This is a genomic window from Nocardia sp. NPDC051929, from assembly GCF_044548645.1.
GTDB classification, from domain to species: domain Bacteria; phylum Actinomycetota; class Actinomycetes; order Mycobacteriales; family Mycobacteriaceae; genus Nocardia; species Nocardia sichangensis.
On record NZ_JBIUCG010000029.1, the window covers coordinates 1 to 57,223 of the forward strand.

The following is a 57,223-nucleotide window of genomic DNA, read 5'->3' on the forward strand; positions in this document are numbered from 1 at the left end:
GGCGTGTTGCAGGTCAGCGACCGCTGGCACCTGCGCCCGCGGCTTGGCCCGATCGGTGAGAGAGGTCGTCGCCGCGCACGGCCGGTGCTGGGCTGCGTCCGGCCCGAAACGGCAACGCTCACCCGTGAAACGACGACATTGCAACGCTGGCATGCGGTGCATGAGCTGCTCGATCACGGTGTCGAACTGTTGGACTGCGCCCGACGTCTGGGATTGTCGCTGAACACGATGAAGCGTTACTCCCGCGCTCGTGAGCCGGACCAGCCGCGCCGCCCACCGCAATACCGCGCCGGCCTGGTCGAACCCCTACCGCCACCACCTGCGCCACCGCCGCACCGAGGAGCCCGGCGTCGCGGTGCTGCATCTGTTCCACGAGATCAAAGCCCTCGGCTATACCGGCGGCCTGAACCTGCTGCACGAGCTACTCCGCCACCGGACGGATCCTGCTGGCATAGCTGGATCACCACAGGAACTGAGGCAGAGCCGTTACCCGACACTCCCCAAACTGCTGATACTCGACCGGATCGACGCGCAGGCACCCGCATTCTGAAGCGCGATCTCAGATGACTTATACTAGGTATCGGGAGAATTCGCAGGCAGGTCCGAGATAGGTGACCTGATGTGCTCTTTCGCGGTCGGCTCGGCCGAACTTCTCCGCGTGCCTGGCTTTCCTTCGAGGACGTATTCGAACGGTCGAGCCGGGCGATGACGTCCGAGTTCGATAGTTTCTATCCGTCAGCCGCCGCCGATGACTGGCCCCGGGGACTGCCTTTCGAGTTTCCGCCGGCGATTTCGGATGTTCCGATCGGCCGTATCCATTGCTCTGTGTCAGCGCTCGATTCCCGGGGCCGGATCGGCGAGCGCTCGGCGCTACGCGCGTTGGGCTGGGGGCCCGGGCAGTGTGTCGAGGTCGGGGTCGACCGTCACATCGCGGTCGTGAGACCCGCCGAGGGCGGGCGGTGGCCGATCGGTCCGCGAGGCTACCTGCATCTACCGGCGGCGGTCCGCCACGGCTGTCACCTGTTCGCCGGGGATCGCGTGTTGCTGATCGCGGCGCTGGACCGCGGAAGGCTGCTGGTCTTTCCGATGGCCGCCGTCGCCGGCGCGGTGTATGCGCATAGTCCGGATCTGTGGGAGCCGGCCGATGGATATCGATGACCTGGCCGCGGCGCGGCATCTGCTCGAGCGGATGGGGCTGACCGTCGATGATCTCGGGGCCGGGACGGGCGTGGAGGTGCCGACGTTCGCCGCGTGGATTCCGGTCGTGCGGGCGGCGGTGCCGGCGACGACGGTCGCCAACTACGACACCTACTGGCGGATCATCGAACGCGAATGGCCGGAGCGTCGGCTCGATGAGCCGTCCGCGACCGAGATCGGCCGGCTCGTACAGGGGCACCGGGACAATGTCGTGGTCCGGGCGAACTCCCGCGATGGGCACGCCGCGGTCGCGCATTTCGTGTCCGCGTTTCGCTGCCTCTACTCCTACGCCGAGCGGGACCGGCTGATCGAGCACCGCGACAACCCCGCAGCGGTCGTGCCCCGCCCGGCCGCATTACCCGGACTGCGCCATGCGCTGACCGTCGATCAGGTCCTCGAACTCGCCCACATCGCCGCCACCACCGGCAACGACCCGGCCCTGGATGCCCTTATCGTGCGCCTGCACATCGAGACCGCGTGCCGGCGCGGTGCGGTGATCCGGCTCGCGCTAGCCGATTTGAACGTCGCCGACTGCCTGGTCCGGCTCCGGGAGAAAGGCGGGGTGGTGCGCTGGCATCCGGTCTCTCCCACGCTGATGCGGCGGCTGGTCGAGCACGCCGCCCAGCGCGGCGGCGCGCAGACCACCGATCGGGTGCTGCGCTACCGCGGCGGGCGTCCGATCGGGCGGCGCCGCCACGACACCCTCACCGCCCGGCTGCGTGCGCGTCTGCCGTGGGCCGCGGCGCTCGGGGTCAGCGCGCACTGGATCCGCCACACCACGTTGACGTGGGTGGAGCGTGAGTTCGGCATGGCGGTCGCGCGCGCCTTCGCCGGCCACGGCGCGAGCCCGGCGCGCGGGATGGCGACGTTCACCTACACCGGTGCCTCGATCGCCGAGCTGGCCACCGCGGTAGCGGTCCTGACCGGTGAGCCGCACCCCCTCGCGACGCGTGATCGGCCGTCCAGGCCGCGATGGGCACGCACCGAGCCCGGTCGGTGCGGTGCGCCGGACCGCCACCCCGGGGCCGAATCTACCCCCAAGACCGTGTAATGTGTCGCAGCATGAACACACTGCGGTTGCATATTCGCGCTGGATTGTGTGTCGTGGAGTTGTGACCAACACTTCCGGAGACGCGTACCCCCTCGCGGACACGATGACCACCACGGTCGCGGCCCACGACGGCGCCACGGTGCTGACGGTGGCCGGCGAGGTCGATCTCGCGACGGCGCCCGCACTGGAGAATGCGATCGATGCCATTCTCAGCGGCAAGCCCGCGGCCCTGATCATCGACCTCACCGCGGTCAGCTTCCTCGCCTCGGCGGGCATGGCGACGCTCGTCGCGGCCCACCAGCGCGCCGGCTCGACCACCGCGATCGCCGTCGTCGCCGAGGGCCCGGCGACCAGTCGGCAACTGAAGATGACCAGTTTGGATCAGGTCTTCGCGCTGCATTCGACGTTGGACGCCGCGCTGGCGGCGCTCCAGCAGAGATGACGCGTGCCGCTGCCGCCGTCGCACCCGTCGACGGCGGCAGCGCCTTGCTCAGACCAGTTCGCGCAGCTGTTCGATCAGCTTGACGCGCTCGGCGGCGGTGGCCGCCATCGGAACGACGTTCAGGACCGTCACGCCGGCTTCCTTGAAGGCCGCGACCCGTTCCTTGACGTATCCGGCCGAGCCGACCAGGGAGATGTCCCGGACCAGCTGGTCCGGGACCGCCTTCGTCGCGGCCTCCTTCTCCCCCGCCAGGTACAGCTCCTGGATGCGGTCGGCCTCGGCGCCGTAGCCGTACTTGGTGGCCAGGGTGTGGTAGAAGTTCTTGCCCTTGGCGCCCATGCCGCCGATGTAGAGCGCCAGATGCGGCTTCACGAACTGCAGCAGCGGTTCGACGTTGTCCCCGATGGCCAGGGCCGGACCCGCGTACACGTCCAGGTCGCCCAAGGCGGGGTCGCGCTTGGCCAGACCCGCGGTGAGCGAGTCCGCCCACACATCCTTCGCCTTCTCCGGCAGGAAGAAGATCGGCTGCCAGCCCTCGGCGATCTCGGCGGCCAGTTCCACGTTCTTCGGTCCGAGCGCGGCCAGCAGCACCGGAATGCGCTCACGCACCGGGTGGTTGATCAGCTTGAGCGGCTTGCCGAGACCGGTGCCCCGTTCGGCGGGCAGCGGGATCTGGTAGTACTTGCCCTGGTATTCCAGGCGCTCGCGCCGCCAGACCTTCCGGCAGATCTCGACCAGTTCCCTGGTCCGGCCGATCGGCGCGTCATAGGGCACGCCGTGGAAGCCCTCGATCACCTGCGGACCCGACGCACCCAGCCCGAGCACGTACCGTCCGTCGGAGACGAAGTCCAGGCCCGCCGCGGTCATGGCGGTCAGGCTCGGGGTACGCGTGTAGAGCTGCAGGATGCCGGAGGCCAACTGCAGGCGCGTGGTCTTCGCGGCCAGGTAACCGAGCGCGCTCACCGCGTCGAACGAGTACGCCTCGGGCACGAACACGATGTCCAGGCCCGCCCGCTCGAGGTCGGCGACTTCGGCCGCCGCCTCTTTGAAGCCCCCCGAGTAGTTGATGCTCAATCCGATGCGCATGGCACTCAACATAACGGCGGGTACGCTCGGGCCGCGCACCGGCCACAGGGGAAGGCCCGGCAAGGCGTGGTCACGACCGTACGACCGGCGGCACGGGGTAGCGTCTACTCGTAGACCATCCTCGCCGTAAACGAAAGGCAACACCCTCGTGTCGCAGACCAGCTCGTCGTCCACGGAAACTGCGCCGTCCTTCGGCGGGGCCGCCCTGGCGCAGTACCTGAGCGATCTGGCCGCCAAGATTCCCGCACCGGGCGGCGGTGCGGTGGCCGCGCTGCACGCCGCGCAGGCCGCCGCGCTCGTCGCGATGGTCGCGCGATACACCACCCGCGCCAAGGACGCCGAGAACCGGCCGGTGGTCGATCGGATCATCGAGGCCGCCGACGCGGCCCGCGAGCGCGCTCTCGCGCTGGCCGACGCCGACGCCGCCGCGTTCACGGCTGTCGGCGCCGCCTACAAGCTGCCCAAGGACACCCCGGAGGATCTCGCCGCCCGCACCGCGGCGATCAACGACGCGCTGATCGAGGCCGCCCGCGTGCCCGCCGCCGTCGTCGACGAGGCGGACGAGGTGCTGTCGCTGGCGGCGGAGCTGTTCCCGATCGGGAATCCGAACGTCGTCACCGACATCGGCGCGGCCGCCGACGCCTGCCGCGCCGCCGCGACCTCCTCGCAGCTCAACATCGAGATCAACGTGGCGTCGCTGCCCGCCGCCGAGGGCGACCGGTTCGCCGCGGTCCTGGTGCGGATCGACGAGCTCACCGCGCGGGCGGACGCCCTGCACGCCGACGTCGTGCACGCCGTTCGCCGCTGACTCGCTCGCGCGGGCCGCGGCCCGGCCCCGTCAGGCGGGCGGGTTCCAAGCGACCAGCACGATCTTGCCGCGCACCCGTCCGGACTCGCTGAGTTCGTGCGCCTTCGCGGCATCCGCGAGCGGTAGCACCTGGTCGATGGTCGCGCGCAGATGACCGCGCTCGACCATCGTGGTGATCTCGCGCAGCGATACCCCGGACGGTTCGACATAGAACCGCTCGTAACGCGGATCGGCTTCCGCATCCGAACCCTGCGTGTCGATCAATCTGCCGTCGGGCCGGAGCACCGGGACCGAGCGAGAACCGTACGCTCCACCGACCAGGTCGAGCACGACGTCGACGTCGCGCACCGCGGCGCCGAAATCGACCGCGGTGTAGTCGATCACCTCGTCGGCGCCGAGTCCGCGCAGGTATTCGTGGTTGACCGCGCGTGCGGTGCCGATCACGTAGGCGCCCCGATGCCGGGCTATCTGCACCGCCAGATGCCCGACGCCTCCCGCGGCGGCGTGCACCAGCAGGCGTTGCCCCGCTCCGAGCGCGGCCAGCGCCTGCCACGCGGTCAGCGCCGCCGTCGGCAGCGCCGCGGCGTGCACCAGGTCGAGGTTCCTCGGCTTCGGCGCCAGGGCGTGCGCTTGCGCCACAACGTATTCCGCGTTCGCGCCGCCGAAGACCATGCCGTATACCGGATCACCGACCGCGAACCGGTCCACACCGGGTCCGAGTTCGGCCACGACACCCGACACGTCGAGCCCCAGCGTCAGCGGTGGATCGCCGAGCCGCCCGACCAGCCCGGCGCGCACCTTCCAGTCGGCGGCGTTGACGCTGGTCGCGGCGACCCGCACCAGCACCTCCTTCGGACCCGGCCGCGGCCGATCCACCTCGACCACTTGGAGCACTTCCGGGCCACCGAACGCGTATTGCGTGATTGCGAGCATGCACCGATTCTGGCCACTCGTGGTACCTTTCGGAAAGAAGGCACCTTCTTGATACCGAGGTACCCAATGGATACTGCCTGTGACCGGCCCGCGGCCGGCAGCCTGGTCGACAACTACTTGCACCGCTGCCCCGCACGAGAAGTGCTGACCGTGCTCGCCGACAAATGGGTGATGCTCGTGCTCGGCGTGCTGCGCGGCCACGGCGGGCCGATCCGCTTCAACGAGCTGCGCCGCCGCCTGGACGGCATCACCCAGAAGATGCTCACCCGCACGCTGCGCGCCCTGGAGCGCGAGGGGCTGGTGCACCGCGCGGTCTACCCCACGGTGCCGCCCCGCGTGGAGTACTCGCTCACCGAACTCGGCGCGAGCATCGGCGCGATCACGCATGCCATGGGCATCTGGGCCGTCGAGCACCAGGACCGGATACTCACCGCCCGAGCGGATTTCGACGCGCGAGCGGCGGCCGCGCCGGAACCGCTGCCCGTCGGCGGCGCGCGCTGACCCTCGACGGAGGCCCCGGTACCGGTACGTGTGCCCGTTTCGACGCGACCGCGCGGGGTAAGCGCTCAGTGGTGGGCGTGTCCCCGGATCACAACTGGACCACGGACCAAGTTCTATCCGTGGCCGAGTTGATCATGGGGGCTTAGACTGTCTCTTGCCTACCACACCAGCTCGAAGGGGTGGACGCCATGAGGAGCGCCATTCGGTACCTGTTCCTCGCGACCGTGATCGTGGCACTGGCCGCGTTCGGGTCGGGCGCGGCGACAGCGACGATGATCGGAAAGCCGTCGACGCCCGCGGTGGCGGCGATCGGACCCTCGAACGGCCAGGTGGTGGGCGTGGCCCAGCCCGTGACCGTTCGTTTCGCCGCACCTGTCGCGAATCGCGCGCAGACGGAACAATCCATCGACATCAGAACGACCCGGCCACTGCCGGGCACATTCGCGTGGACCGACGATCGCGAAGTGACGTGGACGCCCACCGGGTTCCTGCCCGCAGGTTCGAACATACTCGTCTCGGTCGGCGGCGTGCGCACGGAATTCACCACCAACGCAGGCGTTTTCGGCGAAGCGAATATGTCGGCGCACACGTTCACGCTCACCGTCGGCGGCACCGTCGTCCGGACGATGCCCGCCTCGATGGGCAAGCCCGGATACGAAACGCCCACCGGCACATGGCCGGTTCTGGAGAAATTCCGGTCCGTCGTGTTCGACTCCCGCACCATCGGCATTCCGCTGAGTTCGCCGGAAGGCTACATCATCAACGGCGAGTTCGCCGAACGGCTCACGTGGGGCGGTGTTTTCATCCACTCGGCTCCGTGGTCGGTGGACCAGCAAGGTTACTCGAACGTCAGCCACGGCTGCATCAACCTCGCTCCCGACGACGCCGAATGGGTCTATCACACGATCGGCGTCGGCGACCCGGTCGTCACGCATTGGTGAACGGCGCCCTCCTCCGAGTAGCGTTCGGAAGACGTACCCGAGGGAGGGCCACCGTTGCGCGAGTTTCCGATCCCGCCGCCTCGTGACACGAAAGAAGCCGATTTCCAAGATCTTTGGGGCCCGTGGGCATTCGTCACGCCGGGCGATGTCGGCGAGATACTCGGCGACATCGACGCTCCCTGGTGGATCGCGGGAGGCTGGGCGATCGACGCCTGCACCGGCACCCGGCGGCGGCACAGCGACGTGGACGTGGCGATGTTCCGTGCCGATCTGCCCGCCCTGCGCACCGCCGCGCGCGGCCGCCTGCACATCTGGTCGGCGGGCCCCTACGGCATCCGCCCCGTCGACGAGCGCTACCCTGACGTAGCCGAGAGCGCCGATCAGGTGTGGCTGCGCGCGAACGCTCGATCCCCGTGGCTGATCGACCTTCTGCTGAATCCGGGACAGGACGGGGCATGGGTCAACCGGCGCGATCGCTCCATGGTCGCACCGCTCGACGAGGTGACCTGGATCGCCGACGACGGCATCCGATACCTCAACCCGGAGCTGGTGCTGATCTTCAAGGCCAAGCAGCGCAGGCCGAAAGACCGCGTGGATCTCGAGCGGACCTGGCCGGAGCTGAGCGCCGCACAGCGCGCGGTGGTGCGGACCTACGTGACCGACCACTATCCCGAGCACGAATGGCTGGATCTACTGCGGTAGTACCGCTTCCCGAAATGTCTCTCGGGCAACGGCGCTCGCACTCTCGGCGCCGCGAAACGGCGTCGTGCGACTCGGTGGCGGTCGGCGCGAATCAGCGAGCGGGGCGGGGACGGCGCGGCACACGTGCGCCGGATCGACGTACCGGGCGGTACCCTCCGAGGGGCGGGACGGCTCAATTGTGAACGCGGCAGGGCGTTCCCGGCTCGGGACGATGCGGTTAATCTGACGGGGACCTGATGAAGGGTGGGGCGATGGATCGACCGGAGATGAGCGCACGACCCGGATACGACCGGGGGCATCCCTACAGCGCCGAGCGGCCGGTACAGGCGCCGTCCGGCGAGGACTACCGCGGCGAGTGGGCCGCGTGGGTGGATCGGCCGCCCGTGCCGCCGTCCGAACCCGCGCAGCCGCCGGAACCCGAACCGGAGCTGTACGAGGACCAATTCGCCGGGCTGATCGACCGCTCGCCCGCGCCGCGTTCACGGCGATGGGTGGTGCCACTGCTCGGCATACTCGGTATCGCCGCGCTGGCCCTCGTGGCCTATGTGCTGGTCGGGACCGGCGGCCCCGATCGGCAGGCCGCCGCACCGGTTCCGTCCGCGCAGGCCACCACGCCCGCCGCACCGACCGCGCAGTGCCCCGCCGAGCGGGTGGGCAACCGGATCCAGGGCAACGGCGTCGGCGGATTCGACTCCGGTCCCGCGGTGATCTTCGCTTTTCAGCACGCCTATTACGTGGACCGGTCCGGCGAGCAGGTCCGCGCCACCACCACCGCGGACGCCGCCGTACAAGCAGCCGACGCGATCCAGCGCGGCATCGACAGCATTCCGACGGGCACCACCCACTGTGTCGCGATCAGTCCCGGCGCCTTCGCGGGCCAGTACATCGTGGTGATCACCGAGCACCGCCCAGGACAGCAACCGGTGACCTACAATCCGCAGATCGTCACCACCACCAAGGACGGCGAGCGCACTCTCATCAGCGCCATCGCCCGCGGTTAGGCGTACCTCCGCCTTCGCTCCGGCCATGCGCGAACTGCGTACCTCCGCCTTCGCTCCGGCCATGCGCGAGCTGAGGACGGACTACGTCCGACCGCACCCATTAGGCAGCTCTCCGCAGGCGCGAGAGCGCCCGGTCAGTCGGATTCGGCGGCGGTGACCACGTGGCGCATGAGGAGGGCTGTGGTGACCGGGCCCACGCCACCAGGGACGGGACTGAGCCCGGCGGCCTTGCCGCGTACCGAGTCCGCGTCGACATCGCCGACGATCTTGCCGTCGGGGGCCTCGTTGGTGCCGACGTCGATGACCACCGCGCCCTCCCGGACGTGCTTGCCGGAGATCAGGCCGATGCGGCCCGCCGCGGCGACGACGATGTCGGCGGCGGCGGTGACGGCGGCGAGGTCGGCGGTGCGGGAATGGCACACCGTGACGGTCGCGTCCTTCGCCAGCAGCAGCTGAGCGAGCGGCTTCCCGACGACGTTCGACCGGCCGACGACCGCGACGTGGCGGCCTGCCAGCGGGATCTGGTGGTGCTCGAGCAGTTCGACCACGGCCTCGGAGGTGGCGGGGACGAAGCCGTCCAGCCCGGCCGCCAGCAGGCCGAGCGACAACGGGCTGACGCCGTCGACGTCCTTGGACGCGACGATCGCGGAACTCACGTCGTCGAGGGTGACGCCCTTCGGGAGGGGGGTCTGCAGCATGATCGCGTCGGTCGCCGGATCCGCACCGCGCGCGGCGAGCTCGGCACGGATCTCCGCCGCACCGGCCGCTGCACCCAGATCGACCGTGTCGCAAGCGATTCCGAGTCGTTCGGCCGCTTTGCGAAGTGAGTTCACATACCAGGCGCTCGCGGGGTCGTCGTTCGCAACGACCAGAGCAAGACGCGGAGCGGCGCCGCCTTCGGTGCGCGCGGCGGCGCGGGCCTTGGTGTCGGCGTTGATGGCGGCGGCGAGTTCCTTGCCGGACAGCGAAACGGTATCCACGTTGACACAGCCTAACGGGCGCGGCCTGACGAATCCCTCCCGCGCCCACGTCGAGTTGAGCTAATGGAAGGCAATCGAACGCCGAACCGCGGGCGGACGCTCGGCGAACCGAACGAAGACCGTTCGACACGCCGGAAGGCACTCGTCCACCATCGGGCCGCCAGGGTCGAGCGGAGCGACACGGACGAGCATTGCCATGGCAGCCCGCCTTGCGCCGAACTGAACGTCTTCTTGGTACCGAGCGAAGATCGAAACGTGCCGACTCGGCATCGAAAATGGCCGACAGCGGATTTCGCGACCTGTCGTTCCGCCGAGCACACATAGCCGTGACGACGGCGCATGACCCGTTCGCCAATTGCCGGATCGCCGGGAGCTTCGGCCGTATGGTAATTCCTGCTTGCCCCAGCTAACTGCTAGCACGTGCCAACCCGTTCCGCAGCGGAAAGGTGACGACTGTAGTGATGATCTCGAGGCATTGGAAATCTCTCGTCGCGGCGTCGTTCGCCGCGTTCTCGCTCACCGGGCTCGCCGGTGTCCCCGCGCACGCCGCGCCGGAAACGGACGCCCTCTACAACTCCGCCCAGCGGCACTTCGCCAACGGCGACGACAACGCGGGCCGCGCCGACCTGCGCAATCTGATCGGCGCCGACCCCGCCGACGCCGAAGCACTGGCCCTGCAGGCGATCTGGTCGGACTACGCCGGTGACCTGCCCGCGCTGGTGGACGCCATGGCCCGGCTGCACGCGGTCGATCCGGGCTTGGCACAGGGCACCGACAACGTGCTCGGCGCCATCCGCGCCGCGGTGGGCACCCTGCCGAACCCGCTGCCCGCGCTGGCGGGGCCGCAGACCGGCATCGTCGTGCTCGGCTACGGCCTGCTCCCGGACGGGGCGCTGCGTCCCGAACTGGTGAACCGGCTCACCGCGGCCTGGTTGCAGTCGATCGCCGCGCCGTTGTCGCCGATCGTCGTCACCGGCGGCAATCCGCAGAACGGCATCACCGAGGCCGAGGCCATGCGCGACTGGCTGGTCACCCACGGCGTGCCGCCCACGCGCGTCCACGTGGAGAGCCGCGCGGGCTCGACCGTGCAGAACGCCCTGTTCAGCACGAGGCTGCTGCGGGACGTGGGCGCGACGAGCGCGATCGTGGTCACCTCGCCCAATCACATCCGCCGCGCCGTGGCGGATTTCATCGTCGCGGGCACCAGGGTCGTCGGCGCGACGACCTCGCTCGAACAGCTGGTCTCGCAGCTGCCGCCGCCGGGCCGAGCGGGCCAGCGCGGCATCTACCTCGACGCCACCCGCACCTTCCAGCTCGACACGGCACGCTGACTCCGGGCCGATCGGGACCCGCGTCCGAAACGCCGGTCCCGCTCGCCCGGAAATTTGTTGGCGGCGTCACGCGGGCGCGCGGCAGGATGGCCCGGTGACGTCAGCGGGAAGTACCGACGTGGTGGCTCGGCTCCGGGCGGCGGGCTGCGTGTTCGCCGAGGACGAGGCGCGGTTGCTCACGGCCGCCGCCGCAGAGACCGGTGTACCCCTCGAATCGCTGGTCGCCCGGCGCGTCACCGGCAGTCCGCTCGAGCACCTGCTCGGCTGGGCGGAGTTCCACGGACTGCGGGTCGCGGTGTCGCCCGGCGTCTTCGTGCCACGGCAGCGCACCGCGTTCCTCGTCGATCTCGCGGTCGAGTTGATCCGCGACCGCACTGGCCATCCGGTGGTGGTCGATCTGTGCTGTGGCTCGGGCGCCCTCGGCCTCGCTGCGGCGCGGGCCGCCGCCGACGCGGGCCGCGCGATCACGCTGGCGGCCGCCGACATCGATCCGGTCGCGGTCGCGTGCGCCCGCCGCAACCTCACCCCGCTCGGCGCCCCGGTCTACGAAGGGGACCTCTTCGAGCCCTTGCCGGAGGAATTGCGCGGCTGCGTCGACGTCCTGCTCTGCAACACCCCCTACGTCCCCTCGGAGATGATCGCGCGGATGCCGCCGGAGGCACGCGATCACGAGCCGCGCACCGCCCTCGACGGCGGCCCGGACGGATTGGATGTCTTCCGCCGGGTCGCGGCCGATGCTGCCGAGTGGCTGGCCCCGGGCGGACACCTGCTCGTGGAGTCCAGCGAGGACCAAGCGCCGATCGCGCTCGACGTGCTGGCCGAGCACGGCCTCGCCGGGCGCGTCGCGGAGTCGGACGAGCACTACGCGACCGTGGTCATCGGCACCCGCCCCCGGTGACGACGGCGCACCGCCCGGCTCCGACCCGGATGCCGCGCTACTTCTTGCGGCCGGTGAACTGGTCCATCGAGTGGTAGACGCCGACCGTGTCGAGGAACAGGTCGCGCAGCTTGATCGGCAGCAGGCCGGAGAGCGCCTTGTTCAAGCGTGAGGTCCACGGCAGTACGAGCAGCGGGGCGCCGTTCTTCATCTCCCGCCACGAGGTGTCGACCACCTTCTGCTGGTCCAGGATCGGCGTGAACAGGAATCCCTTGGCGCCGTCGAACATTCCGGTGTTGATGTAGGTCGGGCAGACCGTGGTGATCTTCACGTGGTCGTGGCCGGCCTGTTCCAGCTCGATCCGCACGGAGTCCGACCAGCCCAGCGCCGCCCACTTGGACGCGGCGTAGACGCTCATGCGCGGGTTGGACACCAGGCCCGCCGAGGAAGCGATGGTCAACACTCGCGCCTCGGTGGATCCGGCGACCATCGCGGGCAGGAATTCGAGCGTGACGTACATCGGTCCGAGCGAGTTGATCGCCATCGTCTTGTCGATGTCGGCGCGGTTGTCGGTTTCCCAGAAGTAGCTGTTGCCGCGCACGATGCCCGCGTTGTTGACCAGGATGTCGATGCCGCCGACCTGCTCGCGCACGCTTGCCGCCGCCTCGGTGATCGACTCGGCCGAGGCCACGTCGACCACGTGATGATGCACGGCGCTGCCGCGGCCGGTCAGCTCGGCGGCGGTCTCCTTCAGCGCGGCCTCGTTGATGTCCCACAGCACCACCGCTGCGGCGCCTTCGCGCACCGCACGCTCGGCGAACAGCTTGCCCAGGCCCATCGCGGCCCCCGTGACCAGGACCCTCTTGCCCGCCACCGTGTCCAGTTTCATCCGTACCGCTTCCTGATCCGTGAGTCCTGCGAGTTACTTCTGCCGAAGCGATTTCATGACGCCGAAGTACAGCGTCATGGTCTTGGCCCAGAGCGCTTCGGACATGCCGGGCAGCGGCGCGATGGGCAGCACCCGCTGCACCGCGATGGTCTGGGTGTCGATGTACTTGAGCAGGCCTTCGGGACCGTGCCTGCGCCCCGTGCCGGAGATGCCGAGCCCACCCGATGGCGCGTCGGCGCTGCCCCACGCGGCGATGAAGCCCTCGTTGACGTTCACCGAGCCCGCGTTGATCCGCGCCGCCACCGCACGGCCGCGGGCGGTGTCCTTGGTCCACACGCTGGCGTTGAGGCCGTAGGCGGTGTCATTGGCCTGCGCAACGGCATCGTCGTCGCTGCTCACACGGTAGATCGAGACCACGGGGCCGAAGGTCTCCTCGCGATGCACCGTCATGCCCGGCCGCACGCCCGCCAGCACCGTGGGCTCGTAGAAGTACGGGCCGAGGTCCGGGCGCGCGCGACCGCCCGCCAGCACCGTGGCGCCCTTGGCCACCGCGTCGTTCACGTGCGCCAGCACCGTGTCCAGCTGACGCTGGAAGGTCAGCGAACCCATGTCGCTGTCGTAGTTCAGCCCGCCGCCGAGTTCGATGGCCTCGACGTGCCCGACGAATTCGGCGACGAAGCGGTCATAGACGCTGTCGTGTACGTAGATCCGTTCCATCGACTCGCACAGCTGCCCGGCCGAGGCGAAGCAGGCGCGGATGGCGATCTTGGCGGCACGGGAGACGTCCGCGTCGGCGAGCACCAGCAGCGGGTTCTTGCCACCCAGTTCGAGGGAGTAGCCGATCAGCCGCTCGCCCGCCTGCTGGGCGATGGTGCGCCCGGTGGCGCTGGAGCCGGTGTAGTCGACGTAGTCGGCGCGGGCGATCACGTCGCCGCCGATCACCGAACCGCGGCCGAGCACCGCCTGCCAGAGCCCACGCGGCAGTCCGGCGCGCACGGCGGCATCGATGGCCCACAACGCGGTCAGCGCGGTCTGGTTGTCCGGGCGCGCCACCACCGCGTTGCCCGCGACGAGGGCGGGCAGCGCGTCGGAGACCGCCAGGGCCAGCGGGTAGTTCCACGGCGAGATCACCGCCACCACGCCCTTGGGCCGGTGCAGCACGTCGACCTGGGTGAGCACGGGAAGCACTCCGCGCGGCTTGCGGGTGGCCAGCAGCCGCCCGGCCACCGAGGCGTAGTACCTGGCGTTCACGGCCACGTCGCCGACCTCGTCGAACGCGTGCGCCCGTGCCTTGCCGGTCTCGGTCTGCACGATGTCCAGGATGGTGTCCTGCTCGGCCAGCACGATGTCGTGGAACCGGCGCAGCACCGCGACCCTTTCCCGCACCGGACGCCGCGCCCACTGGCGCTGCGCTTCGCGGGCGGTGGCGAACGCGGTCTCGATATCGGCGGTGGAGGACTGCGGCAGGTCGGCGATCTTCGCGCCGGTCGCGGGCGCGAACACTTCGACCGCGGGGGCGCCGCCCACGACGGCGTGCGCGAGCAACGGCAGCACCAGCGCGGAGGGCAGCGCGTCGGCGGTGACCGGGTGGGAGGCGGTGGTCATGTTCGGCCCTCTCGAGGACGGTGGGCCGCGTGCGCGCCCTATTAAATGAACAGTGGTGTTAGATTAATGTCTATGTCACTGCTCGTGTCAAGCTGTTCGTCGTGGCGCACAGGTATCCCGGGGGCCGCTTTGTGAGGTGGCACCATGCCCGCTGAGTCGACGGCCGCGCGGCGCGGCAGACCGCCGCAGACTCCGGAACAGGCCGAAGAGGTGCGCGCCCGGATCGTGCTGGCGACGGCGGAAGTGTTCACCCGCACCGGTTCCCGCGGGCTGAGCGTCGCGCAGATCATCGAGCAGGCCGGGTTGGCACGGCCGACCTTCTACCGCTACTTCGCCAACGCGAACGAACCCCTGCTCGCGGTGCTCGACAGTTCCAACGACGGGTTGGTCGGCGGCATCCGCACGGCGCTGACGGGCACCGACGAGCCGGTCGAGCTGGGCATCCGATTGATCGACGCCTACCTGGGCTGGGCGCGCGGGCACGGCCCCATGCTGCGGCCGCTGTTCGCCGAGCTGCACGATCCGGGCTCGCCGGTGTCGGTATACCGGGAGCGCGCGCTCGACGACATCCGCGCGCTGGTACGCGAGACGTTCGCCGGGCTGGGCCGTCCGGTGCCGAGCCCGCTGGACCTGGACGCCGCGCTGCACCTGTGCGAGTACGTCGTCTACCGGATCTCCGCCGGTACCGCACCCGGCGCCGAGCCGGACGCGGACACCGTCGCGGCGGCACGCCTGACCATGATCCGGGTGCTGCTCACGACGCTCGGCACGCGAGCCGATGTGGAATACGCGCTGACGCTGCCCACGATCTTCCCCGCCGAGCCATAGCCCGGCCCGCGCGTCAGCGCGGAACCGGGGTGACGGGGCGGCTGTCGAGGACGCGCTGCTCGACCCGGTGGATCAGGTCGTGCACGCGCGGGTCCCGGGCCAGCCTGCTGTCCAGCACCACGTTGATCGCCCCGCGGAACAACGCGTAGGGCTCCCACTGTGGCGGCGCGATGGTGCGCGCGGCGCGACGGGCGATGCCGTCGGCGATGGATTCCGCCGCGTCGCGCACGGTGATGCGCAGGTTGAGCGGCCACGGCAGCAACGCGCCCAGATCGGCGCCCAGATCGTCTTCATCGAGGGTGCCGTGGGTCATCGCGGTGTCGACGATGCCGAAGTACGCCACGCCCGCGGTCGCGCCGACCGCGGCCAGCTCCACCCGCAGCGCCCGCCCGAACTGCTCGACGGCGGCCTTGCTGACCATGTAGGGCGAACCGGCCATGCCCGGCGCGAACGCCGCGGCGGAGGAGACCACCACCACGTGCCCTTTCGCGGCGACGATGTCGTCCAGCGCCGGATGCACAGTGTTGAACACGCCGGTCACGTTGATGCCGATGACCCGATCGAAGTCGCCGGGATTCATCGTCCGGATGGTCGCGGGCTCGGGTACCACACCCGCGTTGGCCACCACGACATCGATCCGTCCGAACCGCTCGCGCACTCGGGAGATGGCTTCGCGCATCCCGATTCGATCGGAGACGTCCGCGCGCACGACCAGCGCCCGCTCCCCCATCGAGCGCCCGACGGCCGCGGCGGTGGCCTCGTCGATGTCGATCAGCGCCACCGAAGCGCCAGAGGCGTAGAGCTTTTCGGCCAGTGCCCGGCCGATGCCGGTGCCCGCGCCGGTGATCACCACCACCCGGTCGCGGACATCCAGGTGCTCGGCGGGCGGGGAGAGAAGCTGACGCAGCAGGTCGACGACCACGGCGCTCACCCCGCCCGCAGCCGGTAGGACTCGTGATCGAAACGACTTGTGCGCCTGCGATACTCGAAGCTCCAGTTCGGGTACAGCCCCGCGTTGCCGCCGTCGGCGGTCTGGTAGTAGCTGCGGCAACCGCCGGTCAGCCAAGCGGTGTCGCGACTGCGCTCGGTCACCTCGTCGAGGAAGGCACGCTGCACCTCCTCGCGCACATCGATCCGCTGGATGTTCTGCGCACGCATGGTGGTCACGGCATCGACGATATAGCGCACCTGCGCCTCGATCATATAGATGGCGGACTGATTGCCCGCCGCCCCGAACGGACCCAGCGTGCAGAAGAAGTTCGGGAACCCGGCCATGGTCGTGCCGAGGTAACTGCTCGGCCGCTCCCGGTACCGCTCACCGATGGAGCGCCCGCCGATTCCGTGCACCCGATCGAAAACGGCGGGGGGAACACCGAATCCGGTACCCCAGATGATCGTGTCCACAGGGTGCTCCGCGCCGTCGGCGGTGACGATCGACCCGGCGCGGATCTCTCGGATGCCCTCGGTCACCACCTCGACGTTCGGTTGGGTCAGCGCCGGATAGTAGGCGTCGGAGAAGATCGCACGTTTGCATCCGATCACATAGTCAGGGGTGAGTTTGCGCCGCAGCTCGGGATCGCGCACCTGACGCAGCAGCTGGAGTCTGCCGAGCGCCTCGTACGGATGGCGGAATCGCTTGTCCACGAAGCCGACCAGACCGAACCCTTCGATGCCGGTGTAGTACAGGCCGCGCAGCGCGCGGCCGAGCGCGGGCACCCGGCGCAGCAGCGCGCGTTCGGCGGGCAGCGTGCGGCGATCCAACCGCGACACGATCCACGGCGCCGAACGCTGGAACACGGTCAACTCGCCCACCAGCGGTTGGATCTCGGGGATGAATTGGACGGCCGACGCGCCCGTGCCGATCACCGCGACGCGCTCGCCGGTGAGATCGTGCTCGTGGTCCCAGTGCAGTGAATGGAATTGCGCCCCTTCGAAGGTCTCCGCGCCCGGCAGCCGCGGGATCCGCGCCTCGCTGAACGGCCCGACGGCGGAGACCAGTACGTCCGCGGTCAGATCGCCGCGATCGGTGCGCAGCCGCCACCGCGTGGCCGCTTCGTCCCAGCGCGCCTCGAGCAGCTCGACGCCGAACCGCATGTGGCGCACCACGTCGTGGCGCGTCGCGACCGAGCGGAGGTAGGCGAGGATCTCCGGCTGCGACCCGTAGGTGCGCGACCAATTCGGATTGGGCGCGAAGGAATACGAATACAGATGCGAGGGCACGTCGCAGGCACAGCCCGGATAGGTGTTCGCCCGCCAGGTGCCACCGAGATCGTCGGCGCGCTCGAGCAGCACGAAATCCTCGATACCCGCCTCGCGCAGCGCGACCGCCAGACCGATTCCGGCTATCCCGGCTCCGATCACCGCGATCGGGACATGCTCCGGATGCGCAGCCACTGCCATGTCCTCCTCCCACCCGCGGGCGTCGTTGCCCGCCGAGCTCACAGATCCAGTTCGAGTTCGCCGCCGTGCGCGCGGGAGACGCAGGTCAGCATCGCCTCCGCGCGCTCGGACTCGAGCAGCGACCGGTCCCGGTGCTCCACCGCGCCCGCGAGCACCCGGGTCTTGCAGGTGCCACAGAAACCCTGCCCGCAGGAGTAGGCCACGCCGGGCAGCACGCGGCGGATCGCGCTGAGCGCGGACTCGTCGGCGGCGACCTCCACGTCGAACCCGCTGCGACGCAACCTGATCCGGAACGGCTCCCCGTCCCGCACGGGCAGCGGCGAGAACCGCTCGGTGTGCAGCGAGGCCGAGGGATCGTGCAGCGCGAGCACCCCGCGCGCGGCCTCGGCCAGCGGCGGCGGCCCGCAGACGTAGACCGCGGCGCCGGGCGGCGTCTGCTCGAAGATCATCCGCGCGTCGGGTACGCCGAACTCGTCGTCCGGCCGCACCACCACGTCACCGCCGGTGTAGCGGGCCAGGTCGTACAGGAACGGCATGCGCGTCCTGGAACGGCCCAGGTACATCAACCGCCACGGCACCCCGGCATGCTCGGCCGCGGCGACCATGGGCAGGATCGGCGTGATCCCGATGCCGCCCGCGACGAACAGATAACACGGCGCGGCGACGAAGGGGAACGCGTTGCGCGGCCCGCGCACGCCCAGGCGGTCACCCACCCGCAGATCCCGATGGATCTCCGCGGAGCCGCCCTCGCCGTCGGCGATGAAACGGACCGCGATGCGGTAGAACCCGCGGTCGGCGGGGTCGTTGGTGAGCGAATACTGCCGCTGGCGACCGGAGGGCAGGAAGACATCCAGATGCGCGCCGGGCGTCCACGCGGGCAGCGGGCCGCCCTCGGGGTGGCGCAGCCACAAGCTCACCACACCGTCGGCCTCCTGGCCGATCCGGTCGACGACCACCTCGAATTCGTAGCCGGTGCGGCGGACCGGATCCGGGCGCGAGAGCAGTCGCGCGGCGTCGCCTTCCACGAACAGCCGCTTGTAGGCGTCGGCCGCCGAGCCGATCAGGCGCAGTGCGGGCCCTGGTTGGAACCGCTCGACGGCGGTCACCCTCGCGCCGCCCGTGCCGCGGGCGACTGCGCGAGGTAACGCAGGGCGTTGTCCATCGGGCCGAGCTGCGACGGGTGGAAGCCCGGCCGCAGGTAACGCGGAATCTCGGTGAAGAAGGTCGTGAAGCTCGGCACCACACCGCGCACCGAGGCGCTGGCCATTTGGAGTGGCCAGAATCGGCCTTTGTGCTTCGACGGGTCCTTGTGGAACAGGTAGCCCCCGGAGATGACGAACAAGACGAGCAAGCCCGCGCTGGCCAGCAGCGCCTGCCGCGCCTTGCGCGCGTATCCGCCGTCGACGTGCATGTACGCGTCGTAGACGACGCTGCGATGCTCGACCTCCTCCGCGCCGTGCCAGCGGATCAGATCCAGCATCGCCGGGTGCATGCCCTTGGCCTCGAGCTTGTCGTTGGTGAGCAGCCACTCCCCGATGACCGCGGTGTAGTGCTCCATGCCCGCGAACAACGCCAGCCGCTCGCACAACCACTCCCGCTTGGCCCGGCCGGACAGCCCGTGGTCGCCGAGTATCCGGTCGACCAGCCAGGTGACCCGGTCGACCATCGGGCCGACCTCCAGGCCGAGCCGCTCCAACTGTTCGCGCGCCTTCTCGTGCGAACTGGCATGCATGGATTCCTGGCCGATGAAGCCGCGGACTTCCTCGCGTAACCGCTCGTCGTCGATCAGCGGCAGTGCCTCGGCCAGCGCCTGCGCCATCGCGCGCTCGCCTTCGGGCAGCACCAGGTGCATCACGTTGATGATGTGGGTGGCCATCGCCTCGCCGGGGATGTAATGCATCGGCACCGTGGCGAAGTCGAACTCCACGGCCCGCGCGTTGATGGCGTGTGTCTGGTCGGCATATACGGCAGAACCCATCTCGCACCCCTCGTGATCGATCGGTGGTCTTCGCAATGTATTGGTGACATCACATGCTGTCAACATCACATGATGTCAATTCGGCCGCTATGAGAGGATGACGGCCATGGACGAAGCCGACGGGTCGATTCCGGGCATGCGCCGCTGGCGCGGGCAATCCCCCGCCGATCGCGTCGCCGCGCGCCGGGAACAGCTGATCGAGGCGTGCACGGAACTGATGGCCACCGTGGGCGCGGCCGAGACGTCCATGCGAGGTGTCTGCCGTCAGGCCGGACTCACCGAGCGCTATTTCTACGAGAGCTTTCCGAACCTGGACGCGCTGCTGACCACCGTGCTGGACACCGTGGTACTGGGCGCGCGCGACCGGTTGCTGGACGAGCTGCCCAACGCACCCGTCGAGCGCGACGCGATGTTCCGCCACATGGTCGCCGTCTTCACCGACTATCTGCTGGAGGACCGCCGCCGCGGGCGGATCATGTTCGTCGAGTCGCAGGCCACGCCCGTGCTCTTGCCGCGCGCCTATGAACTCATCGGCCTTTTCACCGCGCCGATCGCGTTGGTCATCAGCGCGGGCGACTACACCGAGCCGATGCCCGACGAGCACGATCACGAACTCAACGCCAGCGCCATCTTCGGTGCGCTCGCCTATCTCTATCGCCCGTGGCTCGACGGCGAGATCCCGGTCTCCCGAGAGCGTTTCGACGCGCACACGTCCGACGTGCTCGAACGGATCGCCACAGCGCGCTCCTCGCTGAGCACCGAAGCCTAGCCCCGGACGCCGAGCGCCCGATCGGATCATGCGGCTCGACGGGCGCCACGTGAACGTGGCCGACCGGCTGCTCCGGGCCGGTGATCGATCACACGCGGCCGCCGGTCGAACGCAGCTCGACGCAGCATTCGCCCGCCGCCGGCGCGAGCATCGCCGTCACAGTGTCGGCTTCCAGGCCGTTCAGAAAGCCACGCAGATAGGCGTGGTTGATTCCGCACACCAGGTCCGGAGCCTTGGCCGCGAGTGGGTGGAACGGGCAGTTCCGCAGGCGCAGACATCCCGCGCTCTCCCGGCCGGGTTCGAACCCTTGATCGGTCAGCGTCGACTGCAGCAGCGTCAGCGCACGTTCGGCGCCGAGGCGTCCCGGCCGAAGTTGTTGCCGTAGCGCCTGTCCGTGTTCGGCGCCGCGATCGCGGGCTATCCGCATCGCGGCCTCCCGCGAGGTCTCGTCGGCCGACTCGGCGAGGACGGCGTCGGCGAGTATCTCCGCGAGCACCTGGTGGCGGCGTTCGGGAATGCTGACCTGGACCTCGGTGTCGGCGGGCTCGTAGACCTTCGGCGTGCGCCCGACCCGCCGGACGCCGCCGACCTGCTCGTAGCGGGCCCGCAGCAACCCGGCGTCGACGAGCTTGTCCAGGTGGAACGCGGCCAGCTTGCGGGATATCCCCACCTGCTCGGCGGCCTCGTCCCGGGTCACCGGGCGACGGGCGCGCCGGATGAACCGATACATCCCGCGCCGCAGTTCGTCGTCGAGGGCGGCCACTGCACCGATCGCCGCATCGCTGGTCACAGGATCACGATAGCACTCACCATACTGGTCGAAATATGTTTCGAGGCAATATATGGCGAGCTCTTGACCACATCGGACTATTTAACCAATAATAATTGTCGTAATCAGCCGACCGCATTCGGACCAGCCACGGCGGTGCGCCACGAGGCCGCCCTCGACATGGGGAGCCAGCGTTCATGTCCCATTCCGCGTTACGAGTCGTCCACGACTCCGGCGCCACCGTCGACCTGACCGCCGCCGAGCGTGCGGCCGGCGAGTTCCTCTCCGCGCTCGGCGTCGGCCTCGACGACGAACACCTGAAGGCCACCCCGGGCCGCATGGCACGCGCCTACGCCGAACTGTTCACTCCCCGTCCGTTCGACCTGACCACTTTCCCCAACGACGAGGGCTACGACGAGCTCGTACTGGCCCGCCGCATCCCGTTGCGGTCGGTATGCGAGCACCACCTGCTGCCGTTCGTCGGAGTCGCCCACGTCGGTTACCTACCGGGCGACCGCATCCTCGGACTGTCCAAGCTCGCCCGCATAGTCGAGCACTTCTCCTGCCGCCCCCAGGTACAGGAACGACTGACCAAACAGATAGCCGACTGGCTGGCGACGAATTTGAGCCCCAAAGGGGTCGGGGTCGTCATCGAAGCCGAACACACCTGCATGACCCTGCGCGGCGTGCAGGCGGTCGGCACGACCACGGTCACTTCCACCATGCTCGGCACACTGCGTGACGACGCCCGCTCTCGCCAGGAGTTCTTCTCCCTCACCGGGATCGCGCCCTGACCATCTCCACCGTCGAGCTACAACCCCCGCCGAGCAGCGACCGCCCACACCGCGGCGTCGCTCGGATCGTTCGGTGCGTCCAGTAGCGAGCAAACCTTCTGCGCCACAGCGATGTTCGGCGCGTATCGGAGCACTGGCCGCATCGCTCCGATCCCGCACCGGACGCACGGTTCGCAGTGAAGTCACTCACATCCGACGAGAGAGACGCCTCCCCGAGTACTCGCACATTGCCGCCATTCGGCAATAGCCGATCGGTTGCCATTCCGAAAGCGACGCATTCGCCCACCCGGGGCGCCACGTACTGCCCGCGCCGCGAAACACCGTGACAAGCCGAAACGGCAGCTCACATCGCAATACTGCGAACGCCATAGCCAGCCGATCACCGGTTGGTGATACCTCACGAAACAGATACCATCGGCAGTGATTTCCGTCTCAGACGGAAGGCCCGAAGGTGATATAGCCATTCGTTGTTACTGTCGGGTAGTGTTCACTGCACCGACGATCAGAGTCGATCCGGAACCGTATTTCCCCACGATTTCAGGAGCGCTCGTGTCTCCCCATTCTCGTTTCGAATCCATCGGCGCCTATCTGCCTTCCAGAGTCGTCACCACGGAGGAGCTTCTTTCCGGGCTGAAAGAACCGCCTTCATTCGATCTTGAGAAAATAACCGGCGTACGTGAGCGCCGGGTCCGCGATACCAGGCCGGAAAGTCACGAGGACTCGTTCACACTGGCCATGCAAGCTGTGGAAGACTGTCTGTCCAGGTCACAGTATGCGCCGGAGGAGATCGACGTCATCATCTCCGCCTCGATCACGCGGAGCAAGCACGCGACCAGGGTGTACATGGAGCCGTCGTTCGCCGGTTCGATAAGCCGCCTTATCGGTGCCAAGAACGCGATCACATTCGATATCACAAATGCCTGTGCAGGAATGCTCACCGGCACGTACATCCTGGATCGGATGATCCGGTCCGGCGCCGTTCGCAATGGCCTCGTGGTCAGTGGTGAAGCCATTACCCCGATCGCCGAGACCGCAGTTGCCGAGATTTCCCAGAAATACGATCCGCAATTCGCTTCGCTGTCCGTCGGCGACTCCGGATGCGCGATCGTGCTGGATCGCGCGGTCGATGAAAACGACATGATCCACTACATCGAAATGATGACCGCCGCGGAATACGCGCAGTTGTGTCTGGGCATGCCGAGCGGCAAGACGCAAGGCATCGCGATGTACACCGACAACCGCAGGATGCACAACGAGGATCGCTTCCTGCTCGGCACCAATACCCAGCGGAAATTCCTCGAGGCGCAGGGCAAGACCTTCGCCGACGAGAAGTTCGACTACGTCATCCACCATCAGTTCGGCGCCACCGCCATTCCGTGGATGAACGCGATCGCCGAGCGCGAGTTCGGCAGTCCGATGCCGCCGGACCTGCGGGTCATCGAGAAGTACGGAAATACTTCCACCACTTCGCATTTCATCGTGCTGCACGATCAGCTCAGCGAGCAGAGCATCCCCGCGGGCTCGAAGTTGCTGCTGGTGCCCGCGGCTTCCGGCATCGTTACCGGGTTCCTGTCCACCACCATCTCGTCGCTGAAGGTCTGAGGCCGGTCATGAGTGTGCGTATCAAGTCCAGCGCGATCAGCCGCGGCGGCGACACCAACAGCATCGTGGAGCACAACGGGCGCGCGGCCAAGCGGTGCCTCGAGCGTGCCGGCATTCGTCCCGACCAGGTCGGCCTCCTGATCAACGCGGGTATCTTCCGGGATTCCAACACCGTCGAGCCCGCGGTGTCGGCGCTGATCCAGAAAGCGGCCGGAATCGGCCTGGAGTACGCCAAGGACGACCCGAGGACGTTCTCGTTCGATCTGATGAACGGCGCGATCGGCGTGCTCAACGCGGTGCAGGTGGCCACGTCGGTCCTGGAGACCGGCAGCGCCGAGCACGTGCTCGTCGTCTCCGGCGACACCCATCCGTCCCTGCTGCGTTCCGTCGGCGACGACCGGTTCCCGTACGCCACCTGCGGCGCGGCGCTGCTGCTCGAACACACCGACGAGCCGACCGGCTTCGGCAGGGTGCACACCGTCGCGGGCGAGGGCACGCCCGCGGTCGAGGCCTACGTCGACGTGACGACCATGGGCAACACCGGCCGCGGCGCCATGACGGTGGAACGCGAGCCCGGCTTCGAGGACCGCCTGCTGGAGGTGGCCGTCGACGCCGCGCGCCTGGCGCTCGCCGAATCCGACCACGCCTCGCTCGACGAGATCGCGCTGATCGCCTCGACGCCGAGCCCGGAGTTCCCGAAGAAGCTGGCCGCCGCGCTCGGCATCGACGAAAGCTCGGTTCGCACACCGGATCTGCGCGACGGCGACCCGCACACGGCCACGCTCACCGCGGCCTACGACCAAGCGGTAGCGGACGACACCCTCGCCGCTCATCGCCAACTGCTGTTCGTCGCGGCGGGCGCGGGTCCCTCCGCGGCGGCGGTGCTCTACCGGCTGCCCGTCTTCGCCGGGGCGCCTGCGTGACAACGGGAACCTACTGGCAGGCCATCGATCGGTTTCGTGCGGTCGTCCGCACCGACCCCACCCGGGTGGCCGTGCGCTACGCGGACGGGGTCGGCCCCGATGGCCTGCCGGCCTACCGGCACCTGACCTATCGCGAGCTGGACGCGTGGTCGGACACGATCGCCCAGCGGCTCGCCGCGTCGGGTGTCGGCACCGGGACGCGCACCATCGTGCTGGTGCTGCCGAGCCCGGAGCTGTACGCGATCATGTTCGGGCTGCTCAAGATCGGCGCGGTGGCCGTGGTGATCGACCCGGGCATGGGCGTGCGAAAGATGTTGCGCTGCTTGCGCGCCGTGGACGCCGAGGCGTTCATCGGCATCCCGCAGGCGCATGCGCTGCGCGTGTTGTTCCGGCGCGGCTTCCGCACCGTCCACACGGTGGTGACGGTCGGCAGACGCTGGTTCTGGCGCGGCGAGTCGCTGCGGGACTGGGGCCGCACGCCCGCGGGCTCGATGCCCGTGGGCCGCCCGGCCACCGAGGACGATTTGCTGCTCATCGCTTTCACCACCGGCAGCACCGGCCCGGCCAAAGCCGTGCAGCTGACACACGGCAACCTGGCCGCGATGGTGGAGCAGGTGCATGTAGCACGCGGGGAGGTGGCGCCGGAAGCCTCCTTGATCACCCTTCCGCTGGTCGGCGTGCTGGATCTGCTGCTCGGCTCGCGTTGCGTGCTGCCGCCGCTCATCCCGAGCAAGGTGGGCGCGACCGATCCGGCGCATGTGGCCGACGCGATCGAGAAGTTCGGGGTGAGTACCATGTTCGCCTCCCCCGCCGTACTCATCCCGCTACTGGAATACCTGCGTGCCCACCCGACTCCGCTCGCGTCGCTGGAGAGCATCTATTCCGGTGGCGCTCCGGTGCCGGACTGGTGCATCGCCGGACTGCGCGCGGTGCTGGGCGAGGACGCGAAGGTGGTGGCGGGATACGGGTCCACCGAGGCGCTGCCGATGTCCACCATCGAGTCCAGGGAACTGCTGGGCGGTCTGGTCGAACGGGCGCACCGCGGCGCGGGAACCTGTATCGGCAGGCCCTCCTACCAGGTGCAGGCGCGCGTCGTCGCCATCACCGACGACCCCATACCGACGTGGGCGCGGGCCGAAGAACTCGCGGGCGGCCTGGCGGACACTCGTGGCATCGGCGAACTGGTGGTGAGCGGGCCGAACGTCAGCACCAGGTATTACTGGCCGGAACAGGCGAACGCGTTGGGCAAGATCGTCGACGGCGATCGGATCTGGCATCGCACCGGCGATCTCGCGTGGATCGACGAACAAGGGCGGATCTGGTTCTGCGGGCGCAAGAGTCAGCGCGTGGTCACGGCGCAGGGACCGATGTTCACCGTCCAGGTGGAGCAGATCTTCAACACCGTCGCGGGTGTGGCCCGCACGGCGCTGGTCGGGATCGGTCGGCGCGGCGCGCAGCGACCGGTGCTCTGCGTCGAAGTGAAGCCGGGCGCCGACCCGGCCGTCGTCGAGCCGGCGCTGCGGGCCCACGGGGCGCAGTTCGACCTCACCAGGACGATCGCCGACTTCCTTGTCCATCCGTCGTTCCCGGTGGACATCCGGCACAACGCCAAGATCGGGCGCGAAGAGCTCACAGGGTGGGCGGCCGAGCGCCTCGGAACGGACACCTGATCATGAAAACAACCGCACTGCGGGCGGTTCCCGTCCTGGGATGGCTGTATCTGGCGGGCGGCGCGCTCGCCGCGACCACCGGCCGTGCCCCCGACAGCCGGATCCTGCGCACCGTCTGGTGGATCGACGCGTTCCTCAGCGTCGTCGTGCACGCGGCCCAGATCCCGGTGGCCTTGCGCGCCGCCGAGGGATCCGGCAGCGGCCGCCTCCGTACGGCGATATTGACGCAGATCTTCGGCCTGACCTGGTGGCGGACCCAGCCCGGCAAGGAGAAAAGGCAATGAGCAAAGTTCTGGTGACCGGCGCGTCCGGTTTTCTGGGCGGAGCGCTGGTGCGCAGGCTGGTGCGCGACGGCGAGCACCATGTATCCATCCTGGTGCGCCGCACCAGCGATCTGTCCGACCTGAGCGCCGACCTCGACAAGATCCAGCTGGTCTACGGCGACCTGACCGATCCGGCGTCGCTCGAGCGAGCGACCCGCGGCGTCGACATCGTGTTCCACAGCGCGGCACGGGTGGACGAGCGCGGCACCCGGGAGCAGTTCTGGAACGAGAACGTCCGGGCCACCGAGCGGTTGCTGGAGGCGGCCCGGCGCGGCGGGGCCGCGCGGTTCGTGTTCATCTCCAGCCCGAGTGCGCTGATGGACTACTACGGCGGCGACCAGATCGACATCGACGAGTCGGTGCCGTATCCGCGGCGCTACCTGAACCTGTACTCGGAGACCAAAGCCGCGGCCGAGCGGGCGGTGCTGGCCGCCGACACCGAGGGATTCCGCACCTGCGCGCTGCGCCCGCGCGCGATCTGGGGTGCGGGCGACCGGTCCGGTCCCATCGTGCGGATGCTCGGGCGGGCCGGCGCGGGAACGTTGCCGGATCTGTCGTTCGGCCGCACCGTGTACGCCTCGCTGTGCCACGTCGACAACATCGTCGAGGCCTGTGTTCGAGCAGCCGCCTCGGACACGGTGGGCGGCAAAGCGTATTTCATCGCCGACGCCGAGAAGACCGACGTCTGGGGTTTTCTCGGCCAGGTGGCCGCCCGGCTCGGATACCAGCCGCCGACCAGGAAACCCAACCCCAAGGTGATCGACGCGGCGGTGCGCGTCATCGAGACGATCTGGCGCATCCCCGCCGTCGCGACACGCTGGTCGCCTCCGCTCTCGCGCTACGCCGTCGCTCTGCTAACCCGCAGCGCCACCTACGACACCAGCGCCGCCGCACGCGATTTCGGCTACCGGCCGGTCGTGGACCGCGACAGCGGGCTGACCGCCTTCCTCACCTGGCTGGAAGGCCAGGGCGGAGCGGTCGAACTCACCCGCGATCTGCGCTGAGCACTTCCCCGTTACCGGAGACCAGCATGAGCAACGCCCCCGTCTTCCGCAGGAAGATCACCCCCACCGAACGCCTCTATTTCTCCACGCGACAGGTCACTCCGCCGTTCGTGATGCACATCGCCGTCCACGGCGAGGGCAGCCTTGATCCGGCCGCCGTGCAGGCCGCCGTCGACGTGGCCTCGGCGGCCGCTCCCGGCACCCGCCTCGTCCGCGACGGCCGCGACTGGGTGGACAGCGGTCTGGCCGCCACCGTGCGCGTAGTGCCTGGATGGTCGCTGAACTACGACGCACTGGAGCACGACGCGGTGCTCGACAGCCCGATCGGTCCCACGCCGGACCGCACCACCGAGGTGCTGCTGCTCACGGGTGCGCAAACCACCGTGCTGTTCCGCGCCTTCCACGGCGTGATGGACGGCATGGGCATGCGCATGTGGGTGGACGACGTATTCCGCGCCCTGCGGGGACAGCGTCCGCTCGGCGCTCCCGACCCGGTCGCGGACGCCGAACTCGTCGCGCGGGTCGGCGCTGCGGGCAGACCGACTTTGGTGCTGCCCACATTCCAGGCGCCGTCCGGACGCGGCAGCCAGGATCCGGCGGCCCCGCGCTGGCTGCTGCGCCACCGCACGATCGAGGCGACCGGCAGGGGCATCGTCGCGCGCGTGGCGGCGATCCTGGCCGAAGAGTCGGAGACGAAGTCGCGCTTCATGATTCCGGTCGATCTGCGCAGGCACGATCCCGGCTTGCGGTCCACCGCGAACCTGGCGCTGCCCCTGTTTCTCGACGTGGCGCCAGGCGAAGACTGGGAGACGGTCAGGGAGCGGATGCGGGTCGGTCTGCGGGAGAAACGCGAACTGAACGAATTGGACAACGGCAAGCTGTCGAAGTTCCCGGACGCCGTCATTCGCACGGCGCTGCGCGGGAGCAACTGGCTGGGGGCACGGCTGAACCGGAACATGGTGTCGGCCACCGTCTCCTATATGGGCGCCTGCGATCTCGACGAGATGGCCGTGCCCGGCTGGACACCGACCTCCATGCGGTTGCTGCCGCAGCACAGCGGCGCGATGCCGCTGCTGTTCGCCATGGTCGAATCGCGCGGGAAGCTGGAGCTGACCGTCTCCTGCCGCAACGGCGCGGGCATCGAGCCCCGGCTGGAGGCGCTGCTGGACAAGATCACCGCGCGGCTCGAGGCCGAGCTCGCGCCGCACGATGCGGCCGTGGCATGACCGCCATCGCCCGGGTCGTCCTCGCCCGGCCACGGATGGTGCTCGCCGTCGTGACCGGGGTGATGCTGCTGTCCGGCCTCCTGGGCATCGGAGCGTCGGACAAGGTCACCGCTGCCGGGTTCATCGATCCCGGCAGCGAGTCCGCGCACGTGGATCAACTCGTGAGCGAGCACTTCGGACCGCAGAATCCCGACGTGGTCGTGCGCTACACCGCTCCGGAGGGACAGACGCTCGACGACATCGGCCCCTTGGTGCAGGAGGCGCTGGCGCGGATCGATCCGGCGATGCTGCAACGGCCGATCGAAACCTATTGGAACGCTGGGTTCGCGCGAAAGCAGTTCCTGCGCGCGGCGGACGGACGGCACGCGCTCGCCGTGGTCTATCTCGCCGGTGACGCCAACCAGCGTGTCGCCGTGTATCCCGACATCGAACCGCTGCTTCGCGTTCCGGGTGTTCCGGCCGATCTGTCCGGCTACAGCGCGGTCTCCACGGAGATCAACGCGCAGTCCCAGCACGATCTGGTCCGGGCGGAAGCGCTCTCGCTTCCGCTGACGCTGCTCATCCTGGTGCTGGTGTTCGGCGGTCTGGTCGCCGCGTCCTTCCCGGTCGTGGTCGGCGGCCTGACCGTGCTCGGCGCGCTGGGCGCCATCCGCGTGCTCGCCGAACTCACCGAGGTGAGCACGTTCGCGGTGAACATCGCCTCCCTGCTCGGCCTCGGGATGGCCATCGACTACGGGCTGTTCCTGGTCACCCGATTCCGCGAGGAGGTCGCCGAGGGGCACGACGTGCGCGCCGCGATCACCCGCACCTACTCGACCGCGGGACGCACCATCGCGTTCTCGGCACTGCTGCTGGTTTGCGCGTTCGCGGGTACGTTCGTCTTCCCGCAGGCGGTGCTGCGCTCGCTCGGCATCGGCGCGATCACCGCGGTCGCCCTGGCCGCCGGACTCTCGCTCACCGTGCTGCCCGCCCTGCTCGCCCTGTTCGGCGCGCGCATCGGCACCGCGCGCGCGATCGATCGCACCGACCGGTTCTGGGGCGGCCTGGTCGACCGCGTGCTGCGGCGGCCGGGGCTGGTGACCGTGGTCGTCGGCGCCGTCCTGCTGGTCTTCGCGGCGCCGTTGGCCGGGCTGCGGCTGGGCGACATCGACCACCACGCGTTGCCCCCGGACAACGCCATGCGCGTCACCATCGAAGAGCTCACCGCGCAGTTTCCCGCGGCGGGCAGCGGAGCCACCGCCGTGCTGCACGGCACGAACGGGCCGCCGCAGGCGGCCGCGGTTGATGCCGTCGCGGCGGCACTGGGCAAGGTCGACGGTGTGCGGCAGGTCGTCCAGGTGGGTCGCGCCGAGGATTTCGTCGTCTTCCACGCGTTCCTGCGCGATACCGACCGCACCGAAGCGGCGAGCGCCTCGGTGCGCGGCATCCGTGCCCTGACGCCGCCGGACGGCACCGCACTGTGGGTCGGCGGCGACACCGCGGCCACCGTGGACAGCGTGCGGTCCATCGTCGCCGGGATGCCGTGGATGATCCTCGTAATGGTCGGCGCGACGTTGGTGCTGCTGTCGACCGCGTTCCGCTCGGTCGTCCTGCCGCTCAAAGCCGTCGCCCTCGCTTTCCTGAGCCTCGCCGCGACCTTCGGCGTGCTCACCTGGATCTTTTGCGGCGGGCATCTGTCCGGCGTACTCGGCGTGAGCACCGGCCCGATCACCGCGGGCATGCTCGTGCTGATCATCGCGGTCGTCTTCGGCCTGTCCACCGACTACGAGGTGTTCCTGCTCTCCCGCATGGTCGAAGCGCACGACGCGGGCGCCGACACCGCGGCGTCGGTGCGCGCGGGCACCATCAAGACCGCGCGCGTGATCACCGCCGCGGCAACCTTGCTGGTGATCGTCACCGGGGCGTTCACCCTCTCCCCGCTGACCCCGATGCGCTTCCTCGGTCTGGGCATGATCATCGCACTCGTCGTGGACGCCACCCTCGTCCGCATGCTCTTGGTGCCCGCGCTGGTCCAGCTGATGGGCCCGGCCAACTGGTGGTCACCGCGCCGCCGCATCATCCCGGCCACCGTCGCCCGCATCCGGGAACGCACGTCCGCGGCCTGACGGAATCCAGCGGTGCTAAGCGACCAGTTCGAGCAGGCCGCGTGGATCCCACGGCATCGGCCCGGTCGGGAAACTCATCCGGACCAGTCGGTGCGGGGCGACCGCGTCGAAGTGGGCCACCGCGGGTGGCAGGAACCCGCCGATCATCTTTTCCACCATCGTGTTCAGCCCCGTGAGCCGCGGCCGCAGCCGTACCTGCCAGCTGGTGATGCGACCGGCGGGTACGTCGACGACGGTGCGCTGCTCCACTTTCGCCCCGAGCGGGATGTGCACCGAGAAGGCGAGCCACAGGTCGACGCACTCTTCGGCGCCCTCGGCGAAGTCCAGGCCGCGCAGCAGCGTCAGGCCGCCGGCGAGCGGCATCACATTGGCCGGAAACGGCGCGATCCCGCCGCCGAACTGAAGATGGGTGGTGCCGACGAAGTTGGCCTCCTCGCGGCTGACGACCGTGGTGCCCGAACGTGTCTCGGCGCGATAGCGCTCGGCCGACAACCGATCCCCGGAGCGCTGGAATCGCTGCTCGATGGTCATCGCGAAATTCGCGTGTCCGATGCCGACCTCGAGCATCGAGCGGTAACCGTCGCCGTCGTGCGATACCACGCTGATCAGATCGAGCTTCGGCGGCCGATCGGTCACGCTGACGGTGTAGACGGACTTCTCTCCGTCGGGTATCCCCGGGTCACGAAAAGCGGTGCGCACATGTCCTCCTCACACTGTGTCCTCGGCCGCCGCCGCGAACACCGCTTCGAGGGTGGCCACGTAGCGCTCGACGGAACCGTGCGCCACCGGCGTGTCCGGGTAGATGACGCTCAGCGTGGTCTCCGACGCGAGCCGGTTGATCCAGATCAGCACCTGTTCGGACGCGGCGCGATTGGCGTACAACCCGCACGACGCCAGGTCGAACACCTCGTTGCCGAGCAGTTCTCGGGCGTCGACGTAGGAGATCATCGGCGTGGACCAGCCCGGTTCCAAGTCGAGATCGGAGTCGGCGGGCAACAGTTCCACCACGCGCTGGAACGAGGTGGGAGCCAGGCGCAGGCCGTTCTCGTAGGCGTGCTGCGCGATAGCCGCGGCCCGGGCGAAGGTGGTGGTCGGCGCGATCGGAAAGGCCACCGGCAGCAACGTCACATACCAGCCGACCGACGCGCGTTCGGCGGCGGAACCGCGGGTGCTGACCGGTGTCATGCCGAAGTAATAGTCGCTGTCGATGAGCTCGCGCTCGGCCAGCGCCGCCGCGGCGAAGATGCCGCCGACGAATTCCGCGCCGTTGTCACGGCAGACCCGCTCGAACCGTAGCGCGGTGTGCTCGTCGAACAGCGTGACCGTGCGGTGCGCACTGCGGTTGTACACATCGGTCCGCCTGCCCAGATCCAATGGGAAGGAGGGCAGTTCGCCGTCGTTCCCGCGAATGAGCTCCAGCCACTTCTGGACGCCGGGCGAGGCGAGCGTCATCCGGCCGGTGTACTCCCGTTCGGCGGTGCAGTAGTCGAGATAGCTGGCCGCGGGATGCAGCATGCCGACGTCCTCCCACACCTCGCGCAGATACAGCAGCGCGAGGTCGAACCCGGACAGGTACTGGCCGAATCCGTCGGTGTGCAGATGATCGACCGCCAGGTAGACCGTCGTCGAATCCTCGCGTTCGATCGCCCCGAAGGTGAAGCAGTCCCAGTCGAAGGGCCCCGGCGTCGTCTTCTGGACGTGATCGCGGATCGCCCTTGCCTCGTCCACGTGGCCGTAGTCGACCGGCACGAAATCGACGTCCTCCGCGGGCACCAGGTGACGCTCGATCGCACCGGCGGCGTCGACCCGAAACCAGGTTCGGAAGGTGTCGTGGCGCAACAGGAACGCGTTGATCGCCCGCGTCATCGCGGCCAGGTCGAGGCCGCCGGTCGGGATCTCCGCGGTCACCAGGCACAGGCCCGAGTACCGGAAATCCGCGTCGGCGTGCCGATCGGCGAGCCGCAGATACTGCTCCTGCTGGTGCGAGGGCGGAGCCGGGTGCACCGGCGCCCGGCGGGCGCGCGCCACCGACTCCGGCGACGCCGCCCAGCCGACCAGCCGGCCCGGCCCCGGCTCCCATTCATCGATCAGCCCGAAACGGACCACGGGGACACCTCGTTTCGACGGCGGTCGGTCACGGCCTGGCCCCGGCCGTCATCAGCGCCGGAACGCGCTCGGCCGCAGCGTCATTCGAAGCGGTCGGCGCGACCGGATCCGTGACCGGCTGCGCCTGACCGGAATCGGCTGCCAGGATCAGTTCCGCCACCTTCGGTCCGGCCTGCTCCAGGCTGAACGAACGGCCCATCTGCAGTGACATCAGGTCGATACCGAGGGTCTTGGTGACCCGCGCGCCGAGTTCCACCGCCATCAGCGAATCCAGCCCGAGTTCTGGCACCGGAACGGTCATGTCGATGGACTCGACCGGCACGCCCATGACGACGGCGAGTTCCTCGGCCATCTTGCGGGCGACGAAGGCCCCGCGCTTGCCCTCTTCGATCGCGGCCACCTCCGCGCGCAGCCGAGCCAGCTCGGAGGTGTCCTTGGCGGAGGCCTGCGCGAGCGCGGTGGTGCGGCCCGTGCGGGTCAGCTGCGGGAAGGTGCCGGTCAGCTTGGCCCAGTCGGTCGGGATGATCGCCGCGCGGGCCACGCCCAAGCGCAGTGTCTGCTCGAGATAGGCGGTGGCGTCGGCCATGTCGATCGGATCGAAGCCGACCAGATCGAGGTACTTCAGGGCCGTCTCGTCGGCGGCCATGCCGCCCGTCGCGCCCGACAGGTGACCCCAGCCGACGCACAGCGCCCGCTCGCCGGCCCGGGACCATTCCTCGGCCAGCGACTCCACCGCCACATTGGCCGCGCAGTAGTTGTACTGCCCGTAGATGCCGTACATCGAGCCGCCCGAGGAGCACAGCACGAACATGTCCAACCCGATCCCGGCGTCGGCCACGGCTCGATGCAGTACCCGGGCACCGTGCACCTTCGGGCGATACACCTTGTCCAATTCCTCGAATCGCATCGCGTCCAGGCGATTGTCGGCCACCGCGCCCGCCGCGTGGAACACTCCGCGCAGCGGGTGCTCGGCGCCGTGGGACCGCGCGACGATCGCGGCGACCGCCTCCGGGTCGGTGACGTCGGCCCGCTCCTCGATCACCTCGACGCCTACGGTGCGCCACGCCTCGAGCTGGCGGCGTGCCTCCTCCGTACTCGCGCCGCCGCGGCCGAGCAGTACCAGCCGCCGCGCCCCGCGCAACACCAGCCAGCGCCCGATGGCCATCCCGAACCCGCCGAATCCGCCGGTGACCAAATAGGTCGCCGCGCTGCGGATCTCGAGATCCGGTAGGTAAGGCCGCACCGCCGGGGTGGGTGAATCCAGGCGCAGCGCGATCCGGGACAGACCGGTCGAGCGGATGGTCTCCTCGAACGCCCTGGCCACCTCGTCGGTCTCGAACAGCCGGTAGGGCAATGGTTTGTAGGTGCCCGCGAGCACCTTCTCGTAGACCCGCTGCAACAAACGAGCCAGCCGCTGCGCGTCGACGGCGACCAGGCGGTCCAGATCCATCGAGAAGTACGCCAGGTTCTTGTCGAAGTTGGACATCTCCAGCAGGCCGCCGGTGTAGATGTCGGCCTTGCCGACCTCTACGATGCGCCCGAATTCCGCGACGGCGTTGAAGTTCTGGCGCAAAATCTCACCCGGCGCGCTGCTGAGCACCACCTCGACGCCCTTGCCGCCGGTCAGCTCGAGCACGTCGTCCACGAAGTTGAGCGAGCGCGAGTCGATCGCGTGATCGGCACCGAGGGCGAGCACGTGGGCGCGGCGCTCGTCGGTACCGGCGGTGCCGATGATTCGTGCCCCACGATCCTTGGCCACCTGGATCGCGGCCGTGCCGACGCCGCCCGCGGCGCCGTGGATCAGCACCGTCTCCCCCGGTTCCAGCCGGGCCAGATCCAGCAGCGCGTACTCGGCCGTGCCGAAGGCGATGGTGCTGGTGCAGTAGGCGGGATCGGCGTCGGCGGGCAGCGGGATGGTCAGTTGCCGGTCGACGACGACGTAGCGCCGCATCATGCCCTTGGCGGCGACCGCGACCAGATCGCCCACAGCGAGGTCGGTGATCTCCTCGCCGACCCGCACCACCTCGCCGACACCCTCCATTCCGGGCACGGTGCCGAAATAGGTGGGCGCCAACTCGCGCTCACCGAGCAGGCCGATGACCTTGAGCGGATCCTTGTAATTCAGGCCGATGATCTTCATCCGCACCTCGACCTGCCCCGGTCCGGGTCGGGGCCGCGGGCACTGCCGCCACGCCAACGCCGACAGCAGGCGGGTCCGGGGCAAGTCCAGCGCGAAGTTGGCTTCCGGGTCGGTCATGGGTTCGGCGGTGTCGAGGGCGTCCAGGCGCGCCTGCAGCGGCTTGGTCACCAGCGGCGCCCAGCGCGTGCCCGCGCGCAGCACCACCTCGTCGAGGTTGTCGTTCCAGAACGCGCCGGGCACGGCCAGTTCTCCGAGCAGTTCGCCGATCTCGGTGCCGGGTTCCACGTCGATCAGCCGCCAGCGCAGCGCCGATTGCTCGTTGAGCAGCACCCGGCGCGCACCGGCCAGCGCGGCATGATTCGAGTTCGGCGGGATCGGGCTGTCCGGCAGCGCGAACGCGCCCTCGGTCACCAGCGTGGCATGGCACCAGCCGTCACCGAAGACGCTCTGGGGCCCCTGTTCGGTGGCCTCCGGGTGGACGAACTCGTCGAGAGCGACCGCGATCCGCTCCAGTGTCCACAGATCGGCGACATCGTCCTCGACGGCACCCGCGACCACGCAGACGTGCAGCCGGTCGGCGCCTTCCGCCTTGGCGGCGGCCAGGGTCGCGGCCAGATCGGCGGCGAGTTCGCGGCTCGCCACCCCGGCCACGTAGAGCCGGGAGCCCGGGATCGCGGCGGCCAGCTGCCCCGCCCTTCGGCAGTCGCCGCCCAGCGCGACGATCACCGTGGACACCGAATCCCGCGGCAGCGCGGCGGGATCGAGGGCATCGCGCGGTTCGAGCGTCTCGGCGTAGTAGAAGTCGACCATCCGGTGCAGCGGATCCTGGCCCGGCGCGAGCGCACCGATCTGCAGGCCGCTCAACCGCATCACGAGGCTGCCTTCGTCGTCCAGCAGATCCACCTCGGCGCGCAGCCGGGCCCGGGGATCGCGGCGCGCGACCACGGTGATCCGCTCGGGCAGCGGCGCGACCAGCCGCACCGCCGCGACACCGACCGGCACCAGCGTGCCCTCGTCGATCCTGGCGTCGGCGAACAGCAGGGCCGCCGACTGCATCGCGGCGTCGACCACCGCGGGGTGGGCGAGATGTCCGGAATCCGCGGCGATGGCGCCGTCGACGGTGGCCACCACCGCGTCCGCGCCGACGCGCACGGAGGTGACGCGACGGAAGGCCGGTCCGTACTGCAGTCCTGCCGCGGCCAGACCGCTGTAGAACATCCGCGGGTCGATGTCGAGACCGACGTCCAGGGTGGGCACCGTGACCTTCGTCGGCTTGTGGCTGCCGGTCAGCGTGCGGCCGAACGCGTGCACCGTCCAGGCCGTCCCGGTCGCCGAGCGCGATCGGATCATGAACCGGCCGCTGGCCTCCTCGACGGTGAGCGCCACCAGCGGCACGTCCGGCGCGCCCATGATCAGCGGTGCCACGAACCGAACCTGTTCCAGCGCGACGCGTTCCACGCCCAGACGGGCGGCCGTCGCGCTCAGGGCGGCATCCAGGTACGCCGCGCCCGGCATGATCTTGACGCCGTTCACCACATGATCGGCCAGCCACGGCAGCAACTCGGTGCCGACCTGTAGCAGCCAGTCCGGCCTGCCCTCGACGTCGGGATCACCGAGCATGGCGTAGGCGCCGGGGGTGCCCAACCGGGCCTGCTCGAACAGCGGCAGCGCCGCGTGCAGCCGGGTCCGTTGCCACGGATAGCGCGGCAGCGGCACGTGCGGAGTGGCCTGCGCCGGGAACAGCTCGTCCAGGTCGAGCACGCCCGCGCCGTAGAGGCCGATGAGGGTGCGGCGGATGCTCACCGAATCCGGCTGCTTGCGATCCAGCGTCGGCACGGTCGTGCCGTTGACGTCCGCGCCGAGCAGCGCTTCGCGGATGTTGCCCGAGAGCACCGGGTGCGGGCCGACCTCCAGGAAGACCCGGCTGTCCGCGCCGATCAGCTTCGCGACCGCGTCCGCGAACCGGACGGGCTGCCGCACATTCGCGCACCAGTACTCCGCGTCCCAGTCGGGGCCGACAACTTGTTCGCCGGTGACCGAGGAGTACAGCGGCACGGTCGGCGTCATCGGCGTGAGCCCGGCCAGCGCCGCGCGCAGTTCATCCAGGATGGGGTCCATCAACCGGCTGTGGTACGGCACCTCGACGCGAAGTCTGCGCGCGAAAATGCCGTCTTCGGTGAGCTTTTCGGCGATCTCGTCGAGGCGGTCGACGTCACCGGACAAGGTCAGCGAACTCGCACTGTTGATCGCGGCGACATCCACCCGCTGGTCGTCGCCGACGAGTTCGCGAGCCTGCTCGGGCGACATCCCGACCGCGAGCATGCCACCCGATCCGGCGGTCGTCGCCTGCAACCGGGCCCGGTGGTAGGCCACCAGCACCGCGTCACGCAGCGACAGCATGCCGCTCACGTAGGCCGCCGACACCTCGCCCACGCTGTGCCCGACCACGGCCGCGGGCCGGATGCCGTACTCGGCCAGCTCCCGCGCCAGCGCCACCTGCACGAGGAAGTTGGCCGGCTGCGCCACCTCGGTGCTGGTGACCCTGGACTCCTGCTCGGGCCGCAGCAGCTCCTCGATGATCGACCAGCCCGCGATCGAACGGAACTCGGCGTCGACCGCCTCGGCCGTGTCGGCGAAGACACCTCGGCTGCGGAGCGATTCGCGTGCCATCCCCCACCACTGCGGACCCATGCCGGAGAACACGAACACCGGTTCGGCCGTGCGCGCCACGATCGTCCGCGCGGCGTCGCGGCCCAAGCCCGCGGCGAACGAGCGCAGATCGCGGACGAGGTCGGCGGTGTCGTCGAGGAGCACGCCCGTGCGGTACTGATGGTGCGCCATGCGCGTCCAGGCGGCCTCGGCCAATTGTTCCGGGTCGGCGCCCGCGGCGATCAGATCGCCGAATCGACCGGCCAGCGCCCGCGCCGCGCCGGTGCTGCGCGCCGAGATCGGCAGGACGCCGAAGTGCCGCGGGGGCGAGACAGGTTCAGCGGCCGTCGGCCGGAACTCCTGCAGGATGGTGTGGGCGTTGGTGCCGCCGTAGCCGAAACCGTTGACCGCGACCGTCATCGGCTCGGCGTCGGCGGGCAGCGGCTCCGCCTCGAGTTGGACGTGCAATCCCAACTCGTCGAACGGGATGTCCGGATTGGGTTGGTCCAGCCAGCCCTGCGGCGGGATGGTGCGATGCCGGATCGCCAGCGCCGCCTTGATCACGCTCGCGATACCGGCCGCGGCCTCGGTGTGCCCGAGTGTCGACTTCACGGAGCCGACGCCCAGTGAGCCCGTGCGCCCCGCGGGCGCGCCGAACACTCGGCCGAGCGCGCGCAACTCGACCGGATCGCCGACCAGCGTGCCGGTGCCGTGCGCCTCGACGTAGGTGATCGTCTCCGGCGCGAGGCCAGCGCGGCCGCACACCGAACGCGCCAGTGCCTCTTGGGCTTCGGCGCTGGGCACGGTGATCGCGGTGGTGCGGCCGTCCTGATTCGAACCGGTCGCCTTCACCACCGCGTAGATCCGGTCGCCGTCGCGGACCGCGTCGTCGAGCTTCTTCAGCGCCACCATGCCCGCGCCCTCTCCCCGCCCGTAACCGTCGGCCGAGGCGTCGAAGGACTTGCAGCGGCCGTCCGCGGCCAGGAAACCACCCTTGCACATCAGGACGAAGGTCTCCGGTTGCAGCATCACGTTCACGCCGCCCGCGAGCGCCACCTCGCAGTCGCCGTTCTCCAGCGCCTGGCAGGCGAGATGAAACGCGACCAGCGACGACGAGCACGCGGTATCGACCGTGAGCGCGGGTCCGACCAGATTGAGCGCGTATGCGATCCGGTTGGACAGCATGGTGTAGGACGCACTGGCCGGGGTGTGCATGTCGGTGTGGAACAGAGCCGGGCCGACCACGCCGATCACCGACTGGTCCACCACGAATCCGCCGACGTAGACGCCGATCGAGCCGCCCGCCGCGCGTCGCGCGATCCCGGCGTCGTCGAGCGCCTCCCAGGTCACCTCGAGCATCAGCCGCTGTTGCGGATCGAGCACGGTCGCCTCGCGAGGGGAGATGCCGAAGAAGTCCGGGTCGAATTCCCACGGGTCGATCGTCATGAACGCCGCGCGCTTGGTGTAGCTGCGCCCCGGCGTACGCGGTTCCGGATCGTAGTAGCGGCGGTAATCCCAGCGATCGGCTGGCATTTCGACCACGCCGTCCCGTTTGTCCAGGACGAATTCCCAAAAGGTTTCGGGCGAGTCGATGCCCCCCGCAAACCTGCAGCCGATGCCGACAATTGCAATATCCGACATGCACATCCTCCGGGTCGGATCCAGTTCGATCGCCATTCTTTTTCCGGCGATTCACGAATCAGCCTGTGCACACTTGGCGTCCGGCCCAGCGTAACGGCCGCCGCACCGGCCGTCGTGGGCTCAGGGAGACTTCACAATCCGCTTGCGAACCGAGTTGTGGCATCTCGAAATTCCGGATCGTCTGCCGGTGAAATGCCTTGGCATTGCTAGGTTTCAACCGTTCCTGGCCTCGCCGAAATACGATGTCACCGGTTAGGAGGCGGCATTGTTCGCCGAGTTCACGCACTGGACCGATACGCTCGTCCGGCGGCGGTTCACCGTCATCGGGTTCGTCGTCGCCGCACTGCTCGCGCTCGGTGCGTACGGCCTCGGGTTGGACGAGCACCTCAGCGTCAGCGGGTGGAACGATCCGACTTCGGAATCCGCGCGGGCGGTCCGGCTCAAAGACGAGGCGTTCGGCCACGACCACATCGCCGATGTGCTCTTGTTGTATCGCGCCCCGCCAGGCAAGACGATCGATGACCCCGCTTTCGCCGCGACGGTCGTGGGTCACTTGAACAGCCTGCCGCAACGCTTTCCGGACCGAATCGGCAAGATCAACGCCACCTACTGGCCCACCGACACCGGGCTGCACCTACCGGACATCTTCGGCTCCGAAGCCCGCGACTACGCCTTCGCCTCCGTCGCCATTCGCGGCAGCGACGACACGGAGATCATGCGCAACTACCGAAAAGTCGCCGACCAGTTCCGGATACCTGGCATCGACATGGAGGTCGCGGGCGGGCAACCCGTCGCGGCCGCCCTCAACGACACCATGGCCCACGATCAGCGTCGCATGGAACTGTTCGCCGTTCCCGCCGTGGCGGTGCTGCTGTTCTTCCTGTTCGGCGGCGTCGTGGCGGCCGCGCTGCCGCTCATTGTCGGCGGACTGACCGTGCTGGGTGCGTGGGGGGTCATTCGGGCCATGACCACCGTCGTCGAGGTGAACTCCTTCGTCTCGCCGGTGGTCTCGATGGTCGGCCTCGGCTTGGCCATCGACTACGGTCTGTTCATCGTGAGCCGGTTCCGCGAAGAACTGGCCGACGGCCGCGAGGTGCCCGAGGCCGTGCGGCGAACGGTCGCGACCGCCGGACGCACCGTGGTGTTCTCCGCGACCATCGTGGTCGTCGCCGCGGGCGCCATTCTGCTGTTCCCGCAAGGTTTTCTGCGCTCGTTCGCGCTCGGTGCGATGGTGACGGTGGCGCTGGCGGCGCTGATCTCGATCACGTTGCTGCCCGCCATGCTGGCCGTGCTGGGCCGCCGCGTGGACTGGTTGGGTTTCAACCGGTTCCACGCGCGCCGCGCCGGCGATCGAGAGGCGGACAATCCGTGGGGCCGCGTCGCCGGATGGGTGATGAAACGACCTCTGGCCGTGGCGGTTCCCGTGGTGGCCGTCCTGGTGCTGCTCATCGCCCCGGTGCGCGACGTGGCCTTCGGTGGCATCTCCGAGCGCTTCCTGCCGCCCCGTCATCCGGCCCGCACGGCGCAAGAGCGCTTCGATCAAGTCTTTCCGCTGCGGCAGATCAATCCGGTCGATCTGGTACTGATCACCCACAACACCGCCGATATCGACGCGGTGGTCGCGCAGGCCGGACGAGCCCCCGGACTCATCGCGCCGTTCCCGCGTGCGGTGCAGGGACCGGCGCATCCGAGCGTCTTCACCACTTCGACCGTGCTGCGGGACGCGCACGACGCGAACGCGACCATCGACTATCTGCGTTCCATGCCGGTGCCGAAGGGAACGACGGTGCTGGTCGGCGGGCAACCCGCGGTTCAGCGCGACAGCGTCGACGCGCTGCTGCGCCGGATGCCGCTGATGATCGCGCTCGTCTTCCTGGTCACCACCGTGCTGATGGTGCTGGCGTTCGGCTCCCTGGTGCTGCCGCTCAAGGCCGCGCTGCTGAATCTGCTCGGGCTCGGCTCTACGCTCGGCATCCTGACCTGGATCTTCGTTCAGGGTCACGGCGCGCGGCTGCTGGAGTTCACCCCGCAGCCGATCATGGCGCTGGTACTGGTGCTGATCGTCGCCGTGATCTACGGGCTGTCCACGGACTACGAGGTATTCCTGCTCGCCCGCATCGTGGAGGCGCGGGCCGCGGGCGCGACGACCACCGAGGCGGTGCGCACGGGCATCGCCCGCACCGGCTGGATCGTCACCGCCGCCGCCCTGATCCTGTTGGTGGTGACGGGAGCCTTCGCGCTGTCGGATCTGGTCATGATGCAGTACATCGCCTACGGCATGGTCGCGGCGCTGTTCATCGACGCGACTATCCTGCGGATGCTGCTGGTGCCCGCGACCATGCGCCTGCTCGGCGACGCCTGCTGGTGGGCTCCGTCCTGGCTGCGGCGCGGCGGGCCGCACCGAACGTCTCCGGAACCCGAGGAGCCACACACCGAATCCGTCCACGGCGCCGAACTCCCGTAGTTCTCGAACGGCCGGGGCACCCCCAGCGTGGAGCGCGGCCGACACCGGGGGCGAGTCTCGCCGAGTTGTCGCGGTCAGCCCGCGATCGACCAACTGAACGGACTCGTGGCCGCACGCGCGCGGTTCGGCAGCGCCAGAGCCAGTGCGGCCAGGCCGAGAGCCGCGACGGCGATGGCCGAGAGCATGATCATGCTGCCCGGCAGCGTGTGCGCGCGGAAGAACAGCGCGCTGAGCACCGCCAGTCCGACCGAATTGCCGATCTGCTCGATGGTGGGCAGCACGCCCGACGCCTCGCCCATGGCCTGCTCGTCCAATTCCGCCAGCATCAGCGGTTGCAGCGGCACGCCGAAGACCCCGACGCCGAGGCCCGCGAGAAACGTCGGCCCCAGCACCAGCGGGAGGTTCACGGCGCCATCCCCTACGTACAGGTATCCCACTCCCACCGCGACGCAGCCGCCGAAAACGGCGATACCGCCGGCCAGCGCTCGAGTCCCCCAGCGGCGCATCAGGATCGGTGACAGCAGCGCACCCGCGCCCGCACCGAGAGCGAACGGCGTCATGGCGATCCCGGTACGCAGCGCGGAGAACCGCAGCACGTCCTGCAACAGGATCGAGACGGTGAACACGAACGCGGTGAACAGGCCGAAGAAGATCGCCACCAGTGCCGATCCGATCGCGAATCCCCGGTCGGCGAAGAGGTCCAGCCGCACCAGCGCGCGGCCGCCTCGGCGGCGCGTCGCGCGCTCGTGTGCCACGAACACCGCGCCGAGCACCACCGCGGCCGCGATGTACACCCCGTGCAGGGCCCGCCAGCCCGCCTGTTGACTGTCCGACAGCGCGAACAGCAGCCCGAACAGCGCCGCGGTGGCCACCACGGCCCCGCGCAGATCCAATGGCTCCCGATCCCTCGCCGGGCCCGATCGCAGGTAGCCCGCGGCCAGCGCGATCGCCACCACACCCAACGGCAGATTCATCAGGAAGATCGCGTGCCAGCCGAGCCCGAACGGATCAAGGGTGATCAGCGCGCCGCCCAGGATCGGGCCGAGCATTCCCGCGAAGCCCGCTGTCGCGCCGTACGCGGCGAAGGCGTACTGATGATGCTCACGGCGGAAACTCGCGGTGATGATGGCGATGGTCTGCGCCGCCATCCCCGCGCCCGCCACGCCTTGGACGATCCGGGCGAGCACCAGTTCCATCGCGGTGGTGGACATCCCGCACCACACCGAGGCCACCGTGAAGGCCACCGCCGACCACAGGAACATCCGGCGGCGGCCGACGATCGCACCGACGCGAGCGGCGGTGAGCAGCACGCAGGCGAACGCCAGCGAGTACCCGGCCACCACCCACAACTGCTCGGACCGTGACGCCCGCAGCTCCGCGGTGACGACCGGGAGGGCGGTGTTGACGATCGTCACATCGATCATCTGCATGAAGACCGAGATCAGGCACGCCCCGAACGATCCGAGCGCCACCGCGGCCTCTTTGCGGGTCATCGGATCGCCGCTTCGATCATCGGCCACGAATTGCGCAGGTCCTGATGCCAGTAACCCCAGGAGTGGGTGCCGTTGGGCCGGAAGTCGAAGGTCGCGGCGACACCCAGCTGACGCAACCGGTCCTGCAACTGGTGCGTGCACAGGTTCGCCACCGCCTCCAACGGTGCCCCGAATACCAGCTGGTAGAGCAGGTGCGCGAGGTCGCCGTGCGCGCCCTCGAAGTCGTCCTTCGGGCCGGGCAGCCCGGTACCGGTGGAAACGTAGATGGCGGTGCCGCGCAGCCGGTCCGCGTGCAGGTACGGATCGTTGGCGCGCCATGCGGGATCGGTCGGCGGCCCCCACATGTTGACGACGGTGCCACGCTGCTGCGTGACCACCGCCTGAACCACCGCCTGCCCCGCGGGGTCGCTGGTGCGCACGCAACCGCTGTAGGAACCGATCGCCTTGTACAAACCCGGTGCGGCCATGGCCAACTGGAACACCGACGTGCCTGCCATCGAGATGCCCGCGATGGCGTTCGTCCCGGTGCCGTGGAAGGTGGCGTCGATGAGCGGTGGCAGCTCTTCGGTAAGGAAGGTCGACCAGCGCTGCCTGCCGAGGACCGGGTCGTCGCTGCGCCAGTCGGTGAAGTAGCTTCCCGCACCGCCGAACGGGATCACGACGTTCACCTGCTTGTCGCGAAAGAAGTCGACGAGATCGGTGCCGTCGAGCCAATTCCCCTCCGAACCGCCGTTGGCGCCGTTGAGGAGATAGAAGGTCGGCGCCGGTGTGTCCGGATCGGCCGCGCGCAGCACCCGAATTCGCGTAGCGCTGTTCATCGCCGCCGAGTACACCTCGAGTTCGGATTGCCGGTCGGATTCGACCCGGGTTTCCGCTATTCGCGAGCCGTCCGCCGCGACGGGTCGCGATGGATCGGCGCGGACCACCGGCTGTGCGCCGATCATCACGCAAGTGAAAATGAGGACCGCGGCGAGTACCGCGCCTGTTCGATGCGAGTATCCGGGCATGTCGACTCCTGGACCCGGGTAGGAGGGCTCGAATTCGCAGTCAATAACATCGGGCGGCCCCCCGCCGGATTTTCGAGTGATCCTGTGTTTCCTACCAATTCGATTCGTCGACTATTTGCCGCATTTCCCAAACCGGGCGCGCGACCATTGCGATCCCGGTGCGGCGGAACCTAGCGTCGAGCGCATGGCGTTCCCTCGACTGTGCCGCGACTCACGCGGAACAGTCCGGCGCGCAATGCTCTTCGCACTGCTGATGCTGATCTGCTCCGGAAGCTCGGCGGTCGCCGAGCCACCCTCGATGCGACCCGCACACGGGCGAGCCGTCGAGCTGACCGTCTTCTCCCCCGCGATGGGCGCACCGGTATCGGTCATCGTGCTGCCACGCCCGGACCCGTCCCGCCCGGCTCCGGTGCTGTATCTGCTCAACGGCATCGACGGCGGCACCGCGGGCGACGGCTGGACCGACCGGACCGACGTCGACCGATTCTTCGCCGACCGGCAGGTGACCGTGGTGGTCCCGGTCGGCGGCGCGGGCAGCTACTTCACCGACTGGCGCGCCGACGACCCGGTCCTCGGCCGTCCGCGCTGGACCACGTTCCTCACCCGCGAGCTTCCCCCGATCATCGACGCCACCTTCGGCGGCACCGGCGCCAACGCCATCGCCGGAGTCTCGATGACGGGCACCTCGGTGTTCCAGTTGGCCATGGCCGCACCGGGTTTGTACAAGGCGATCGGTTCCTACAGCGGCTGCGTGCGCACCAGCGACCCCGCCGGACAGGCCATGGTGGCCACGATCGTCACCGCGGAAGGCGGCACGGTGGCGAACATGTGGGGACCGCCGGGCGATCCGGCCTGGGCGGCCAACGATCCTTACGTGCACGCGGATCGGCTGGGCGGCACGACGATCTACGTGGCCGCCGGAAACGGGCAGGCGGGCCCGCTGGACCAGCCGCACAGCACGGGAATCGACGGCAACCCCGCGAAGATGGCGGACCAGTTGGCCATCGGCGGCATGCTCGAAGCCATCTCCGACCGCTGCACCAGGTCACTGCGCGACCGCTTCGCAGAACTCGGCGTCCCCGCCACCTTCGATCTGCGGCCCAGCGGCACCCATTCCTGGGGCTACTGGCAGCACGACCTGCACAACAGCTGGCCGTTGTTCGAATCCGTTCTGCGCTAGCGGCTCTGGGGCAATCCGCGATCAGCGCCGTCAGGCGCACCCTTCCAGGGTCGCGTGTGCCAGTTCATCGACCACGTCGCCGATCTCATGACGCTTACGCAGCGCTTCGAGCTGCCGCCGGGCGCCGTTGCCACGCTTGCCGAGGTCGGCGATCGCTTCGGTGACGAAGGTTTGGTCACCGAAGTCCCGCAGCGCGGGCTCGATGTGCGCGACGAGTTCGTCCAGCAAATCTCGGTGTGGAACCACACGCCCTTCGACGGGATCGAGTCCGTCGCCGTCCAAACCCGACTGCGCGGCGTTCCAGTAGGCGGCGCGAAGTACTTCGGCAGGGACGGGCGGGGCGGGTTCACCCTGTTCGATCGCCCGCACCCCCATGGTGACGGTGGCCCTGATCAAGGCGGCGAGCAGCGCGGCTTCCTCCACGGTGGCGGGTACGTCGCTGACCCGCACTTCGACGGTGGGAAACGATTCCGAGGGCCGGATGTCCCAGTACACCATCTTGTTGTCGAGAATGCTGCCACTGGCGAGCATTGTCGCGACGATCGCGTCGTAGTCCTCGACGGAGGCGAAGTACGGTGGCGGTCCCGCACTGGGCCAGCGCCGCCACAGAATGCTGCGCCAACTCGCGTATCCCGTCTCGCTGCCACGGTAGATCGCCGAATTGGCGGTCAACGCGAGGAAGACCGGCAACCATGGACGCACGTGATTGCCGACCAGTATCGCGGTCTCGCGATCGGGCACACCGACATGCACATGGCATCCGGACAGCCCTTGTTCATGGGCGATCATGCCGAAGCTGTCGGCGATCCGCCGATATCGAGGTGTATCGGTGACCGGGAACCCTTCGGGCACGGTCGGGGGCACCGCGACAGCGAGGAGCCGAGCGTCATTGGCGGCCGCGCATTCGGCGACGGTCCTACGCAGTGTGCGCAATTCCGTGAGCAGGTCGCCGATATCGGAATGCACCCCGCTACTGGTTTCCACCTGACAGCTGGTCAGCTCCAACTGCAGATCGATGTCCGCCTTCTTCGCCGCTTCGGCAACTCGGATGTTGGCCGGTGCGGGGGCGCCGGTTTCGGGGTCGGTCAGCAGGAATTCCTCTTCGACACCGACAGTCGGTACATGGTCGTCCATGGTCGTGATCACGCCCTTCGATACTTCGGCCGGTATTCCTCGGTGGTAGCGGCCCGTCTCGCGCCGATGTGATCCGCCCAGGCCACTTGCCTACCTGTGTGTCGGCGGAGCGAGCAAATGTGTTCGGGCCGTACCCCCTTCGCACATGCCCAAACGATCGGGCACCGGCTGGTCAGCCGCCGGAGCCGGTGCGGCGGCTCGCTCGATTGAGATCGCGCCGACGGGGTAGATGCCACGTACCTGCGGTGTATCCACCCGTCTTCCGGTCACCGCGCACGACGGAGGTAGCGACATGGCCGAACATCACGACACGGCACCTGGCAGCGCGCCGGCAAACGTTCTGTCGCGCAGGGACTTCGCCGACAGGGTGTTACGTGCCGCGGCAACTCCGGAACGAATCGCCGACGTCGTCGCGCGGATCGTGGGTGAGCGCATCGAGATCGGGCCGGTGCCGGTAGCTTTGAACGGACTCGTGCGCGCCACCGCGATCGCCGAAGCCGGACCCGTACACGCCGTGCGATGCGACTGCGGACCCTGGGATATGACGATCGCGGTGCCGATCCTGCTGCGTCTGCGCGTCCGCCTGCCCGGTCGAACGCTGCGATACATCGGCGCGGCCCGCGTACTGATCCGGCTCGCGTTGATTCCCCGCGAACCCTGCGGACTCTTCCTCCGGACCGACGAGGTCCACGCCGATGACCTCACCATCAGGATGCGCGCTCGCGACCTCACATCCCGACTCGCCGGAGGGATCGGCCGGGTCGAATCCACGGTGGCCGAGCACATCCTGCGCTACATCGACGAACTGTTCGCCGGCCCCGCGTTCGGCGGCATACGCGACATTGATATCGCCGACATCATCGACCGCGCCTGGGACGCGGGTCTCGTACTCCGCTTCCCGGACCGAGCCGCGAGCTGATCCGCATCAGGGCGTTACATCGACTCGGACCGGCGGGGCGAGGGCGGAACTGGCTATCTGCCGGGTTTCTCGACTGGGTACTTGCGCGACACTCAAATCAGTGCTATAAGAAATCTGTGTCCAATGGCACAACTTATCTGATTCGTTCTATGCAGAATAGAGTGAGTTGGAGGTGACGACCATGCTGATGCGCACTGACCCGTTCCGCGATTTGGAACGTTGGACGCAGCAGGTGTTCGGCACAGCGGCCCACCCGGCGGTCCTGCCCATGGACGCCTGGCGTGAGGGCGACCAGTTCGTCGTCGAGATCGACGCGCCCGGCATCGATCGGGATTCTCTCGACCTGAATGTCGAGCGCGACGTCGTGACCGTTCGCGCGCGCAGGCCGGAACTCGACGCCGGTCGCGAGATGGTGGCCACCGAGCGGCCTCGCGGCGAGTTCAGCCGCCAACTGCTCCTCGGCGACGACCTCGACGTCGACCAGGTCCGCGCCGACTACGCCGATGGCGTGCTCCGTCTGACGATCCCGCTGGCAGACCGGCCCGAGCCGCGCAAGATCGAGGTCGCTCGGGGCAACGGGCACAAGGCGATCGACGCCTGAACCCGGGACGGGAGACGTCGTCATGCCCGATTCGGCTGTACGTCCGCGGTCACTCGACGAGTGCGACGCCTGGCTGCTGGATCCCGACCTCGAACGATTGTTCGCCGAGGTGGACGCGATCCTGTGCGAGGCAGGGGCCCGGTTACGCGGGCGGGCGCACCCGTCCATCCCGGCGCCGGGACCGCGGCGCGCCTCGAGCCCCCGTCCCGGCCGGGACACGCTCGGGACGCACGGGTGGCACCCCGAAGCGGGGCCTGCCACCGAACGCGGTCCTCCGCACAACCGCCACCGCACAGTGACGGAATTCGGAAGAAGGAGGTGATGCCAGCATTCCACTGAGAAACCGGTTCCGCGGCGAGGCGGTCGCCCCCTGTACCAGGCGCTTGCGAGCACCAGCGAGCATCTGCTCCACGCGCACCGCCACACCATGTGGCACGCAGGGATGACAGCTCGCCGCAGGAACAACCTCTCGTAGTCACGTCACTCTTCTCCTGATCGGGGGAGGGACCGCAGACCCCTCCCCCGACTCCGACCGGCGGTTTGCCGGGACGCGGCCAGGGTAGGCCGGAAGAGATTCATCAGGGTGCCAAGAGGAGGCTGTGATGCGACGCGCGCTTCTGATCGTTCACGATATGCCCGCGGGATTCCCGCGGTGACCGACAACTCTCGTCACGTGGGTGGCTATGCCGCGACGATGGTTGCGTACGCGACTGTAGTGGCGGCGGTCGCACTGCTCGGAAACGCGACAGGTCGCAAGCTTCCGCGCGATATGACCATCCGTGATCTGGTGGTCACCGCGTTCGCCACGCACAAGCTGTCCCGCTTGGGGACGAAGGCCGCGGTGACGGCTCCGGTACGCGCAGCGTTCACGCGACCGGCCGCAGCTGACGGTGGGCCCGGAGAGGTGGCCGAGGAGCCGAAGGCGACCCACGGTATCCGGCACAGCATCGGCGAGTTGCTCAGCTGCCCGTTCTGTTTCGACGTATGGGCGATCACCGGTTTGACCATCGGACACGTTTTCGCGCCGCGGATGACGCGCGTGCTGACCGACGCCGCGGCCGCCTTGGCAGGCGCCGATTTCCTGCACCTCGCATATGCCACCGCTCAGCAGATCGCCGAGGGCGAACACCCGGCGCTGCTGGGCTGACGAAGCGGTGTCGCACCGATCCGGTTACACGGGCCGCCCGCCCGCACCGTCGAAATCTTCGGTGCGGGCGGGCCCGTTGCAGCCACAAGGTTTGTGGCTATCGCCCCAGCCGCAGCCGCAATCGGCATCGGCGGCTGGATCGATGCGGTCGCGGCAGGTCGTGCGGCGCGGGGGTGGTGTGGGTGCGGGTGTAGGTCAACACCTGGGTGGCTTCGGGTCCGCGATCGGTGTCGGCGGCCGTGAACACGACCGGTTGCCCAGCGGTGAGTGTCTTGTAGCCAGGGGCGCAGATGGCGGTGTATCGGACGAACACCGCCTCACCGCCATTGTCCGGGGTCAGGAACCCGAAACCTTTTTCCTTGTTGAACCAGGCCACACATCCGTGCTGCCAGCGCGGCAATTCCGCGGCGCCGGTGTGCGGGTCGGGATGGACGTTGCTGTCAGTAGGCGAGGCAATCGTAGTCGTCATCGGCGGTAGCTGTGGTCCAGGCCTGATCGATGCGGTCGCTGATATCGGCGGTGTCGAACGCGGCACGGATGCGCTCGGTCAGCGGGTGCAACCCGCCGATGTCCAGTCCGATATCACGGTCGTCGGCGTGCACGGGGGTCTGCTGATCGGCCAAGTCGCCGTCACCGTAGAGCGGGATCGTGGTCATTCGTCACTCCTCCGAGGTGAATTCCGGTTTCGGGGGCGAGGTGGGCTCGGAGCCCGCCGAGCCCACCCGTGAGGAAGAGTCGAGAACGAGAGATCGACAATCGTCGTTTTCTCGAGATACAGCAATCACCTCGCTTTCACGATCTCGTGCACCCCTGGAATGGGGTGATAGCGCAATGTTCCTGCCCGGGTGGATCGCGCGCCGGGACCAGCATGGCCGTCACCTCCACTCAGTCTTATCTCTCGATGACAGAGAGCATTATCTTTGTCGGCCAACACAGATTTCTTCTATCACTCCTGTGATATCCGCGCAAGTCCCAACCCCTGCCTCTTCCCCTCTGCGTCAGCCCGAGGGGCAGCGCACGCGGTCATCGGCCGGCCACGCCTTCACCGGCTTGATACAGCGCGAAGGGGATACCCCGGCTGAGAGCCGAGCGCGCGTGGCGCAGGCATGCGGCTATCGAGACCGAGGGAAAGGGGCCCGCATCGTGTCGAGCACGCTCGTCGCGCTCTACCAGGCGTCGGGCGAAGGGCCGCCCGGCCTGCTGCCCGCACGCCAGCAGATGGCGTTCTCACTGGGCTGGCACATCGTGCTGGCCTGTTTCGGCGTCGCCTTTCCCGCCATGATCTACGTCGTGCATCGCCGTGGCATCGTTCACGACGACCCCGTGGCACTGGGCTTGGCGAAGCGGTGGGCGACGGTGTCGGCGATCTTGTTCGCCATCGGCGCGGTCTCCGGAACGGTGCTCAGTTTCGAAATGGGGCTCTTGTGGCCGGGGCTGATGGGCCGCTTCGGCGACGTGCTGGGCTTGCCGTTCGCCTTCGAAGGGCTTTCGTTCTTCATCGAAGCGATCTTCCTGGGCATCTACCTCTACGGATGGGGTCGCATGCCGCCGCGCCGCCACCTTGCCATGCTCGTGCCGATGGGGGCCGCCGGGGTGGTCGGCACCTTCTGTGTGGTCAGCGTCAACGCGTGGATGAACAACCCGACCGGATTCCGGCTCGCCGACGGTGAGGTGACCGAGGTGAATCCGTGGCGTGCGATGTTCAACGGCGGGGTGTACCTGCAGTTCGCGCACATGTGGGTCGGAGCCTTCATGGTCGTCGGATTCCTCGTGTCCGGCGTCTACGCCGCCGGTCTGCTGCGTGGACGTCGCGACCCTCATCACCGGCTCGGGTTCACGGTCCCGTTCGTCTTCGCGACCGTCGCCGCGCTCGCCCAACCACTCCTAGGGCACGTGCTGGGGATGCGGGTGCACGATACGCAACCGTCGAAGCTGGCCGCGTTCGAACTGGCCGCCACCACCGAAGGGCCCGCCCCGCTGCGATTGGGCGGCGTTCTCGTCGATGGAGAGGTGCGGGGAGCGCTCGAGATCCCCCGGCTGGGTTCCGTCATCGCCCGCAACTCGCTGACCGCCCCGGTACCCGGATTGGACTCGGTGCCGGTGGCGGATCGGCCGCCGGTCAACGTCACCCACCTCGCCTTTCAGACCATGGTCGCCATCGGCACCCTGCTCGCGCTCATGGTGATCGTGTTCTGGCTGCTGCGCTGGCGGCGCCACGACCCGTTGGCCGAACGTTGGTTCCTGGGAGCGGCGGTGGCCGCCGGACCGTTGGCGATCCTGGCGCTGGAATGCGGCTGGATCGCGACCGAAGTGGGCCGTCAGCCGTGGACGGTCTGGCGGGTCCTTCGCACCACCGACGCCGCCAGCACGAGCACCGGCTTGTGGTGGACCTATGTCAGCGTGTTGCTGGTGTATGCCGGGATGACGGTGGGCGCGATCGTCGTCCTGCGTTCCATGGCGCGGCGCTGGCGCACCGGCACCGCGACCATCACCGCCCCCTACGGACCGGGCGCGTCGCCGGTCGACCAGGCGCAGCGCGCCCGCAGCGTCGGAAAGCCGTGACCGATGGATCTCTCGGACGTCGTCGCGACCGCGATGTTCACCGGGGTGGTGCTCTACGCGCTGTTCGGCGGCGCGGATTTCGGCTCCGGATTCTGGGACCTGACCGCGGGCGGACCCCGGCGCGGCAGCCGCTTGCGAGTGCTCATCGACCACAGCATCGGACCGGTCTGGGAAGCCAACCACGTGTGGCTGATCTACATTCTGGTGTTCCTCTGGACCGCCTACCCTGCGGTGTTCGCCGCCGTCATGACCACCCTGTTCATCCCGATGAGCCTGGCGCTGCTCGGAATAGTGCTGCGCGGGGCGAATTTCGCGTTCCGCAAGTACTCCGCGACGCTGCGCCAGGCGCGCTTGTTCGGCGCCTTGTTCGCGGGCGCGTCGCTCATCACGCCGTTCTTCTTCGGCACCGCGGTCGGCGCGATCGCCTCCGGCCGGGTGCCCGTCGACGGGTACGGCGACCGGTTGCGGTCGTGGCTGAATCCGACCTCGATTCTCGGCGGTGTTCTGGCGGTCGGGACGTCCGCATTCCTGGCCGGCGTCTTCCTCACCGCCGACGCCGCGCGCTCGGGCGACGACGCCCTCGCCGGATACCTGCGCCTGCGCACACTGATCGTCGGCGGCGTGACCGGGGCGGTCGCGATCGCGGCGATCGCGCCGATCCGTCACGACGCACCTACCCTCGGTGCCGGACTCCTGGGGCGCGCCCTTCCGCTCATCGCGGTCTCGGCGGCCGCGGGGGTGCTCACCCTGACCTTGGTGTACCGCCGCCGATTCGGGTGGGCGCGCGTTCCCGCGACGGTAGCCGTCGCCGCGATCGTCATCGGGTGGGCCGTCGCGCAGACGCCATGGATCCTCGTCGATCAGATGCTCATCGCGGATGCCGCCGGTGCACGAGCAACCCTGGTGGGGCTGCTCGCCGTCGTCGCCGTCGCTGCCGTCACGGTCCTGCCCGCCCTGGCCTATCTGTTCTGGCTCACCCAGACCGACGCGTGGGTCCGCGACGAGCCCGCGCGTACCGGCGCACCGGAACAGGCGTAGCTACTCCGCCCCAGCGGCACCAGATCCTGGGGTTGCCGGCGGCAGGACCCGCACAGCAGCCGGCCCCTGTTCGAATCGGCGCTGCGGGCTCTGGCGCGATCCGCGATCAGCGCGTTTTCTTCCACGCGGCGTACCGCCCGGGCACGCAGACCGCACAAGGCCGGTAGCCAGCGGAGATCGCGTCGGATTCGGTCGCGAAGAAGACGCGATGCGTGCGGTAGGCGCCCCTGGCGAGCGCACGGAGCGCCGAAGGGCAGTCCAGACGGCCGTAGATGCGGCTGCGACGGTGGCCGCCGTATCGCCCGGGGACGATGCTCCGATACGGTCGGCCGTCGCCGTCGAGCAAGGTGTACACGATGGCTATTCCGCGTCGTGCAGCACGAGACCGAGAGTGTGCCGCACACCGCTGCGCACGCGGCTGACACCGTGGCGGATCGGGGCGCGGGACCAGCCGCGACTGGATGGCGTCGGCCGATCGCGGGTGGTGAAAACCAACGCGTGCCCCTGTTCGAGCACCGACACGGTCGCTTTCGACTGAGCGCGCGGGCGTTGCTCCACGAGCAGGAATTCCCCGCCGGTGTAGTCGATCCCGGATCGGTCCAATCCGATGACGACCTGCAGCGGGAAGACCAGCTCGCCGTACAGGTCGCGATGCAAGGCGTTCCAGTCACCGGCGTGATAGCGCAGCAGGATCGGGGTCGGCTTTTTCTGCCCTGCGGCATGGCAGGCGTCGAGCCAATCGCCGAACTCCTCCGGCCACGGCGCTGGGTCGCCGAGACGGTCGGCCCAGGATCGGGCGAGCGGCAATAGTTTTCGATAGAAGGCCGTCCGCAGGCGCATGATCGGCTCGGACACCGGATGCGCGAAGTATCGGTAGGTGCCTTCGCCGAATCGATAGCGCGCCATGTCGACGGTGGATCGGAACCGGGTCAGGTCGTCCCACATGGCGGTGAATTCGGCGCACTCCTGCGGAGTGAGGATCGGCCCGGTCGCCGCGCAGCCGTGCGCGTCGACTTCCGCGAGCAGCGTCCGCCAGGGCTGGGCGTCGACGCGATCCGCCAGGGCGGCGGCTTCGGCCCGCCCCGGGACGGGAGCGGGCCCGGCACGATGCTCCGCGCGGTGACCGTCCCCAACGGTTCCGGCGCTCGGCTCGCTCATGCCGCCGCCTCCAGATCCAACAGCGCGTGCTTGGCGACGACGCCGCCGACGTACTGTCCGATGGACCCGTCCCCGCGTACCACCCGGTGGCACGGGATCACCACCGGCAGCGGGTTGCGCGCGCAGGCGGAGCCGACGGCGCGCACCGCGCGCGGGTTCCCGACGGCCGCCGCCACCGCGCCGTAACTCGCGCGCTGTCCGTAGCCGATGGCGGGCAGGTGCTCGATCACCTGGCGGCGGAACCCGGCGGCCAGCCGCAGATCCAGCGGCAGGTCGAAATGCGTCCGGTGGCCCGCGAAGTATTCCTCGATCTGCCGGGCCGCCACGTCCAAGCGGGCGGGCGCGGCGAGGATCCGCGGACTGATCCGCGCGGCCAGTGTGGCGAGTACCGCGTCGTGGTCTTCGGTCGGGTAGGCGACGCGGACCAGTCCGGCGGGCGTCGCGGCCAGCAGCAACGTCCCCACCGGGGTCTCCAGCAGGCGGTAGGCGACATCGAGCAGTCCCGCGGCGTCGGCCTCGGCGGTCAGTCGCGCGTGCAGCGTGGCGAGCAGGTCGGCGTCCGGGGTCAGCGCGCGCGACAACCCGTCACCGTGATCGAGGGTGGCCATCATGATTCGTCCTTCGGGTAGAGCTTGCGCAGGGTCTTCAGGCCGTCCGCGGCGGCGCGGCGTGCGGCGTCCGGAGAATTGCCGAGCAATTCGGCGATCTCCGCGTGGGGAAGCCCGGCCAGATAGTGGTAGGCGACCGCTTGGCGCTGCTTGGTCGGCAGCGCCCGCAGGGCGGCCCACAGGTCGGGGTCGTAGTCGGCGGGTCCGGGGGCGGTGGCGGGACGTTCCGGCAACGTCTCTGCCGGGACGGGAGCGCGCGTCAGCGCCCGGCCGACGTCGATCGCGCGGCGATGCGCGATGGTGACCAGCCATGCCTCGATGTTCGTGTCCGGGGAAAGGCCGGGAAACGCCCGCAACGCGGAGAGAAACGTTTCCGACCAGGCGTCGGCCGCGTCGGACGGGCCGAGCACCGCCCGGCAGACGCGCAACACCATCGGGCCGTATTCGGCCACTATTTCCTCGAACGGGGGCAGGCTCACACCAGGTAGACGCCGCGGGCGCCGCGAATGTGAGATCCCGTCATCGGGGCCCTTCCCGGCGCGACAGCCCGCTGGCGCGCAGCACCCGCCGCGCGATGCCAGCGCGGATGGACTCCTCGGTACCGATGATCCGGACGTGGCGGCGTGCCCTGGTGATCGCGGTGTACAGCAATTCCCTGGTCAGCAAGGTGGATTCGGGCTCGGGCAGGACGACGGAGACGGTGTCGTACTGGCTGCCCTGGCTGCGGTGGATGGTCATGGCGAAGACGGTGACGACCGCGGGGAACTGCGTGGGATGCACCAGGTACGGTTCGCTGCCGCGTTGCAGCGCCGCGCGCAGCGAGCCGTCGGGCATCCGCACGACGACGCCGGTGTCGCCGTTGTAGATCCGCGCCTCGTGATCGTTCGCGGTGACCAGCAGCGGTTGTCCGGGATACCACGGCGCCTGCTGCGAATCGGGGCCCGCCCCCGCGGCGGCGGCCCACTCCGCGCCCATCCGGTCCCAGCGCTCCACGCCGAACGGCCCCTGCCGGTGCGCGCACAGCAGGCGATGCGTTTCCAGCGCGTGCAGCGCGCCCGTCGCGTCGCCGTCCAGGGCGGCGGCGGTGACCGTCGTCGCGGCCCGCACCACGTCGGCGCGGACCGCGGTCAGCTCGTCGGGCGCGCTGAGCGACAACTCGTCGCCGCCCGCGCGCAACAGCTCGAGCGCGGCGTCCGCGTCCCCCGCCCGCACCGCGACGGCCAGGTCGGCGATCCGTCCGCCGAACCTGCGGCCCCGGGTCAGCCGGACGATGCCGCCGCGCAGGCGGGTGCGCTCCAGCGCGGTCAGGGCCTCGGCGTGCTCGCCGGTGGCCTCCGGACCGAGGATCTCGTCGAGCACGGGGTTCGGGGTGGCCGCGACGGGTCCGGCGACCAGGTCGGCGAGCACCGCGCCCGCGTCGACCGAGGCGAGCTGGTCGGGGTCGCCCACCAGGACCAGGCGGGTGTCCGGGCGCAGCGCGGCCAGCAGCCTGCTCATCATGGTCAAGGAGACCATCGAGGTCTCGTCGACCACGATCACGTCGTAGGGCAGCCGGTTGAATTCGTGGTACTTGAACCGGGTACTGCGGCCGCGCTGCCAGCCGAGCAGCCGGTGCAAGGTGGCGGCGGTGAGTTCGGGCAATCCGAGCGAAATCGCTTGCTCGCGAACGGCTTCCTGGAGGCGAGCCGCCGCTTTCCCGGTGGGAGCGGCCAGCGCGATGCGCAGCGCGGGCAACTTCGGCTCGGTCTCGCGGTGCGCGGACAGCAAGGCGATGATCCGCGCGATGGTGTGGGTCTTGCCGGTGCCGGGCCCGCCCGCGACCACGGTGGTCCAATGTGTCGCGGCGAGCGCGGCGGCCAGGCGCTGGCGATCCGGCGCCGTGCCCGCCGACGCGTCGAACAACCGGTCCAGTTCGCGGCGCACGATGCCGGGAGCGACCACCGGATGGTGTGCGGAACGCTCGGTGAGCACCCGCCGGATCGTCTGCTCCTGCCGGTAGTACCGATCGAGATAGAGCAGCGGACCGGAATCGCCCGGCCCCTGGGATTCGACGAGTCGCAGCGGCCGCAACGGACCCGCCGGTCCACCGCGCACCAGCGGACTCACCCGCAGCGCGGCGACCACGGCCGGGATGTCCGGCCACGGCAGCGTCGCCGGATCGATGCCCGCGTCCCAGTTCTCGTCGGCGTCGACGCCGATCTCCCGCATCCGGTGCAGTTCCAGGCACACCGAGCCGGAGCGCACCGCCCGCACGGCCAGCGCCGCGGCGAACAGCACCGGCTCCGACGATTCCCGGCCCAGCCGGCCCAACCGCAGCGCTACGTGCACGTCGGCGGCCGAGAGCACACCGGCCTCGTTGAACGTGCGCAGCAGACCGGTTCCGCGCTGCGCCACCTGGATCGAGGTCACCGCCCCGCCTCCCCTGCCAGCAGCGCCGACAGCGCCACTACCAGATCGGCGGGCGGATGCCAGTCGAAGACACCACAGCCCGCAGGCGTCTCCGGTCCGATCATGCCGCGCACGAACAGGTATCGGACTCCGCCGAGATGCCGGGCCGGGTCGTAGCCGGGCAACCGCCAGCGCAGATATCGATGCAACGCGACCGAGTACAGCAGCGCTTGCAGCGGATAGTGGGAACGCA

Annotated in this window: 52 protein-coding genes (1 of these 52 cut by a window edge); 28 read left to right on the forward strand and 24 right to left on the reverse strand. The window is 69.2% G+C overall.

The window, feature by feature from the left end; genetic code table 11:
• Positions 1–250 precede the first annotated feature (250 nt).
• The 4 genes from ACIHAX_RS32425 (at position 251) to ACIHAX_RS32440 (ending at position 2,690) form a co-directional block, all read left to right on the forward strand.
• A complete protein-coding gene (locus ACIHAX_RS32425; protein WP_397281408.1) occupies positions 251–550 on the forward strand; it encodes a hypothetical protein in 300 nt (99 codons plus the stop codon).
• A gap of 155 nt (positions 551–705) precedes the next feature.
• The gene (locus ACIHAX_RS32430; protein WP_364431003.1) at positions 706–1,158 is read left to right on the forward strand and encodes a hypothetical protein; all 453 of its coding nucleotides are present in this window, start codon (positions 706–708) and stop codon (positions 1,156–1,158) included.
• Complete coding sequence (xerC, locus tag ACIHAX_RS32435) at positions 1,145–2,248, forward strand: tyrosine recombinase XerC (protein ID WP_397281410.1); 1,104 nt, start codon at positions 1,145–1,147, stop codon at positions 2,246–2,248. Before ACIHAX_RS32430 ends, xerC begins: the two co-directional genes overlap by 14 nt.
• A gap of 103 nt (positions 2,249–2,351) precedes the next feature.
• Complete coding sequence (locus tag ACIHAX_RS32440) at positions 2,352–2,690, forward strand: STAS domain-containing protein (RefSeq protein WP_364431340.1); 339 nt, start codon at positions 2,352–2,354, stop codon at positions 2,688–2,690.
• 48 nt (positions 2,691–2,738) lie between these two features.
• Here ACIHAX_RS32440 and ACIHAX_RS32445 read toward each other — a convergent pair whose 3' ends face one another.
• Positions 2,739–3,776, reverse strand: a complete 1,038-nt coding sequence (locus ACIHAX_RS32445) for an LLM class F420-dependent oxidoreductase (protein ID WP_355077418.1) — start codon at positions 3,774–3,776, stop codon at positions 2,739–2,741.
• 148 nt (positions 3,777–3,924) lie between these two features.
• On the opposite strand from ACIHAX_RS32445, the gene ACIHAX_RS32450 reads away from it, so the two are divergent.
• On the forward strand, positions 3,925–4,584 hold the full coding sequence (locus tag ACIHAX_RS32450) for a cyclodeaminase/cyclohydrolase family protein (RefSeq protein ID WP_355077416.1): 660 nt from the start codon (positions 3,925–3,927) through the stop codon (positions 4,582–4,584).
• Between the two features lie 30 nt (positions 4,585–4,614).
• Here ACIHAX_RS32450 and ACIHAX_RS32455 read toward each other — a convergent pair whose 3' ends face one another.
• Positions 4,615–5,517, reverse strand: coding sequence for an NADP-dependent oxidoreductase (locus ACIHAX_RS32455; RefSeq protein WP_364431013.1), 903 nt, complete (start codon positions 5,515–5,517; stop codon positions 4,615–4,617).
• A gap of 66 nt (positions 5,518–5,583) precedes the next feature.
• On the opposite strand from ACIHAX_RS32455, the gene ACIHAX_RS32460 reads away from it, so the two are divergent.
• The 4 genes from ACIHAX_RS32460 (at position 5,584) to ACIHAX_RS32475 (ending at position 8,662) form a co-directional block, all read left to right on the forward strand.
• Positions 5,584–6,018 carry a winged helix-turn-helix transcriptional regulator gene (locus ACIHAX_RS32460; protein WP_397281413.1) on the forward strand — a complete coding sequence of 145 codons (435 nt, stop codon included), beginning with the start codon at positions 5,584–5,586 and terminating at the stop codon, positions 6,016–6,018.
• A gap of 188 nt (positions 6,019–6,206) precedes the next feature.
• On the forward strand, positions 6,207–6,959 hold the full coding sequence (locus ACIHAX_RS32465; protein ID WP_355077411.1) for a L,D-transpeptidase: 753 nt from the start codon (positions 6,207–6,209) through the stop codon (positions 6,957–6,959).
• A gap of 54 nt (positions 6,960–7,013) precedes the next feature.
• Positions 7,014–7,661: a nucleotidyltransferase domain-containing protein gene (locus tag ACIHAX_RS32470; RefSeq protein WP_397281415.1), complete on the forward strand. Its 648-nt coding sequence runs from the start codon at positions 7,014–7,016 to the stop codon at positions 7,659–7,661.
• A gap of 266 nt (positions 7,662–7,927) precedes the next feature.
• On the forward strand, positions 7,928–8,662 hold the full coding sequence (locus ACIHAX_RS32475) for a hypothetical protein (protein ID WP_355077408.1): 735 nt from the start codon (positions 7,928–7,930) through the stop codon (positions 8,660–8,662).
• Positions 8,663–8,796: 134 nt separating this feature from the next.
• Here ACIHAX_RS32475 and ACIHAX_RS32480 read toward each other — a convergent pair whose 3' ends face one another.
• Entirely contained in the window at positions 8,797–9,642 is an 846-nt protein-coding gene (locus tag ACIHAX_RS32480) for a bifunctional 5,10-methylenetetrahydrofolate dehydrogenase/5,10-methenyltetrahydrofolate cyclohydrolase (RefSeq protein WP_356961946.1), read from the reverse strand.
• A gap of 461 nt (positions 9,643–10,103) precedes the next feature.
• Here ACIHAX_RS32480 and ACIHAX_RS32485 point away from each other — a divergent pair, with 461 nt between their 5' ends.
• Both ACIHAX_RS32485 and ACIHAX_RS32490 read left to right on the forward strand, forming a co-directional pair.
• The gene (locus tag ACIHAX_RS32485) at positions 10,104–10,973 is read left to right on the forward strand and encodes a YdcF family protein (RefSeq protein ID WP_356961944.1); all 870 of its coding nucleotides are present in this window, start codon (positions 10,104–10,106) and stop codon (positions 10,971–10,973) included.
• A gap of 94 nt (positions 10,974–11,067) precedes the next feature.
• Positions 11,068–11,871, forward strand: coding sequence for a putative protein N(5)-glutamine methyltransferase (locus tag ACIHAX_RS32490; protein ID WP_355077403.1), 804 nt, complete (start codon positions 11,068–11,070; stop codon positions 11,869–11,871).
• 37 nt (positions 11,872–11,908) lie between these two features.
• Here the strand turns inward: ACIHAX_RS32490 and ACIHAX_RS32495 are convergent, their stop codons facing one another.
• Positions 11,909–12,739, reverse strand: a complete 831-nt coding sequence (locus ACIHAX_RS32495; protein ID WP_364431028.1) for an SDR family NAD(P)-dependent oxidoreductase — start codon at positions 12,737–12,739, stop codon at positions 11,909–11,911.
• A 33-nt stretch (positions 12,740–12,772) separates the two neighbouring features.
• A complete protein-coding gene (locus ACIHAX_RS32500; protein WP_397281418.1) occupies positions 12,773–14,344 on the reverse strand; it encodes a succinic semialdehyde dehydrogenase in 1,572 nt (523 codons plus the stop codon).
• A gap of 144 nt (positions 14,345–14,488) precedes the next feature.
• Between ACIHAX_RS32500 and ACIHAX_RS32505 the strand changes: the two genes are divergently transcribed.
• Positions 14,489–15,172 (forward strand): TetR/AcrR family transcriptional regulator, encoded by a 684-nt coding sequence (locus ACIHAX_RS32505; RefSeq protein WP_364431034.1) that lies wholly within the window; start codon positions 14,489–14,491, stop codon positions 15,170–15,172.
• Positions 15,173–15,185: 13 nt separating this feature from the next.
• On the opposite strand, the gene ACIHAX_RS32510 is transcribed toward ACIHAX_RS32505, so the two are convergent.
• Genes ACIHAX_RS32510 through ACIHAX_RS32525 form a run of 4 tightly spaced genes read right to left on the reverse strand, consistent with a single transcriptional unit; the run spans position 15,186 to position 19,550 of the window.
• The gene (locus ACIHAX_RS32510; protein WP_364431037.1) at positions 15,186–16,094 is read right to left on the reverse strand and encodes a short-chain dehydrogenase/reductase; all 909 of its coding nucleotides are present in this window, start codon (positions 16,092–16,094) and stop codon (positions 15,186–15,188) included.
• Between the two features lie 5 nt (positions 16,095–16,099).
• Positions 16,100–17,572 (reverse strand): NAD(P)/FAD-dependent oxidoreductase, encoded by a 1,473-nt coding sequence (locus tag ACIHAX_RS32515; RefSeq protein ID WP_364431040.1) that lies wholly within the window; start codon positions 17,570–17,572, stop codon positions 16,100–16,102.
• A 38-nt stretch (positions 17,573–17,610) separates the two neighbouring features.
• Positions 17,611–18,678, reverse strand: a complete 1,068-nt coding sequence (locus ACIHAX_RS32520; RefSeq protein ID WP_364431043.1) for a PDR/VanB family oxidoreductase — start codon at positions 18,676–18,678, stop codon at positions 17,611–17,613.
• Positions 18,675–19,550 (reverse strand): metal-dependent hydrolase, encoded by an 876-nt coding sequence (locus ACIHAX_RS32525; protein WP_356961934.1) that lies wholly within the window; start codon positions 19,548–19,550, stop codon positions 18,675–18,677. The genes ACIHAX_RS32520 and ACIHAX_RS32525 overlap by 4 nt, the downstream gene beginning before the upstream one ends.
• Before the next feature lie 106 nt (positions 19,551–19,656).
• On the opposite strand from ACIHAX_RS32525, the gene ACIHAX_RS32530 reads away from it, so the two are divergent.
• The gene (locus ACIHAX_RS32530; RefSeq protein WP_364431047.1) at positions 19,657–20,319 is read left to right on the forward strand and encodes a TetR/AcrR family transcriptional regulator; all 663 of its coding nucleotides are present in this window, start codon (positions 19,657–19,659) and stop codon (positions 20,317–20,319) included.
• Positions 20,320–20,407: 88 nt separating this feature from the next.
• Here the strand turns inward: ACIHAX_RS32530 and ACIHAX_RS32535 are convergent, their stop codons facing one another.
• The gene (locus ACIHAX_RS32535; RefSeq protein WP_397281422.1) at positions 20,408–21,109 is read right to left on the reverse strand and encodes a helix-turn-helix transcriptional regulator; all 702 of its coding nucleotides are present in this window, start codon (positions 21,107–21,109) and stop codon (positions 20,408–20,410) included.
• Positions 21,110–21,285: 176 nt separating this feature from the next.
• On the opposite strand from ACIHAX_RS32535, the gene folE reads away from it, so the two are divergent.
• The 8 genes from folE to ACIHAX_RS32575 all read left to right on the forward strand — a co-directional run bounded on the left by folE (position 21,286) and on the right by ACIHAX_RS32575 (position 30,735).
• Positions 21,286–21,882, forward strand: a complete 597-nt coding sequence (folE, locus tag ACIHAX_RS32540; RefSeq protein WP_364431053.1) for a GTP cyclohydrolase I FolE — start codon at positions 21,286–21,288, stop codon at positions 21,880–21,882.
• 549 nt (positions 21,883–22,431) lie between these two features.
• Positions 22,432–23,484 carry a 3-oxoacyl-[acyl-carrier-protein] synthase III C-terminal domain-containing protein gene (locus ACIHAX_RS32545; protein ID WP_364431343.1) on the forward strand — a complete coding sequence of 351 codons (1,053 nt, stop codon included), beginning with the start codon at positions 22,432–22,434 and terminating at the stop codon, positions 23,482–23,484.
• 8 nt (positions 23,485–23,492) lie between these two features.
• Positions 23,493–24,407, forward strand: a complete 915-nt coding sequence (locus ACIHAX_RS32550; protein WP_364431056.1) for a hypothetical protein — start codon at positions 23,493–23,495, stop codon at positions 24,405–24,407.
• Positions 24,404–26,077, forward strand: coding sequence for a fatty acid CoA ligase family protein (locus ACIHAX_RS32555; RefSeq protein ID WP_364431059.1), 1,674 nt, complete (start codon positions 24,404–24,406; stop codon positions 26,075–26,077). The genes ACIHAX_RS32550 and ACIHAX_RS32555 overlap by 4 nt, the downstream gene beginning before the upstream one ends.
• 2 nt (positions 26,078–26,079) lie before the next feature.
• Entirely contained in the window at positions 26,080–26,361 is a 282-nt protein-coding gene (locus ACIHAX_RS32560; protein WP_356961926.1) for a hypothetical protein, read from the forward strand.
• A complete protein-coding gene (locus tag ACIHAX_RS32565) occupies positions 26,358–27,404 on the forward strand; it encodes an NAD-dependent epimerase/dehydratase family protein (protein WP_397281425.1) in 1,047 nt (348 codons plus the stop codon). Before ACIHAX_RS32560 ends, ACIHAX_RS32565 begins: the two co-directional genes overlap by 4 nt.
• A 26-nt stretch (positions 27,405–27,430) precedes the next feature.
• Positions 27,431–28,630: a peptide synthetase gene (locus ACIHAX_RS32570; RefSeq protein WP_397281427.1), complete on the forward strand. Its 1,200-nt coding sequence runs from the start codon at positions 27,431–27,433 to the stop codon at positions 28,628–28,630.
• A complete protein-coding gene (locus ACIHAX_RS32575) occupies positions 28,627–30,735 on the forward strand; it encodes an MMPL family transporter (protein ID WP_355070957.1) in 2,109 nt (702 codons plus the stop codon). Before ACIHAX_RS32570 ends, ACIHAX_RS32575 begins: the two co-directional genes overlap by 4 nt.
• A gap of 15 nt (positions 30,736–30,750) precedes the next feature.
• On the opposite strand, the gene ACIHAX_RS32580 is transcribed toward ACIHAX_RS32575, so the two are convergent.
• The 3 genes from ACIHAX_RS32580 to ACIHAX_RS32590 are packed head-to-tail and all read right to left on the reverse strand — an operon-like array spanning position 30,751 to position 39,271.
• Positions 30,751–31,434 (reverse strand): hypothetical protein, encoded by a 684-nt coding sequence (locus ACIHAX_RS32580; RefSeq protein ID WP_397281429.1) that lies wholly within the window; start codon positions 31,432–31,434, stop codon positions 30,751–30,753.
• A 9-nt stretch (positions 31,435–31,443) separates the two neighbouring features.
• Positions 31,444–32,841, reverse strand: a complete 1,398-nt coding sequence (locus ACIHAX_RS32585; protein WP_355070953.1) for a condensation domain-containing protein — start codon at positions 32,839–32,841, stop codon at positions 31,444–31,446.
• 28 nt (positions 32,842–32,869) lie between these two features.
• Positions 32,870–39,271, reverse strand: coding sequence for a type I polyketide synthase (locus ACIHAX_RS32590; protein ID WP_397281432.1), 6,402 nt, complete (start codon positions 39,269–39,271; stop codon positions 32,870–32,872).
• Positions 39,272–39,536: 265 nt separating this feature from the next.
• Here ACIHAX_RS32590 and ACIHAX_RS32595 point away from each other — a divergent pair, with 265 nt between their 5' ends.
• A complete protein-coding gene (locus tag ACIHAX_RS32595; RefSeq protein WP_397281434.1) occupies positions 39,537–41,735 on the forward strand; it encodes an MMPL family transporter in 2,199 nt (732 codons plus the stop codon).
• Positions 41,736–41,809: 74 nt separating this feature from the next.
• Here ACIHAX_RS32595 and ACIHAX_RS32600 read toward each other — a convergent pair whose 3' ends face one another.
• Together ACIHAX_RS32600 and ACIHAX_RS32605 are read right to left on the reverse strand one after the other, a co-directional pair.
• Positions 41,810–43,255, reverse strand: coding sequence for an MFS transporter (locus ACIHAX_RS32600; protein WP_397281436.1), 1,446 nt, complete (start codon positions 43,253–43,255; stop codon positions 41,810–41,812).
• Entirely contained in the window at positions 43,225–44,172 is a 948-nt protein-coding gene (locus ACIHAX_RS32605) for an alpha/beta hydrolase (protein WP_397281438.1), read from the reverse strand. The genes ACIHAX_RS32600 and ACIHAX_RS32605 overlap by 31 nt, the downstream gene beginning before the upstream one ends.
• Before the next feature lie 298 nt (positions 44,173–44,470).
• On the opposite strand from ACIHAX_RS32605, the gene ACIHAX_RS32610 reads away from it, so the two are divergent.
• Positions 44,471–45,415, forward strand: a complete 945-nt coding sequence (locus tag ACIHAX_RS32610; RefSeq protein ID WP_397281440.1) for an alpha/beta hydrolase — start codon at positions 44,471–44,473, stop codon at positions 45,413–45,415.
• Positions 45,416–45,445: 30 nt separating this feature from the next.
• Here ACIHAX_RS32610 and ACIHAX_RS32615 read toward each other — a convergent pair whose 3' ends face one another.
• Positions 45,446–46,549 (reverse strand): glutamate--cysteine ligase, encoded by a 1,104-nt coding sequence (locus tag ACIHAX_RS32615; RefSeq protein WP_356962473.1) that lies wholly within the window; start codon positions 46,547–46,549, stop codon positions 45,446–45,448.
• Positions 46,550–46,841: 292 nt separating this feature from the next.
• On the opposite strand from ACIHAX_RS32615, the gene ACIHAX_RS32620 reads away from it, so the two are divergent.
• The 3 genes from ACIHAX_RS32620 (at position 46,842) to ACIHAX_RS32630 (ending at position 49,216) form a co-directional block, all read left to right on the forward strand.
• Positions 46,842–47,468 (forward strand): hypothetical protein, encoded by a 627-nt coding sequence (locus ACIHAX_RS32620; protein WP_397281442.1) that lies wholly within the window; start codon positions 46,842–46,844, stop codon positions 47,466–47,468.
• 181 nt (positions 47,469–47,649) lie between these two features.
• Positions 47,650–48,069 (forward strand): Hsp20 family protein, encoded by a 420-nt coding sequence (locus ACIHAX_RS32625; protein ID WP_356961911.1) that lies wholly within the window; start codon positions 47,650–47,652, stop codon positions 48,067–48,069.
• Positions 48,070–48,721: 652 nt separating this feature from the next.
• Complete coding sequence (locus ACIHAX_RS32630; protein ID WP_397281444.1) at positions 48,722–49,216, forward strand: DUF1360 domain-containing protein; 495 nt, start codon at positions 48,722–48,724, stop codon at positions 49,214–49,216.
• 97 nt (positions 49,217–49,313) lie between these two features.
• Here the strand turns inward: ACIHAX_RS32630 and ACIHAX_RS32635 are convergent, their stop codons facing one another.
• Complete coding sequence (locus ACIHAX_RS32635; RefSeq protein WP_364431097.1) at positions 49,314–49,685, reverse strand: cold shock domain-containing protein; 372 nt, start codon at positions 49,683–49,685, stop codon at positions 49,314–49,316.
• Positions 49,657–49,872 (reverse strand): hypothetical protein, encoded by a 216-nt coding sequence (locus ACIHAX_RS32640; protein ID WP_397281447.1) that lies wholly within the window; start codon positions 49,870–49,872, stop codon positions 49,657–49,659. Before ACIHAX_RS32640 ends, ACIHAX_RS32635 begins: the two co-directional genes overlap by 29 nt.
• Positions 49,873–50,359: 487 nt before the next feature.
• On the opposite strand from ACIHAX_RS32640, the gene ACIHAX_RS32645 reads away from it, so the two are divergent.
• Entirely contained in the window at positions 50,360–51,778 is a 1,419-nt protein-coding gene (locus ACIHAX_RS32645; protein WP_364431103.1) for a cytochrome ubiquinol oxidase subunit I, read from the forward strand.
• A gap of 3 nt (positions 51,779–51,781) precedes the next feature.
• Positions 51,782–52,816 (forward strand): cytochrome d ubiquinol oxidase subunit II, encoded by a 1,035-nt coding sequence (locus ACIHAX_RS32650; protein ID WP_364431105.1) that lies wholly within the window; start codon positions 51,782–51,784, stop codon positions 52,814–52,816.
• A gap of 106 nt (positions 52,817–52,922) precedes the next feature.
• Here the strand turns inward: ACIHAX_RS32650 and ACIHAX_RS32655 are convergent, their stop codons facing one another.
• The 6 genes in view from ACIHAX_RS32655 to ACIHAX_RS32680 are tightly spaced (at most 46 nt apart) and all read right to left on the reverse strand, a layout consistent with a single transcriptional unit that may run on beyond the window.
• The gene (locus ACIHAX_RS32655; RefSeq protein WP_355070936.1) at positions 52,923–53,171 is read right to left on the reverse strand and encodes an Ada metal-binding domain-containing protein; all 249 of its coding nucleotides are present in this window, start codon (positions 53,169–53,171) and stop codon (positions 52,923–52,925) included.
• A gap of 5 nt (positions 53,172–53,176) precedes the next feature.
• On the reverse strand, positions 53,177–53,974 hold the full coding sequence (locus ACIHAX_RS32660) for a 2OG-Fe(II) oxygenase (protein ID WP_397281449.1): 798 nt from the start codon (positions 53,972–53,974) through the stop codon (positions 53,177–53,179).
• Entirely contained in the window at positions 53,971–54,582 is a 612-nt protein-coding gene (locus ACIHAX_RS32665; RefSeq protein ID WP_355071061.1) for a methylated-DNA--[protein]-cysteine S-methyltransferase, read from the reverse strand. The genes ACIHAX_RS32660 and ACIHAX_RS32665 overlap by 4 nt, the downstream gene beginning before the upstream one ends.
• The gene (locus ACIHAX_RS32670) at positions 54,582–55,055 is read right to left on the reverse strand and encodes a sigma-70 family RNA polymerase sigma factor (protein ID WP_364431350.1); all 474 of its coding nucleotides are present in this window, start codon (positions 55,053–55,055) and stop codon (positions 54,582–54,584) included. The genes ACIHAX_RS32665 and ACIHAX_RS32670 overlap by 1 nt, the downstream gene beginning before the upstream one ends.
• Before the next feature lie 46 nt (positions 55,056–55,101).
• Positions 55,102–56,991, reverse strand: coding sequence for an exodeoxyribonuclease V subunit alpha (gene recD / locus ACIHAX_RS32675; protein ID WP_356961899.1), 1,890 nt, complete (start codon positions 56,989–56,991; stop codon positions 55,102–55,104).
• Positions 56,988–57,223: the 3' portion of a UvrD-helicase domain-containing protein gene (locus ACIHAX_RS32680; RefSeq protein ID WP_397281452.1), read on the reverse strand. Its footprint extends 3,154 nt past the window's final position; the window shows 236 of its 3,390 coding nt (coding positions 3,155–3,390); its start codon lies off the right edge, out of view; the stop codon is at positions 56,988–56,990. The genes recD and ACIHAX_RS32680 overlap by 4 nt, the downstream gene beginning before the upstream one ends.

What these genes read in the sequence shown, in the direction of transcription:
- ACIHAX_RS32430 (WP_364431003.1), top strand. Translation starts at nt 706, where the DNA reads ATGACGTCCGAGTTCGATAGTTTCTATCCGTCAGCCGCCGCCGATGAC.
- xerC (WP_397281410.1), top strand. Translation starts at nt 1,145, where the DNA reads ATGGATATCGATGACCTGGCCGCGGCGCGGCATCTGCTCGAGCGGATG.
- ACIHAX_RS32440 (WP_364431340.1), top strand. Translation starts at nt 2,352, where the DNA reads ATGACCACCACGGTCGCGGCCCACGACGGCGCCACGGTGCTGACGGTG.
- ACIHAX_RS32445 (WP_355077418.1), bottom strand. Translation starts at nt 3,776, where the DNA reads ATGCGCATCGGATTGAGCATCAACTACTCGGGGGGCTTCAAAGAGGCG.
- ACIHAX_RS32455 (WP_364431013.1), bottom strand. Translation starts at nt 5,517, where the DNA reads ATGCTCGCAATCACGCAATACGCGTTCGGTGGCCCGGAAGTGCTCCAA.
- ACIHAX_RS32460 (WP_397281413.1), top strand. Translation starts at nt 5,584, where the DNA reads ATGGATACTGCCTGTGACCGGCCCGCGGCCGGCAGCCTGGTCGACAAC.
- ACIHAX_RS32465 (WP_355077411.1), top strand. Translation starts at nt 6,207, where the DNA reads ATGAGGAGCGCCATTCGGTACCTGTTCCTCGCGACCGTGATCGTGGCA.
- ACIHAX_RS32475 (WP_355077408.1), top strand. Translation starts at nt 7,928, where the DNA reads ATGAGCGCACGACCCGGATACGACCGGGGGCATCCCTACAGCGCCGAG.
- ACIHAX_RS32485 (WP_356961944.1), top strand. Translation starts at nt 10,104, where the DNA reads ATGATCTCGAGGCATTGGAAATCTCTCGTCGCGGCGTCGTTCGCCGCG.
- ACIHAX_RS32495 (WP_364431028.1), bottom strand. Translation starts at nt 12,739, where the DNA reads ATGAAACTGGACACGGTGGCGGGCAAGAGGGTCCTGGTCACGGGGGCC.
- ACIHAX_RS32500 (WP_397281418.1), bottom strand. Translation starts at nt 14,344, where the DNA reads ATGACCACCGCCTCCCACCCGGTCACCGCCGACGCGCTGCCCTCCGCG.
- ACIHAX_RS32505 (WP_364431034.1), top strand. Translation starts at nt 14,489, where the DNA reads ATGCCCGCTGAGTCGACGGCCGCGCGGCGCGGCAGACCGCCGCAGACT.
- ACIHAX_RS32515 (WP_364431040.1), bottom strand. Translation starts at nt 17,572, where the DNA reads ATGGCAGTGGCTGCGCATCCGGAGCATGTCCCGATCGCGGTGATCGGA.
- ACIHAX_RS32525 (WP_356961934.1), bottom strand. Translation starts at nt 19,550, where the DNA reads ATGGGTTCTGCCGTATATGCCGACCAGACACACGCCATCAACGCGCGG.
- ACIHAX_RS32530 (WP_364431047.1), top strand. Translation starts at nt 19,657, where the DNA reads ATGGACGAAGCCGACGGGTCGATTCCGGGCATGCGCCGCTGGCGCGGG.
- folE (WP_364431053.1), top strand. Translation starts at nt 21,286, where the DNA reads ATGTCCCATTCCGCGTTACGAGTCGTCCACGACTCCGGCGCCACCGTC.
- ACIHAX_RS32550 (WP_364431056.1), top strand. Translation starts at nt 23,493, where the DNA reads ATGAGTGTGCGTATCAAGTCCAGCGCGATCAGCCGCGGCGGCGACACC.
- ACIHAX_RS32560 (WP_356961926.1), top strand. Translation starts at nt 26,080, where the DNA reads ATGAAAACAACCGCACTGCGGGCGGTTCCCGTCCTGGGATGGCTGTAT.
- ACIHAX_RS32565 (WP_397281425.1), top strand. Translation starts at nt 26,358, where the DNA reads ATGAGCAAAGTTCTGGTGACCGGCGCGTCCGGTTTTCTGGGCGGAGCG.
- ACIHAX_RS32570 (WP_397281427.1), top strand. Translation starts at nt 27,431, where the DNA reads ATGAGCAACGCCCCCGTCTTCCGCAGGAAGATCACCCCCACCGAACGC.
- ACIHAX_RS32575 (WP_355070957.1), top strand. Translation starts at nt 28,627, where the DNA reads ATGACCGCCATCGCCCGGGTCGTCCTCGCCCGGCCACGGATGGTGCTC.
- ACIHAX_RS32590 (WP_397281432.1), bottom strand. Translation starts at nt 39,271, where the DNA reads ATGTCGGATATTGCAATTGTCGGCATCGGCTGCAGGTTTGCGGGGGGC.
- ACIHAX_RS32605 (WP_397281438.1), bottom strand. Translation starts at nt 44,172, where the DNA reads ATGATCGGCGCACAGCCGGTGGTCCGCGCCGATCCATCGCGACCCGTC.
- ACIHAX_RS32610 (WP_397281440.1), top strand. Translation starts at nt 44,471, where the DNA reads ATGCTCTTCGCACTGCTGATGCTGATCTGCTCCGGAAGCTCGGCGGTC.
- ACIHAX_RS32615 (WP_356962473.1), bottom strand. Translation starts at nt 46,549, where the DNA reads ATGGACGACCATGTACCGACTGTCGGTGTCGAAGAGGAATTCCTGCTG.
- ACIHAX_RS32620 (WP_397281442.1), top strand. Translation starts at nt 46,842, where the DNA reads ATGGCCGAACATCACGACACGGCACCTGGCAGCGCGCCGGCAAACGTT.
- ACIHAX_RS32625 (WP_356961911.1), top strand. Translation starts at nt 47,650, where the DNA reads ATGCTGATGCGCACTGACCCGTTCCGCGATTTGGAACGTTGGACGCAG.
- ACIHAX_RS32635 (WP_364431097.1), bottom strand. Translation starts at nt 49,685, where the DNA reads ATGACGACTACGATTGCCTCGCCTACTGACAGCAACGTCCATCCCGAC.
- ACIHAX_RS32640 (WP_397281447.1), bottom strand. Translation starts at nt 49,872, where the DNA reads ATGACCACGATCCCGCTCTACGGTGACGGCGACTTGGCCGATCAGCAG.
- ACIHAX_RS32650 (WP_364431105.1), top strand. Translation starts at nt 51,782, where the DNA reads ATGGATCTCTCGGACGTCGTCGCGACCGCGATGTTCACCGGGGTGGTG.
- ACIHAX_RS32660 (WP_397281449.1), bottom strand. Translation starts at nt 53,974, where the DNA reads ATGAGCGAGCCGAGCGCCGGAACCGTTGGGGACGGTCACCGCGCGGAG.
- ACIHAX_RS32665 (WP_355071061.1), bottom strand. Translation starts at nt 54,582, where the DNA reads ATGGCCACCCTCGATCACGGTGACGGGTTGTCGCGCGCGCTGACCCCG.